The organism is Amycolatopsis sp. NBC_00438 (assembly GCF_036026695.1).
Classification (GTDB): Bacteria; Actinomycetota; Actinomycetes; order Mycobacteriales; family Pseudonocardiaceae; genus Amycolatopsis.
Map to the genome: position 1 here is coordinate 2,837,919 of NZ_CP107923.1, position 57,671 is coordinate 2,895,589.

Sequence of the window (57,671 nt, forward strand, 5' to 3'; positions counted from 1 at the left end):
GGCGACCACGGCGGGTTCCTCGCCGAACCCGTCGCCTTCGCCGCGCGCCTGCGCGAAGTCCTGAAAGAGAGCTGACGTGCAGTACCTGCTCATGATCTGCGGTGACGAGACCGCCGAAGAACACCAGTACGACGGCTGCGACGGCTGGGGTGAAGACCTGGACCGCCGCGGCAAGATCCGCGGCGGAGGCGGCCTGCGCCCGCCGTCGGAAGCCACCACGATCCGCGTGCGCGACGGGGAAGTGCTGCTCACCGACGGCCCGTTCACCGAGGCCAAGGAGCAGATCGGCGGGTACGTCGTCCTCGACTGCGACGACCTCGACGAAGCCCTCCGGATCGCGGCCGAGCACCCCGCGGCGGCCTACGGCAGTATCGAGGTCCGCCCGATCCGGCCACCGGAGGAGTTCGCCTGATGCCGTCCATTGTGGACCGCCCCGCCCAGCGGTACGTCGCCGAGCGCGCCACCCTCGCGATCCCGGAGTTCCCGCGGATCGCCGACCGGCTGCCGCCGCTGATCGGCACCCTGGCCGGGCAGGGGATCGCCCTGGCCGGCGCGCCGTTCTTCCGCTACCGCGTCCTCCACCCCGGGATGCGGTTCACCGTCGAGGCGGGCGTCCCGATCGAGGGCGGCTTCAGCCCTGCGGAACCGGCGTTCACCGACGAGCTGCCGGCCGGGAAGTACGTCCTCGACACCTACGTCGGCGCCCCCGACAGCCTGGCCGCGGCGACGCAGTCGGTACTCACGTGGGGCTCGGAACAAGGCGTCGCCTGGGACCGCACTGAGGGACCGGACGGCGAGGAGTGGGGCTGTCGCCTGGAGGTCCTGCGCACCAACCCGCTGGAAGTGCCCGACCCGGCGCAGTGGGTCACCGACCTGCTCTTCCGCCTCGCCGACTGACCCGAACGCCGTGAAGGACTCCTTACCGGCGCTAAGAGCCGGTAAGGAGTCCTTCACGGACTTGTGCCCCCTCGTGGAGGCCGTCAGCCACGGCGGGTGAGAACCGCGGCGACCAGGCAGCCGAAGCCCGCCGTGCTCGCCAGCGTCCGCAGGACGTTCCAGCGCACCCACGACGTCTCGAACTGCGCCCGCAGCGCCGCGTAGTCGTCACCGCCGTTCGCCAGCGCGTTGTTGAGCGGGATGTTCAGCGCCGCGGTGATCACCAGCATCACCGCCAGGCACCCGAACCCCGCGATCACCCACGGCCGCGGCCCGGGGTTGAGGAAGATCGCCACCCCCGCCAGCAGTGGCGCGCCCAGGAACGTCAGCATGAAGACCGGGTTGACGATCGCGACGTTGATCCCGCGCATCGCCTCGACGAACGTCTTGTCGTCCCCGCGCGCCAGGCCCGGCAGCACCGAGCACGAATAGGCGTAGAACAGCCCGGCGATCAACCCGGCCGCGACCACCGCGGCCACCAGCACCACAGTCGACATCGGTGTCACCTTCCCCTTCATCGCGCCCAGACCCCGGTGGCCGCCGCGTCCCGGGCGAAGTCGGCGAAATCCGTCGCCGGACGGCCCAGCACCCGCTCCACGTCGTGCGTCACCGACTCGTTGCGTCCGTCGAGCACCCGGGTGAACAACTCGGTCAGCGCGCCCACCTCGTCCGCCGGCACGCCGTAACCGACGGCCGCGGCCGCGTAGTCCTCGGCGGAAACCGGAACATAGCGGACATCCCGCCCCGACGCGGCCGAGATATCCGCGGCGGCGTCGGCGAAGGTCAGCAGCCGCGGGCCGGTCAGCTCGTACAGCCGGCCGGTGTGCCCGGGCTCGGTCAGCGTCGTCACGGCCACCTCGGCGATGTCACGGACGTCGAGGAACGGCTCGACCACCATCGCCGCGGGAAGCACGATCTCGCCGCTGCGGACGGCGTCGAGCAGGAAGTGCTCGCTGAAGTTCTGCGCGAACCAGCTGCACCGCAGGATGGTCGAGCCGATGTCGGCCGCGGCGACGATCCGCTCGCACGCCTCGGCTTCCTCCTCACCGCGGCCCGAGAGCAACACCAGGTGCTCGACGTCCTGGGTGATCGCCAGCTCGGTGAACGCGCGGATGTCGTCGGCCGCACCGGGCACGACCAGGTCGGGGTAGTAGGTCAGGTAGACGGCGTCGATGCCTTTGAGCACCGGCGCCCAGGTGGCGCGGTCGGCCCAGTCGAACGGCGGCGCGCCCCGCCGGGACGTGATCCGCACCGGCAGGTCACGCTCGCGCAGCCGGTCCGCCACCCGGCGCCCGGTCTTGCCGGTGCCGCCCACTACAAGGAAGTTCGTTGTCATGGCCGTGAGTCAACCGGCCCACAGTGAGACTCTCCATAGTTCAGAGCCTCGATAGCATGTTTCATCGTCTACACTCGGGCGCATGGATCCGCTCGCCGCTCTGCTCGACGGTCCCCGCGCGCACGGCGCGTTCCTGCTGCGGTCGATCCTGACCCCGCCGTGGTCGCTGCGCATCGAAGACCAGGCCCCGTTGACAGTCGTCTCGGTCGTGCGCGGCGAAGCGTGGATCGTGCCCGACACCGGCGAGGCCGTCCTGCTGAGCGAAGGTGACGTCGCGATCGCGCGCGGCCCGGAGCCGTACCTCGTCGCCGACCACCCCGCGACACCGCCGCAGGCGATCATCCTGCCCGGGCAGGACTGCCGCACCCCCGACGGCGGGCACCTCACCGACTACGCCGACCTCGGCGTCCGGACCTGGGGCCACGGCACCGGCGGCCCGGTCGTGCTGCTGACCGGCACCTACGGCATGGAAGGCGAGCTCAGCAAACGGCTCCTCGCGGCGCTGCCGGTGCTGATCGTGCTGCGCGCCACCGACTGGCCGACGCCGCTGGTCGGACTGCTCGCCGGGGAGATCGGCAAGGACGTCCCGGGCCAGGAAGCCGTCCTCGACCGGCTGCTGGACCTGCTGCTGATCGCGGCGCTGCGGGCCTGGTTCGACCGGCCCGACACCCGTGCGCCCGCCTGGTACCGCGCGCACGACGACCCGATCGTCGGCCAGGCGCTGCGACTGCTGCAGCACCAGCCCGCCGAGCCGTGGACGGTCGCGAAGCTCGCCGCCAACACCGGCGTCTCCCGCGCCGCATTGGCCCGCCGGTTCGCCACGACGGTCGGCGAGACGCCGATGGCCTACCTGACCGGCTGGCGGCTCGCGCTCGCCGCGGATCTGCTGCGCCAGCAACGGGACGCCACGATCGGCTCGGTCGCCCACCAGGTCGGGTACGGCAGCGCGTTCGCCCTCAGCGCGGCGTTCAAGCGCGAATTCGGCGTCAGCCCGCAGCAGTACCGGGTTCGAGCCGGGTGAGCGCCTCGCCGGTGGCGCCGTCGAAGGGGACCGAGCTGTGTTCGTGGACGATCTTCCAGCCGCCGTCGTCGTCCCGGCGGAGTCCGGCGGTGGAGCGCACCCACATGGCGACCTCGGTGCCGTCGGTCATCGTGCCGCGTACGTGGAAGAGGTAGTGCGCGAAGGCGAAGGCGACGTCGCCGTCGGCGGTCACCTCGAGTTCGCGGATGTCCAGCTCGATCGGGGACCGGTAGGCGCCGAACCACTCCCGCAGCCGGGTCCGTTCCGCATCACGACCGGTGTCGCGCAACGGACCGACCGCGTCGAACAGCGTGACGTCCTCGGCGTAGTGGGCGAGGAGCACGTCGAGGTCCTTCGCCGCGGTCGCCGCGACGCGGGACTCGATCACGGCCCTCGGGCCGGCCGTCACTTCAGCTCCTCGCCGAGCTTGTCGAGCCAGTCGCCGGTGCCCTGCTCGCGCCAGGCGGGCTCCTCGGCGCCGTCGAGGAAGGTGCCCTGCTCGGTGAGGACCAGGCGGGTGCCGTCGCCGTCGGGGAGCAGTTCGATCGTCGTCGTCGAGATGGTGGCGAGGGTGTCGCCGCCGGTCAGCGTGGTGGAGTAGACGATCCGCTCGTCGGGGACGATGTCGTGGTAGGTCGAGGCGGCTTCCAGCTTGGTGCCGTTGGGCGCGGTTCCGGTGGTCACTTCCCGGCCGCCGGTGCGGAAGTCGAGCTCGTGCGTTTCCCCGCCGTACCAGCGGGCCTTCGCGCCGGGGTCCGCCCAGGCGTCGAACACTCGGGCGGGTGTCGCGGCGTAGGTGCGTTCCAGGGTGAACGTGCTGTGCGTGACGGTCATGAGGTGCTTCCTTCCGTCTTGTCGAGCTCCGTGCCCGGCTCGAGGAAGTCCCCGAGCCGATCGAGCTTGCCCTCCCATGCGGTGCGCTGGTGCCCGAGCCAGTGCTCACCGGTGCGCAGCACCGCCGGCTCGATCCGGCAGGTGCGCACCCGGCCGGCCTTCTCCGAACGCACGATCCCGGCCGTTTCGAGCACCTGCAGGTGCTGCACGACGGCGGCCAGCGACATCGGCAGCGGCGCGGCCAGTTCACTGACCGACGCCGGCCCGCGCACGAGCCGCTCGACCAGGGCCCGCCGCGTCCGGTCCCCCAGCGCGCGGAACACGAGGTCCAGCGACTCGTCATGGTTAAGCATGTACTTAAGTTAGGCTCGCTCGGCTCCTTGGTCAAGCAACTGCTTAAGTGTCTCGAGGCCCTCGTGGTCTTTCAGGGCCACGCGCACCTGGCTCAACCGGTGGTCGGCGGCGTCGGCCCGAGCGGTGCAGGTGCGCAGTTCGGCGCCCAGGTGCGTAGTGGTCTCGTGCATGGACCGGACGGTCTGCTCGTGAGACAGCTGCGCCTCGGCGAACCGCTGGTCGAAGCCGGCGCGGAGTCGTTCGGCGTCGGCCTGGGCCCGGTCCGCGGCTTCCTGACGGGCCTTCGCGTGCTCTTCACGTGCGGCGTCGAGCTTCTGTGAGACGGCTTCCGCTCGGGTTTCGGCGGCCTCCGCGCGGGCCGTCGCGGTTGCCGCTCGCACGGAGGCGTCCTGACCACGGCCTCGTTCGTCCTCGAGCGCGGTCCGGGTGGCGGCGAGTTCGGCGGTGAGCGTGGCGATGGTCGTGGCCCGCTCGCCGGCGAGGGCCGTGGCGGACTCGGCCCGTTCGGCGACGCGGGCGAGTTCGTCCCGCACGGCGGCCAGCTGCCCTTCGGCGCGCTGCTGCTCCTGCACGGCCCCTTTCCGGACGGCGCGTTCCTGGTCCCGCTCCCGGACGGCGGCCGTCTTGTCCTTCTCGGCGACGGCTGCCTGCTGCGCGGCGTCTTCGGCGACTTCGCGGGCCTGAGCGGCTTCGGCGTCGGCCCGGCCGCGCTGGAGACGGTGCTCGTCGGCCTCGGCCAGGGCGGCGTCCCGCTCGGCGAGCGCGGCCGTGGTGGTGGCGTCGAGCTGGTGGCGCAGCGTCGTCAGCGTTTCGACAAGCCCGCGGGCCGGTTCGAGCACCCGGTCGACCTGTCCGGCCAGCGCCGTGACGGCGGTGTCGTCGAGCTGGGTGTCGCTCTCGCGCAGGGACTCGGCGTCCGCCAGCACGGCTTCGGCGTCCCGGCAGTTGAGGTTCCGCCGGCCCCAGGTTTTCCCGTCCTGGCAGAACCGCGCGCGGCTCCCCCGCCCCACCGCGGGTGGCAGTGCAGCTCCGCAGCGGCGGTACTCGCACACCCGGGCTTGACCAGCGTCTTCCGTCATGACCAAGACCCTATCAAACCTTCTAATCAGAACTCGAGTCTGCTGTTCTAAATCAAAAGATAGATGACGACGTGTGTAAGTTTGGATAAGGTCACATATCCGAACTCAGATGCCCCTGGAGAAGCCGTGAGGCTTGGAGGGGCGCAAAGAGGCGCTCGAAAAACTAGGACCCCCCTCCCAGCGGACCCCACCGCTCGCCGACGCCGGCCGGATGCCGCGAGGACGCGAGCAGGTCGGCCTGCCCGGCTCCCCCGCCGAGGAGGCCGCCCGGGAGCCGGGCCGCATGGTCGTCGGGTCTGCCGCGGCTGGTCGTGAGTGTTTAGGGCGGTTAGAACCGCCCTAAACACTCACGACCCACGCGAGAGGAGGGCACCTGGCTCTCCTCGAGGGTGCCGCTGACGTAGAGCAGGTCGCCCAAGCGCATGCCGTCGTCCTCCGGGGCCGGGAGGCCGACCGCCGCGAGCAGGTCGCGGACGGTGGTTCCGTGCAACGTCCAGCCGCGGGCGGCCAGGTAGGGCGCCGCTTCGTTGCGCTCACCGAAGTACCGCTGCTTCGCCATCGCGGGGTCGAAGCCACGCGCCCGCCAGCGTTCGGAGACGCCGTTCAGGCTCTCCTTCGTCCTGGCCTCGTCGCCCGGTTTCGGGTTGGGCCGGCTTTCGGTGGCCACCCGGCTTCCCGGCGCGCTGAGGTCGGTGATGGTGTCCAGCAGGCTGTCCTGCGCCTCGGGCGGCAGGTAGCCCAGCAGGCCTTCGGCGCTCCACGCGGTCGGCCGCGCCGGGTCGAAACCGGCGTCGCGCAGGGCGGCGGGCCAGTCGTCACGCAGGTCGACCGCGGCCACGCGCCGGTCGGCCGTGGGCTCGGCACCCAGCTCGGCCATGGTGCGGGTCTTGAAATCGGCGACCTGCGGCTGGTCCAGCTCGTACACCACCGTCCCGGCCGGCCAGGGCAGCCGGTACGCGCGGGAATCCAGCCCCGACGCCAGGATCACGACCTGCGCGCTGCCCGCGTCGAGGAAGAAGTCGTCGTAGAACTTGCCCCGTACCTTCGCTACGTCGATCGCCACCTGCTCGACCAGGTCACCCGGGGGCAGTTCGCCGGACGCCAGCCGGGTGAGGAGATCGACGCCGACCGCCCGGACGAGCGGTTCGGCGAACGGGTCGGCGAAGAGCGCAGGATCCTCGCGGGTCGCGATCGCGCGGGCCGCCGCGGCCGCGGTGGCCGTCGTGCCGACGCCGGAGGCCAGGTCCCACGTGTCGCCGTCCTGCCTGGTGGAAGTCATGTTCTGCACCCTAGGACGCGGCCGGGCGGGGCCGCAGGAAAAATCGGGACCCGTCCCCGGGACCGCTGTCGAGAATGCGGGACCGGCTCCGTCCCAGGGACATCAAGCGCCACCGACCGCAGGAGGAACCGCCGTGGACCAGAACGAGATCACCGAGGTCCTGAACCGCCCGTACAGCCGGGAACTGCTGGCCCGCGACCTGACCCGCCTCGCCTACGTCGCCAAGGACGGCACCCCGCGCAGCGTCCCGATCGCGTTCACCTGGAACGGCACGGAGATCGTCCTGTGCACCTCGAAGAACGCCCCGAAGCTGCCCGCTCTGCGCGCCAACCCGGTGGTCGCGCTGACGATCGACACCGAGGTGCACCCGCCCAAGATCCTGCTCATCCGCGGCCGGGTCGAGCTGGACGTCGTCGACGGCATCCCGGAGGAGTACCTGCAGATGAACGGCAGCTACGGGATGACGGCCGAGCAGCGGGTCGCATGGGAGGCCGAGGTGCGTGAGCTCTACGACGGTATGGTCCGGATCGTCGTCACCCCGACCTGGGCGAAGCTGATCGACTTCGAGACGACCCTGCCGAGCGCCGTCGAGGAGCTGGCCCAGCGGCGGGCCGCGCGTCAGAGCGCCTGACAACCCGAAATCCGCCAAGATAGCTCGCGAAGGAGCTCACCATGCCCAAATACCTGCTGCTCAAGCACTACCGCGGCGCGCCCGCCTCGGTCAACGACGTCCCCATGGACCAGTGGACGCCGGAGGAGCTGACGGCCCACGTCCAGTACATGCAGGACTTCGCCGACCGGCTCGAGACCACCGGCGAGTTCGTCGAACACCGGCCCCTCTCCCCCGAGGGCACCTTCGTCCGGTCCGACGGCGAAGGGCGGCCGCCGGTCACCGACGGACCGTTCGCGGAGACCAAGGACCTGATCGCCGGCTGGACGATCATCGACGTCGACAGCTACGAACGCGCGCTCGAGCTCGCCGGCGAGCTGTCCGCCGCTCCCGGCGCCGGCGGCAAGCCGATCCAGGAGTGGCTCGAGGTGCGCCCGTTCCTGACCGCGCCCCCGACCATCACGGAGTGACGCTCGTGGACGAGGCCCTGCTGCGGTCCCTCACCCCCACCGTGATCGGCGTCCTCGTCCGGCGGGGCGCCGACTTCGCGGCGGCCGAGGACGCCGTGCAGGACGCGCTGATCGAGGCCGTCGGCCGGTGGCCGGACGATCCGCCGCGCGACCCCCAGGGCTGGCTGGTCACCGTGGCGTGGCGGAAGTTCCTCGACGCGACCCGCGCCGAGACGTCCCGGCGCCAACGCGAGGAACGCGTCGAAGAGGAGCCCGCGCCCGAGCCGGGTGCGGCCGTGGACGACACGCTCCAGCTGTACTTCCTGTGCGCGCACCCGTCCCTGACCCCGGCGTCGGCCGTCGCATTGACGCTGCGCGCGGTCGGCGGCCTGACCACGCGGCAGATCGCGCAGGCCTACCTGGTGCCGGAAGCGACCATGGCCCAGCGGATCAGCCGGGCCAAGAAGACCGTCTCGGGCGTCCGGTTCACGCGGACCGGGGACTTCACCACGGTGCTGCGGGTGCTCTACCTCGTCTTCAACGAGGGGTACTCCGGCGATGTCGACCTGGCCGCAGAGGCGATCCGGCTCACCCGGCAGCTGGCCGTCCGGACCCACGACGAGGAGGTCGCGGGCCTGCTCGCGCTGATGCTGCTGCACCACGCCCGGCGAGCGGCGCGGACCGGGCCCGACGGCAGCCTCGTGCCGCTCGCCGAGCAGGACCGGAGCCTCTGGAACACCCGCCTGATCACCGAAGGCGTCGACATCCTCCAGACGGCGCTGACCGGCGACCGCCTGGGCGAGTTCCAGGCCCAGGCGGCCATCGCCGCACTCCACGCGGACGCGCAGACGGCCGAAGAGACCGACTGGGTGCAGATCGTCGAGTGGTACGACGAGCTGGTGCGCCTCACCGGCAGCCCGGTGGCCCGCCTCAACCGGGCCGTCGCGGTCGGCGAAGCCGACGGGGCGCGAGCCGGCCTCGCCGCGCTGGCCGAACTCGACCCCGCGCTGCCGCGCTACTCCGCTGTCGCGGCGTACCTGCACGAACGTGACGGTGACCCCGCGACGGCGGCCCGGCTCTACGCCGAGGCCGCCCGGGCGGCGGCCAGCGTGCCGGAGCGCGACCACCTCACGCGCCAGGCGGCCCGGCTCAACGTGCGGCTACGCGGCTGACGCCAGCTGGGTCCGGAACCCGCGCAGCATCGCCAGGCTCACCGTCGGCAGCGGGCACTCGCCGCGCAGCCGGTCCAGCTCACCCGGCTTGGCGAGCCGTGTCGGGTCGAGCGGGCTGACGATGTGCGTGTACCCCGCCGCCGGGCCGCAGTGGGCCAGTTCGGCCAGGTCCGACGCCGCTTCGGCGAAGCCGGCGTGGCCGATCACGCCGTCCGGGTGCGTCGCGCGGGTCATGATGTGGCCGGGCCGCTGGAAGTCCGGCGGGCCCGCCTTCGGGTCGGCCAGCCGCGAGAGCGTCGTCGCGCGGTCGGTCGCCGAGATGCCCGTGGTGACGCCGTCGGCCGCGTCGACCGTGACGCAGTAGTCCGACGGCTCCTCGAACGCGCCCCACATCCTCGGCAGGCCCAGCTCATCGCACCGCCGCCGGGGCAACGCGGCGATCACCAGACCCGAGCCGTGCCGGACCAGGAACGCGACCGCCGGCGGCGAAACCTCGGCCAGGGGCAGGACGAACACGGCCTCGCGTCCGTTGTGGACGACAGCGGGCCGGCCCCGGCCCAGCTCGTCGGTGACTTCGGCCAGCGCGCGCCGGCTCGGGGACAGTTCCAGTACGGAGTTCACCAGGACACCTCCTGAGTCAGCGGGCGACGGCGTAGGCCTGCTGCCCGCGCGGGCTCGCCGCGGCCAGGACGAGGTCGCCGTCGAACCCCGTCGCGCAGACCTTGCCCAGGGACTTGTCCGGGGCGAGGGTGACGTCGTGGCCGCGCGCCCGCAGCTGCGCGACCACCTCTGGCGGGCAGCTGTTCTCCACGACCAGGCGGTTCGGGCGGGCCGAGCGCGGCGCGAACGACGAGGGCACCTGGTCGGTGTGGAACGCCCGCTGCTCGACGGCCGCCTGCGGGCGCAGGCCGCCGTCGACGTGGCTGATGAAGAAGTTCAGCGTCCACTGGTCCTGCTGGTCGCCGCCCGGGGTACCGAACGCCAGGTGCGGCCGCCCGTCCTTGGTCACCAGGGTCGGGCTCAGCGTGGTCCGCGGGCGCTTGCCCGGCGCGACCGTGTTCGGGTGCCCCTCGTCCAGCAACGCCATCTGCCCGCGCGTGCCGAGCGGGAACCCGAGACCGGGGATGACGGGCGAACTTTTCAGCCAGCCGCCGCTCGGGGTCGCGACGACCATGTTGCCGTCGCGGTCCGACGCGCTGATGCAGCACGTGTCGCCCTTGGCGGCGGTCAGCTTCACCACGGCCGGGATCCCGTCGGCCAGCTGGGCGCGCCAGTCCGCGTCCGGCTCGCCGGGCAGCGGGGGTTCCGGGAACCAGCCGTCCAGGCCCGGACGCAGCTCGCCGCACGCTTTCTTGCCGATCAGTTCGCGGCGCGCGGCGGCGTACGCCGGGTCCAGGAGTTCCTTCAGCGGGACGTCGGTGTGGGCCGGGTCGCCGTAGAAGGCCTCACGGTCGGCGAAGGCGAGTTTCGCGCTCTCGACGACCGTGTGGAGGTGGTCGGCGCCGCCGTGGTCCATCGCGGCCAGGTCGAAGCCTTCGAGCAGGCCCAGCTGCTGGAGGAACACCGGGCCCTGCGACCACGGACCCGCCTTGTGCACGGTGTGGCCGCGGTAGTCGGCGGTGACCGTCTGCTCGATCGTGGGTCGCCACGCCGCCAGGTCGTCGCCGGTGAGCAGGCCGCTGTTGCGGCGGCCGGTGGAGTCGAGCGGCTCGGCCGTGGCGAGGAAGTCGGCGATCGTCTCGGCGACGAACCCTTCGTAGAACACGGTGATGGCGGCGTCGATCCGGTTGTCGCGCCCGCCTTTGGCGGCGTCGGCCTCGGCGACGATCCGCCGGTAGGTCGCGGCGAGGGGCTTGTTGCAGATCCGTGCGCCGGGCTTCGGCGACCGGCCACCGGGCAGGTAGACCTCGCCGGAGCCGGTCCACTCTTCGCGGAACAGTGGCGCGAGGACGTCGATCATGTCCGCTGCCTTGGGCAGCAGCGGATACCCGTGCTCGGCGTAGTCGATGGCCGGGGCGAGGACCGTGCCGAGGTCGAGGCGGCCGCGGTCGCGCAGCAGGCGCAGCCAGGCGCCGAACGCGCCGGGGACGACCGCCGGGAGCAGTCCCGAACCGGGGATGGCGTCGACGCCGCGGTCGCGGAACGCCTGGGGTGTCGCGGCTTCCGGCATCGGGCCCTGCCCGCAGATCACCTCGGCTTCGCCGGTCGCGCCGTCGTGGACCAGGATCGGGACGTCGCCGCCCGGGCCGTTGAGGTGGGGTTCCACGACCTGGATGACGAACGCCGCGGCGACGGCGGCGTCGAAGGCGTTGCCGCCCAGGTCGAACATCGCCGTCCCGGCGGCGGAGCCCAGCCAGTGCGTGGAGGAGACGGCACCCCGGGTGCCGAGCAGTTCGGGTCGGTCGAGCACGTCAGCTTCCCTTCTCGCGGTCCGGATCGGCGAGCTCGCCGGCCCCCGCCGGCAGCACGGCGCCCGACACCGAGGCCGACACCGGCCGGCCGCCGGTGACCTGGACCGAGCAATACAAAGTGGACGGACGGCCCTGTTCGCGGCCCTGGCGCAGCGTGAAGTCGTGGGTGCCGTCGCCGGTGAGCCGGCCCGCTTCGACGAGCCAGACGCCGAGGCCGAGTGCGGCCGAGGCACAGGCCGGATCCTCGGGCATCCCGTAACCCGGCGCGAACAGGCGGCCGTGCGCGGTGTTCGTCGCCGGGTCCCAGCCGAACACCAGGACGTCGGCGAGATCGGCGTCGGCCATCCGGTCGAAGTCGGGCGTCGCCGCCGCGACGGCGTCGGCGCGCACGGGCAGGAAGTGGAACGCCGGGCCGAACCCGCAGGCCGCGGGGACGGCGCCGCCGGCTGCGGAGGCGGGCAGGCCGACGGCGCCGAGCAGTACCCTGGCGTCGAGCTTTTCGCTGGCCAGGGGGTCTTTCGCGGTGATCTTGCCCGCTTCGGCGGAGACGTCCAGGGGCAGCAGCTTCGGGCCGCACTCCTGCACGACCCGCCCGGCGGGCACCAGGCCCAGCCGCGCGAGCGTCACCGCGGTGCCGACGCTCGAATGCCCGCCGAACGGCGACTCCGCCTCCGGGGTGAAGACGCGGACGCGGTAGTCGGCGCCGGTCCCGGTGGGCGGCAGCACGAACGCCGTCTCGGTGTGGTTGATCTCGCGGGCCAGCGCCTGCATGCCCGCGGTGTCGAGGTCACCGGCCCGTGGGACGACGCCGAGCGCGCTGCCGGCGTAGACGTGGTCGGCGAACATGTTGACGATCTCGTACGCGGGCATGCTGCTCCCCTTCAGACCAGGTTCAGCTCGTCGAGGACCCGCTCGTCCCCTCGGTAGGGCTCGGCTTGCCGCGGCCAGTGCACGACCAGGTCGGTGAAGCCGAGGTCGGCGAACGTGCCCGAGGCGTCCCGGAAGGACTGTGCGGAATCCAGCACGCCCCCGACGGTCGCGCCGGTCACCAGCAGCTTCCCCGCCGACGCCGGGTCGCGGCCCGCCGCGGCGCAGGTGTCCTCGAACGCCCGGAGCTGGTCCTTCAGCTCCGGGACGACCAGGTCCCAGCGCCGCGCGTCGAACCGGCCCGGTGCGCCCGCGGTGATCCAGGTTTCGGCGTACCGCGCGGCCAGGCCCATCGCCTTCGGGCCGGTCGCGGCGACCGCGAACGGCAGCCTCGGACGCTGTACGCAGCCCGGGACCATCCGCGCGCCGTCACAGCGGTAGTACTTGCCCTCGTACGACGTCACCGGCTGCCGCAGCAGCAGTTCGGTCAGTTCGAGGAACTCCGCGAACCGCCCGGCGCGGCTGCCTTCCTGCTCCGCGCCGAAGACGCTCTCGTCGTACCCACCGGCTCCGGAGCCGACGCCGCAGATCAGCCGCCCGTCGGAGATGTCGTCGAGCGTCATCAGCTCCTTGGCGAAGGACACCGGGTGGCGGAACGTCGGGGTCGCGACGAGCGAGCCGAGCCGCATCTTCGACGTCACCCCGGCCGCGGCGGTGAGCGTCGGCAGGCAGCCGAACCAGGTCTCGTCGCGCAGCCAGCGCCACATCAGGTGGTCGTAGGTCCAAGCGTGGTCGAACCCGAGCTCTTCGGCGCGGCGCCAGCGGTCCCGCGCGGCGGACCAGCGCTGTTCGGGCAGCAACACGATGCCGTGGCGCACGGCTCAGTCCGCCGGGGAGCCGGCGGCGCACGCCGCGACGTCGGCGAGGAGGCCGACGAACCCGGCCTCACAGGAGCGGACCTCGGGACTGGTCAGCTCGGCGGGCGGGTCCTCGGCGTCGGACACCGCGTCGACGCCGTTCTGCGTGACGTCCAGCGCCACGGCGTTGAGCCGCCGCAGCAGCTGGGCCACCACGTCCGGCAGGGACGTCGGCGCCCGCAGCGTCATGAAGTAATTGTCGTAGACGACACTCAGCACGTCCGGGTGCGGTGCCTCGGCCGCGCCCGCCGCGTCCTGCAGCAGCGACCGGCCACTCGGCACCAGCTTGGCCGCGATCCCGCCGTGGACGCGCTGGTAGAAGCCGACTTCGTCGCGCAGCGCCTTCACTCCGGGCGAGTCGTCGTCGGGCAGGCCGTTGCCGCGGTAGAGGTCGCGGACCGGCGCGAAGTCCGGCGCCCACGTGCCGCTGAACCCGCGGTGCTGCAGGAACATGCTCGGCCGGATCACCTCGTGGTAGACGTTGACCGGCGTCGAGCTGGTGTAGAGCAGCATCGCGCTGAAGCCGCGGGTGAACAGCGCCGCCGAGGCCAGCGCGGCCTCGCGGTCCCGCTCGCCGCGCTCGGCCAGCGCCAGTTCGCGGGCGACGAGCTGCCACAGCACGAACGTCACCTGGTGGCCGGTGATCCAGCGGAACCAGTACAGCCGGTCGGACGACTCGACGGGTTCGACCGGGCCCGGCACCCCGCTGCGGGAGATGTGCTCCAGGTGGGTGCACAGCCCGGCGAAGCGGGAGCACGGGCCGTCGCCGGCGGGTCCGGTGCCCGCGTCGGGGATGGTCAGCGGTTCGAGGCCGTAGGGGAAGTCGCCGAAGTCCCACCCCTCGCGCACGGGGACTCCGGTGAGCACGGGAACGGTCATGACGCGGCCTCCGGGATCCAGGTGAACTCGTATTCCAGGCCGTTCACGTCGAATGCGTAGAAACTCTGCACGCCGTCGTCGTCGGTGACGATCTCCGTCGCGGGTTCGTCGCGCGTGAAATGAAATCGCCCGGATTCGTACAACCGGGTCCAGTGCCGCTGCCAGGCGAGCATTTCTTCCGGCGAACCGACCTCCATGCAGATGTGCTGGAATTGCGCGTCGCCGGGGTCGGGCGGTTCAGTGCCTCGGCCCGCGCGCTCGAAGAGGTGGAACCGGGTGCCGCCGGCCCTCAGTTCGACGAGCTTGACGATGCCGGGCAGCCGGCTGGTGGTCAGCTCGGAGAACTCGTCGAGGGCCCAGTTTTCCTTGCAGCCGAAGAACTCCTGGTACCAGGAGACGCAGTTGGCGAGATCGGCGGTCTGGATCCCCAGGTGGTGGAACGTGGCCGCGCGGAGCGGGGCAAGGCGGGGCGACTCGAGGGTCGCCACGGCGTTCTCGGACATGTCGCCATCCTTTCTTCCGGCGCCGGGAGAGCATTCCCAGACGGCGCCTCGGAGAGTGGCCTTGATCGATCATCGGGGGCGGCGGCGAAAACAACCGCCCGATCTCTTCCGAGACTACAGTGGTTGCCGACAGGAAATCAACCTGACGGGAAAAATAGTTCCATTATCCCTATAGCCGAGCGCCTTCCTCAAGTAGCATCGGGAGACATGAGCGAAGACCAGTGGACGAAAATCGACACCTACACCTCGAACCTGATGGTGGAGCACGACGCCGCCCTGGACCTCGCGGCCAAGGCCAGCTCCGAGGCCGGGCTGCCGGAGATCGCGGTGGCACCCAACCAGGGCAAGTTCCTCCACCTGCTCGCCCGCACCCACGGCGCGCGCCGCATCCTCGAGATCGGCGCGTTCGGCGGCTACAGCGCCATCTGGCTGGCCCGGGCGCTGCCGGAGGGCGGCACGCTGACCACGCTGGAGGCCGAACCGTCCTTCGCCGAGGTCGCGCAGCGCAACATCGACAACGCCGGCCTGTCCGACGTGGTCGACCTGCGCGTCGGCAAGGCGCTCGACACCCTGCCGGAGCTGGCGGGCGGCGAGCCGTTCGACCTCGTGTTCATCGACGCCGACAAGGCGAACATCCCGGAGTACTTCGGCTGGGCGCTGAAGCTGACCCGCCCGGGCAGCGTCATCGTCGTGGACAACGTGGTGCTCGACGGGCTCGTCATCGAGGCCGACAGCCCCAACCCGGCGGTGCAGGGCGTGCGGCGGTTCAACCAGCTGGTGGCCGACGAGCCGCGCGTCACCGCGACGACCGTGCAGACCGTCGGCAGCCGCGGCCACGACGGGTTCTGCCTGATGTTCGTGGAGAGCTGAGACAACCACGACAGGAGGGCCTTCCCGCACCGCGGGGAGGCCCTCCGTCACGTCGTGGCTCATGTCAGAGCCGATCGGGGTTGATCAGGTCCGGCGCGGTCCAGCCGTCGAGGTCGTACTCGGCCAGGCACTGCTCGGCGAAGCCCTTGTAGCCGTCGACCTGCCCGGACGCCTGCTGCGCGGTGAGCATCTCGATCCGGACGTTCTCGTGGTTGCCCGAGAAGTTCCGCTCGTAGAGCTCGTTGCGGCCGGCGAACTCCGTGCCGACGGAGTCCCAGATCAGCTTCATCAGCTTGACCCGCTCCACCGCGTCGTAGCCCGACGAACCCCGGACGTACTTGTCGAGGTAGGGCCGCAGCTCCGGGTTCTGGAAGTCGCTGGCGTGCGAGTTCAGGTAGATCAGCGCGCTGCCCAGGTCCTGGTGGATGATCTCCCGCACCCGCGGGTAGCCGATCGTCATGAACCAGCGGTAGGCCATGCCGTAGTCGAGCTTCGGCAGCAGCGCGCCGTCCTTCCACGGGTCCGGGTTGAGCGCCATCGCGTCACTGAGCCCCCAGAACATGTTCCGCCAGGCCAGCACCTCGCCGATGCGGGTCTGGATGCCACGGAAGTCCTTGGTGCCGGTGACGTCCACGCCCTTGAGCAGCAGCCCGGCCAGGAAGTCCAGCTTCACGGCCAGCCGCGTCACGCCGTGGAACGTCGAGCGGTTCAGGAACCCGGACGCCGACAGGAACGTCGCCGCCTTGGCCTGGTCGCCGTAGACGAACACGTTCTCCCAGGGGATCTTCACCTTGTCCAGGACGAAGATCGTGTCGTTCTCGTCGAGCCGGCTCGACAGCGGGTAGTCGAACGGGCTGCCCGTCGTGTCCGCCTGCAGCGCGTACGACGGCCGGCAGATCAGCTTCAGCCCCGGCGAGTCCATCGGCAGGGTCGCCACCAGGGCGAACTCGCGCTTCTTCACAGGAAGCCCGTAGTGGGCGATGAAGTTGCCGTGCGTCAGCGCCGAGCCGGTCGCGACGACCTTGGCGCCGCTGACGACCAGGCCGTCGTCACGCTCCTCTTCGACGTGCACGAACACGTCCCCGACGTCGTCGGCCGCCTTGTGCCGGTCGACCGGCGGGTTGATGATCGCGTGGTTCCAGAAGAGGACCTTCTCCTGCGCCTCGGCGTACCAGCGGCGCGCGTTGCCCTCGAACTCGCCGTAATAGCCCGGGTCGACGCCGAGGGTGGCGAGGAAGCTCGCCTTGTAGTCGGGGCTGCGGCCGAGCCAGCCGTAACTCATCCGGGCCCACTCGGCGATCGCGTCCCGGTCACCGATCAGGTCCTGAGTGGACTTCGGGGCGCGGAAGAACTTGTGCGTGAACCCGCCACTGCCGGTGTCGGTCGGCGTGGTCAGCACGTCCTTCTTCTCCGGGTCGTGCAGCGCGTCGTACAGCCGCGCGGTCATCCGGGCGGTGTTGCGGAACGCCGGATGCTTCGTCACATCGTCGACGCGCTCGCCGTACGCCCAGATCTCCCGGCCGTCGCGGATGCTCTCCAGGTACTCGTCCCCGGTCAACGGCCGGGTCGTCGTCTCGCTCACTTGCCTGCCTCCCATCGGTGCGGCGCAGCAAAGGGCTGCGGCGCGATCGGGTCGTCCAGCGACCACGACCAGTGCGGTGCTTCGGGGTCTTCGGCCAGCCGCGGGAACTCGCCGCCGAAGAACAGCAGCGGCCGCCCGCCGGCCAGGTCGAGGCCGGTCACCTCGCCGACGTGCAGCACGTGGTCGCCGCCGTCGTACGCGCGCCACGGGGTGCACTCGACGTGCCCGACCGTGCCGCCCAGCCGCGGCACCGGCGAGTCGAGGTCGACCCACGGCACGTCGTCGTCCGCGAGGGGTTTGCCCGCGAAGTGCATCGCGACGTCCTGCTGGTCCTCGGCGAGGATGTTCACCACGAACGGCCCGCTGTCGAGGTGCTGGACCGAGCGGCTGCGCCGGTCGAGCGAGACCAGCACGAGCGGCGGATCCAGCGACACCGACGTGAACGCGTTGACGGTCGCGCCGCGCACCTGCTCGCCGCGCCGGTAGGTCACCACGGTGACGCCGGTGGTGAAGTGGCCGAGGAAGGCCCTCAGCCGGGCGCGGTCGAACGCCGGAGCGGTGGTGGTCATGAGTTGCCTCCTCCTGTGGTCGCGTGGTCGACGACGTCGCGCAGGATGGCCGGGCCGTCCTCGGTGAGGAACGACTCGGCGTGGAACTGGATGGTCGCCAGTCCCGGCCCGCGCAGGCCGATGACCTGGTCGTCGAGGCCACGCACGACTTCCGCGTCGGCACGGCCGGGCACTGCGACGCGGTCGTCGGCCGTACGCGCGGCGAAGCTGTTGTAGAACCCGACCGCGCGGCGCGTGCCGTCGATCGTCACGTGCGCCTGACGGCCTTGGTTGGGCCGCGCCAGCCGCTGGACGGGGAGCCCGAGTTCGGCGCAGAGCACCTGGTGGCCCAGGCAGACGCCGACCAGCGGACGGCCTTCACGCAGCAGGTCCGCGGCCAGCGCGCGCAGCCGGCCGACCTTCGCGCCGGCGACGTCGTTGGGGTCGCCCGGCCCGGGGCCGAGCAGCACGAGGTCGTTCTCCGGCAGCTCCCGCGCGTCCCACGGCACGGTCGTCACGTCGCAGTTCACCGACTTGAGCTGGTAGGCCAGCATCGAGGTGAACGCGTCTTCGGCGTCGACGACGGTGATCCGCACCCGGGACCCGGTGCCGGGCCGGGCGCCGTCGAGCCAGAACCGCGACTTCCCGTCGTTGCGCGCTTTCAGCGCCGAGCGCACCTCGTCGGACGACGTCGACGGCGGCGGCGCCGCGGACCGGCGGGCTTCGCCGGAGAGCGACTTCAGCACGGCCGACACCTTCGCCGTCGTCTCCGCGGCTTCCGACAGCGGCGCCGACTCGCGCACGATCGTCGACCCGGCGGCCAGCCGGACGTCACCGCCCGGCGAGATGTCCGCGGTGCGGATGAGGATCGCCGAGTCCAGGGAGCGGCGGCCGTCGTCGTCACTGCCGACGAGCCCGATGACGCCGCTGTAGTAGCCGCGCCCCTTCGGCTCGTAGCGGCGGATCACCCGGCAGGCGTTGACCAGCGGGCTGCCGGTGACGGTCGGCGCGAGCAGCGTGTGCCGCAGCACCTCCGTCAGCGGCTTCCCGGTCTCGCCCTCCAGGGAGTATTCGGTGTGCGCCAGCCGCGACATGCGCCGCAGCCGCGGCCCGGACACCCGGATGCCGCGGTCGCACAGCTCGGCCATCATCTTCAGTTCCTCGTCGACGACCATGCAGAGCTCGTCGGCCTCCTTCTCGTCGTGCAGGAACTCGAGCAGGCCTTCGGTGTCGGCGCCGCCTTCCGGATAGCGGTAGGTGCCGCTGATCGGGTTCATGGTCACCGTGCGGTCGAACAGCCGGACGTGCTGCTCGGGCGTGCTGCCCAGCAGGTAGCGCTCGCCGGTGAAGACCAGGAACGTCCAGTACGCCCCGGCTTCCGCACCCAGCAGGCGCTTGAAGACCGCCCGCGCGACGTCGTCGTCGAAGCCGGGGAACCGGCCGCGCAGGCTGCGCGAGAGCACGAAGTTCGCGCCCTCGCCGGCGCCGATCTCGTCGTCGAGGATCCGCTCGACGGTGCGGGCGTACTCGTCGTCACCGAGGTCGAACGCGCGGTCTTCCAGCGGCGGGACGGCGTCGGGCAGGGCCGCGAGGGTCTCGGCGACGGTGAGCGTCGCCTGGGACTCGATGTCCATCACCTGCAACGGGACCTGGTCGTCCGGGCAGTCGTACCCGCGCTCGGCGAGCTGCCGGTACGGGAGCAGGACCAGCTTCGTGTGCCGGCCCCGGCCTTCCCAGGACCCGTCGTCCAGGGTCAGGTCGGCCAGCCGCTCGGCCGTGCGGACCGGGCCGGAGACGATCTCGACCTGGTCGCCGCGGCCGCTGCCGGGCCGGTGCAGGATCGCGTACGGCGAGCCGGCGCGGATGGGCAGGGGACTCACGTGACCACCGCGCCTTCCAGCTCGCCGACCAGCGCCGACGTCGTGGTCGCGACCGCGCAGTTGGCGGCCGCGTAGTCGACGGCGAGCCGGTGCTGGTCCGGGCCGAAGTCGGCGACCGCGTCGGCGACGAAGAACGTCTCGATGTCGTGCGTGAACGCCTCGACGGCGGTGATCAGGCAGCCGACGTGGGCGTAGATCCCGCAGACGATCAGCTGGTCGCGCCCGGCCGCCCGCAGCCGTTCGAGCAGGTCGGTGCGGTGGAACGCGCTGTAGCGCCACTTGGTCAGGACGACGTCGGCCGGGGTCGGCGTGAGCTCGTCGATCACCTGCCGGTCGGCGGGCGTGGCTTTCATGCCCGGGCCCCAGATGTCCTGCAGCAGCCCGCGGTCCTCGGGCGTCATCGAGCCGGGCTGGGCGGTGTAGAACACCGGGATGCCCAGCCGGTCGGCCGTTTCCCGCGCCTGGACGACGTTGCGGACGAGCGTGCGCCGCAGTTCGCCGTCTTCGGGGTAGAAGCCGAGGAAGTAGCGCTGCATGTCGTGGATCAGCAGGGCCGCGCGGCCCGGGTGGGGCCGCCAGGTCGCCGTGCTGGCCGGGACGCTGGTGGGCAGGTCGTACGGTTCGATCGTGATGCTCATCAGGCCTCCTCAGACGGCGCCGAGTGCGGCGCCGCCGTCGACGAGCAGCGTGGCCAGGGTGACGTGCCGGGCCTCGTCCGACAGCAGGAACGCCACGCTGCGGGCGACGTCCTCGGCGGCGCCGATCCGCCCCAGCGGGATGCCGAGCCGGAACTGGCCGGAGTCGCCTTCGAGCGTCGCGGCGGCCCCGGTGTCGTCCGTCCACATGGAACGCAGCATCGGGGTGTCGGTCGAGCCCGGCGCGACGACGTTGCAGCGGATGCCGAGCGGCGCGAGGTCCAGGCCGAGGCTGTGGGTCAGGCTGGTCGCGGCGGACTTCGACGCGGCGTAGGCGGCCATGTGGCTGCGGGGCACCCCCGCGGCGTTCGACGCCACCGTGACGATCGAGCCGCTCTTCCGCGACGCCATCCGGCGGGAAACCGCCCGGCAGACGTGGAACACGCCGGTCGCGTTGACCGCGAAAGTCTCGTTCCAGTCCTCGTCGGTCAGCTCGGCCACCCGGCCCATCCGCAGCACGCCGGCGACGTTCGCCAGGCCTTCGATCGGCCCGAAGCCGGACTCGACGCGCTCGACGGCGGCGTCGACCTCCGTGCTCGAGGTGACGTCGACGACGTGCGTCTCGACGCTGCGGCCGTCGTCCAGCAACGGCTTCGCGACCTCGGCGAGGGCGTCCTCGTCGCGGTCGAACAGCGCGAGGGTGTGCCCGCGTCCGGCGAGCAGGGTCGCGGTGGCGGCGCCGATGCCGCTGCCCGCGCCGGTCACGAGAGTCACGGGGGTCATGACGCCAGCTCCGTCCTGAGTTCGTGGGCGGCCTCGGGCTGCCAGTGCGCCGTCAACGCGACGGCCTGGGTGAGGTTCAGCCGCGGGTCGCACAGCGTCGTGTAGCCGGGCCCGCGGGCGGCGGTGATGCCGGCGCCGTGGCACTCGGAGATCTCGCTCGGCGAGGCCTCCATGTGGAGCCCGGCGCACGCGCCGCCCTCCCCGGTGACGATCCGGACGAACTGGCGCAGCTCGTTCATGATGTCCTCGAGCCAGCGGACCTTGAGCCCGTCGTCGGCGACGACGGTGTTGCCGTGCATCGGGTCGCACAGCCACAGCACCGGGTGCCCGGCGTCGCGCACCGCCCGGACCAGCGGCGCGAGCTCGCCGATGCGGGCCGCGCCGAACCGCGGGATCAGCGTCAGCCGCCCGGGTGTGCGGTACGGGTCGATCTGCTGGCAGAGCTTCAGCACGTCCTCGATCGGCGCCTTCGCGCTGACCTTCGCCGCCACCGGGTTGACCACAGTGGACAGCAGGTGCACGTGGGCGCCGTCCGAGCGCCGGGTGCGCTCGCCGATCCACGGCCAGTGCGTCGAAGCGAGGTAGCTGCGGCCGCCGGGCATCCGGCGCACCAGCGGGACCTCGTAGTCCAGCAGCAGTGCCTCGTGACTGGTCCAGATCCGGCCGGCCGGCTCGGCTCCGGTCCCCCGGCCCAGCTGCCCGATCGACGCGCGGACGCCGAGCGCGGCCTCGTGCGCGTCCAGGATCCGGGTGGGGTCGGGCCGCCGGGCTTCGGACGTCGGCTCGGGGCTGTTGACGATCGGCCCGCGGTAGACGGGCAGCTCGTGGCCGTCGACGTTCTCGACGTTCTGCGAGCGGGGTTTGGCGTACTGGCCGGCGATCCGGCCGACTTCGAGGACCGGGCGGCCGGAGCCGACCCGCATCACCTCGGCGAGCGTGTCGAGCATGCCGATCTTGCGGGCCACGGCCCCGACGCCGGTGTCGGCCGGGTCTTCGGCGCAGTCGCCCGCTTGCAGCACGCAGAACTCGCCTTCGGCGGCGCGGGCCAGCAGGGACCGCAGTTGCAGCACTTCGGCGGGGCCGACGACGTCCTCACGCTCGGACAGCGTGTCGCGGACGCCGGCGAGTTCGGCCTGGTCGGGCCAGTCGGGTTGCTGGGCGGCGGGGTAGTCGGACAGGGTCTCGTCGCACTGATCGGCGGCGCGGTGCAGGACCGGCCGGGCTCGTGCGGGCAGCGTCTTCCTCATCACGCATTCCTTGCTTGAGCCGGATATCGGGAGAACGGGGGCGACCGGGATCAGCCGGTGAATTCGCCCGTTTCACGGAAATAGCCGATCATTTTCGTGAACACGGCCGGAGTGATCTCCGGCCAGCACAGGCCCAGCCGGGCGAGCTCGCGCCCGGTGCGCTCGTTGCCGTAGACGTTGTCACCGATGTCGAGCGCCCCTTCCTGGTAGAGCGGGGCCATCGCGGACAACGGGTTGTCGCCGTCGGCCAGCGCGGCACGCCATTCGGCGACCGGGATCTCACGCAGCGGGTAACCCAGCTCGCGAATGGCCTCGTAAACGACGTCGAAGGTCTTGATGCCGGGGTTGAACAGGTGCCAGGTGCCGTTTTCCGCCGGGCGGGCCCGTGACAGCCGGACCAGCGCGCGCCCGACGAAGTCGACCGGCAGGAGGTCGGTGTCGTGTTCCTCGGGCGGCGGGACGACGCCGAGTTCGAGGAAGCTCTTGACCTGCCGCCAGAGGAAGTCCTCGGACTGCAGCGCGCCGGTCTCGCTGTCGCCGGCGATCCGGCCGATGCGGTAGATCGTCACCGGCACCCCGCGGTCGCGGGCCAGCCGCGCGACCTCTTCGGCGACCCACTTGCTCTGGGTGTAGCCGATCGTGAGGTCTTGCGCGTCGTCCGGGACGTCGTCCTCGGTGATCGCTTCGGGCCGCGGCTTCGGCGAGAACACCGCCACCGTGGAGGTGTAGTGCACCGGCTTGACCGGCCCGGCCGCGGCGAACTCGACGATCCGGGCGAGGCCGTCCACATTGGCCTGTTTCACCGAGGCGTACGGCGCGACGAAGTTGATGTGCGCCGCCGTGTGGTGGATCGTCCCGACGCGGTGGGCGAGGTCGTCGTAGTCCGTTTCGGACAGTCCCAGCCGGTCGGCGGTGAGATCGCCGGCCACGGCCGTGACGCGGTCGCGGTCCAGGAACTTCCCGATGCCGTAGCGGTCGGCCGTCGCGGCGATCCGCTCCCACGCGCTGCCGGCGTCCGCGGCCCGGACCAGGCAGTGCACCCGGCCGGTGGTCTCGGCCAGCAGCTCACGCAGCAGGTGGATCCCCAGGAAGCCCGTCGCCCCGGTGAGCAGGACGTCCTCGGCGGTGGCGCGCGGCGCGCCTTCGGCGACGCGGACGTGGTCCGGCAACCGGACGTCGGCCCGGAGGTCGACGCGGTCGCCGGTGTCCTCGCCGGAGCGCAGCGCGTCGATGCGTGCGGCCATGCCGCCGACGGTCGGGTTGTCGAACAGCACCCGCAGCGGCACGTCGACGTCGAACCGCTTGCGCAGCCGGTACATCAGCTCGGTGGCGAGGATCGAGTGCCCGCCCGCGGCGAAGAAGTCCTCGTCGAGGCCGACACCGCCGGTGCCCAGCAGGTCGGTCCACGCCTCGGCGACGGTCTGCTCGGTCGGTGTCTCGGGCGGCCGCGACGCGGTCGTGGTGCCCGGGTCGAACAGGTCCGGCAGTGCCTTGCGGTCGATCTTGCCGCTGGGCGCGATCGGCAGGGCGGCGAGCCGCACGAAGTGGGACGGCACCAGGTAGTCCGGCAGCGTCCCGGACAGCGCCGCCCGCACCCGCACCGGGTCGGGCTCCCGCTCGGTGACGAGGTAGCCGACCAGGCGGCGGTCGCCGGCGCCGAACGGCACCGCGGCCACCGCGGACGCGCTGACCTCGGGCAGCTCGTTCAACGCCGCCTCGACCTCGGCCGGTTCGACGCGGTAGCCGCGGATCTTGATCTGGGTGTCCGCTCGGCCGAGGTAGTCGAACTCCCCGTGCCGGTCGTAACGGACCAGGTCACCGGTGCGGTAGAGGCGCCCGAACGGCGTCTCCACGAACCGTTCGCGGGTCTGCTCGGGCAGACCGTGGTACCCCGGGGAGACCAGGTCGCCGCCGAGGTACAGCTCCCCCGGCACGCCGGGCGGGACGAGCCGGCCGCCGTCGTCGAGGGCCAGCATCGACAGGCCCCCGATCGGGCCGCCGATCGACGGCGCCTCCGGCCAGCCGGCCGGGTCGCCGGACAGCTCGTGCGCGGACGCCAGGTGCGTCTCGGACGGCCCGTACATGTTCAGGAACCGGATCTCCGGCCGGCGGGCGAAGAACTCGCGGATCTGCGGGGTGATCACCAGCTGCTCGCCGACGGAGGCGACCTCGACCAGGTCGGGGAAGGGCTTGTCCTCGGCGACCGCGGCCAGCTGCTGCACGGCGACGTACGGCAGGTAGGTCCGGGTGATCCGGTGCTCGCGCAGGAAGCCGCTGAGCCGGTGCAGGTCCTTCTGCAGGTCTTCGTCGATCAGCACGAGCGTGCCGCCGGCGCAGAGCGTCCCCAGGATCTCCATAACCGAGACGTCGAACGACAACGTCATGTACTGCAACGTCCGCCCGGTCGCGCCGACCGGTGAGGTGCGGCGCATGTATTCGACGAGGTTGGTGACCGTGGCCTCGGTGAGCACGACACCCTTGGGTCGTCCGGTGGACCCGGACGTGTAGATCACGTAGATCTCGTCGTCGCCGGTCTTCAGCCGCCCCAGGTCGGTCTCGTCGGTCGCTTCCGGCTCCGCCGACTCCAGTACCAGCGCGACGCCGGAGTCCTCGAGCATGTATTCGATCCGCTCGGCCGGGTAGGACGGGTCGACCGGCACGTACGCGGCCCCCGCCTTCAGAACCCCCAGCAGCGCGACGATCATCTCGGGCGACCGCGGGACGTGGATGCCGACGCGGTCACCGCGTCCGATGCCCTTCGCCCGCAGGTCACGGGCCAGCCGGTTGGCGCGGCCGTTGAGTTCCCGGTAGGTCAGGACGCGATCGCCGTGCTCCAGCGCCGGCGCGTCCGGCGTGACCGCGGCCTGCGACTCGAACAGCTCCGCGATCGGGCGGCGGGTGGTGTCCTCCGCCGGCGGCGCGCACCACGCGAGAACTTCCTGCTCTTGTTCGGCGGACAGCAGCCCCAGTTCGCCGACGGTGCCGCCGGGGTGCGCGACGAGGGCTTCGAGCAGCCGGACGTACCGGTCGCCGAACTCCTCGACGGTCTCGCGGTCGAACAACGCCGTGTCGTACTCGAACACCCCGCGCAGCGCGCTGCCGTCCTGTTCGACGATCAGCGAGAGGTCGTACTTCGAGCTGCGGCTGACGTAGAGGTCGAGATCGGCGTCCAGGCCGAGCCGGTCGAGGGCCGCCCAGTCGGAGTCCGGCAGCACGAACATGGTCTGGAAGACCGGCGCGTGGCTCGGGCTGCGGGGCGGGTTGACCCGCTCGATGACCTTCTCGAACGGCGCGTCCTTGTGCCGCAGGGCTTCGGTGATCTCGGTGCCGGCCTGTGCGTACAGCTCCCGCAGCGGCTGGTCGGCGCGCACGCCGTGGCGGAAGACGACCATGTTGACGAAGTAGCCGAGCATGTCGGCCGTCTCGGGCAGGTCCCGCAGCGAGACCGGGCTGCCGATGAGGACGTCGTCCTGGCGGGTGTGCCGGTGCAGGAACGCCGCGTACGCCGCTTCCAGCAGCATGAACAGCGTGACGCCTTCGTCGGCGGCGAGCGCGCGGACCTGTTCGGTCAGCGCCGGCGGGAGGTCGAACCGGACGATGTCGCCGCGGTGCGACTGCTCCAGCGGCCGCGGCCGGTCCGTCGGCAGGTCGAGCAGCGGCAGCGGCCCGGCGAGCCGCTCTTCCCAGTACCCCAGCAGGTCGTTCAGCTTGTCGTCGCGGACGGTCTCCCGCTGGCGGCGGGCGAAGTCGCGGTACTGCGGCCGGGCCGGGCCCTCGTCGAACGGGTCCCCGGCGAGCGCAGCGTGGTAGCGGGTGAACCACTCGGTGAGGAACACCCCGGCCGAGGCCGCGTCGAAGACGATGTGGTGGATGCTGCACACGACGTGCACCGGCCCGTCCGGCTCGGCCGCGCAGACCACCTTGACCAGCGGGCCGCGGCGCAGGTCGAACTCGGTGTCGACGACTTCGGCGACGACGTCGTCCAGCGGCCGGTCGGCGCCGAGTTCGACGGTCGAGAAGTCGCAGGTGGGCTCCGGGCCGACGTGCTGGAAGACGTCGCGGTCTTCGGAGGTGAACGTCGTGCGCAGGATCTCGTGACGGGCCAGCACGGCCCGCAGGCTTTCGTGCAGCACGCCGGTGTCCAGCGGGGTTTTGACGGTGAACACGAACGGTGCGTTGTAGGCCGCCGGGCGCGGCGAGTACTGGTCGATGAACCAGATGCCCCGCTGGCCGTAGGACGCGGGCGCCGGGCCGGTGCCGGCCCCGGCGGTGAGGCCGGGCGGGCCGCCGCGCAGGTCGTCGATGTGCCGGGCCAGGTCCGCGGGGTCCTCGTGGCGCCGGATGTCCTCGGCCCCCAGCGTGATCCCCAGCAGCGCGCTGAGCAGCCCGGCGAACTGCTCGTGGCCGGCCACACCTTCGGCGGTGACGCCGGAACGGGCCCGGCGGATCACCGACTCGAGTGGGTTCTCCATGGTGTCAGTACCTCTCCGATCATCGCGGCCCCCCGTGCGTCGGTTCGGTCTGCCGCTCACCTGGCGGCGGCGCCGGTTCGCAGGGACTCGACGTGCTCGGCGAGCTTGCGGACGTCGCCGTGCCGGAAGACGTCCTCGGGCCGGACCTCGACCGCGAAGACCGACTGCAGGCCGGCAGCGAACTTCACGAAGTGCAGGGAATTGCCGCCGTGCCCGACGAACGGGTCGGTGACCGAATAGTCGTCATTGCCGATGATGTCGCGCCACATCTGCAGGATGACCGTTTCGAGGGGGTTCGTCATGCGTTGCTCCGTTTCTGCTCGGGGATCTTCCGGCGGCCGGGCGCGCGGGTCGTGCAGTGCGGCCCGGTCGATCTTTCCGTTGAGGTTCGCCGGCATCGCTTCGAGCCGGCGGAAGTCGGACGGGATCATGTGGTCCGGCAACGAATCGGCGAGTTGCGCGATCAGTTCGCCGGTGCCGATTTCCTGCCCGCTCCACGTCGTGTAGAACGCGACGAGGCTCTTTTCGTTCGCTTCGTTCCCGAACGCCTTGACGACCGCGTGCTCGACGTCGTCGAAGGACTTCAGGGCGAGTTCGACCGCGCTGGTCTCGACCCGGAAGCCGCGGATCTTGACGAGACTGTCGGACCGGCCGACCAGGACGACGTCGCCGTCGGGGGTGAGCCGGGCGAGGTCGCCGGTGCGGTAGCGGGTGCCACCGTCGACGAACTTCGCGGCCTGCGTGTCGGGCAGGTTCAGGTAGCCGTTGGCGACGCCGGTGCCGCCGATGCACAGCTCGCCGACGTCGCCGGGCGGGCACGGCTTGAGGTCCTGGTCGAGCACGTCCATGGTGACGCCGGTCAGCGGCTTGCCGACCGGCACCCGGTCCAGCTCGCGGACCGCCGGCGTGATCGGGTACAGCGAGGAGATCGCGGAGTTCTCGGTGCAGCCGTAGCCGTTGAAGATCGCGGCGGTGGTGTGCTCGGCCGCGGTCGCCAGGTGCGCCGGGGACGGGAAGTCGCCGCTGACCATGATGACGCGCAGCTCGCGCAGGGCGTCCAGTTCGTTGTCGACCAAGAGGTTGAACAATCCACAAGGCAGGCTCAGCACGCTGACGCCGTGTTTCGTGATGACGTCGCGCAGGTCGGACAGCGACGGCAGGCCGGGCGGCAGCAGGACGAGCTCGGCGCCGTTGAGCAGGCTCAACCAGAACTCGTTGCCGGACGCGGCGAAGGAGAACGCCGCCAGCTGCACCAGGCAGTCGTCCGGCGTGATCGTCAGCTTCGGGTCCGCGACGGCGAGCCGGGCGAGGCCGCGGTGGGCGAGCCGGACGCCCTTGGGCCGGCCGGTGGAGCCGGAGGTGAACAGGACGAACGCGTCGTCCTCGGCGGCCGGTGCCGCGGGCAGGTTCCCGTCCGCCTGTGAAGCGCTTTCCCTGATCAGGTCGGCGACGTGCGCCTGCCGGACCGGGAGGTCCGTCTCGGCCAGAGACGGCTGTCCCTGGTGGACGACCGTGCGCAGGCCGGTCTCCTCGACGATGTGGCGGATCATCTTGGCCGGGTAGGCCGGGTTGAGCGGGACGACGCAGCCGCCCGCCTTGAGCACCGCGAGCAGCGCCACGACGAGGTCGGCCGAGCGGTCCAGGTAGAGGCCGGCCGGGGCGCCGTCGCGCACCTGCATCAGGCGCAGCGTGCGGGCCAGCCGGTTGGCGCGGGCGTTGAGGTCCGCATAGGACACTTCGGGGCCGTCACCGCTCAAAGCCGTCCGATGTGGATGGTCCGCGGCGGCGCGTTCGAACAACCGCGGCAGCACGAGTCCGGGTACGGCCGGGTTCCCGTCGACGGGCATGGATCCCCCTGTTCGGTGCCGATGGCGATCGCCTTTACCGCGAGAAGCGGCACTAATGATCAATTCAGGCGAGATGATTTCTTTTCAGCAACCAGTATGCAAAGGGCTCCGAAGCCTGTCAACCACGGGCAATATCAATGACCCAGCGTGGCTTTTATTGCCTGAAAACGATTACCCGAGAAAATAAAAATAGCCGCGAATTCGCGCGTGTACGGTACAGCTCATCGTGGTCCCGGCAACCTGAGCGCGGGAATCCGATGTGGATTTCCGACGGTCAGCGGTGCGCGCTGCTCCGATCGGCGGAGAGGGCCGCGCGGGGCGGCGGCGTGCACACCGGGTGACGTCGGCGCGAGCACGTTTGAGCCGGCCGCGGCCGGGGAAATCGCAACGGGATGTGAGCGTCTGGGAGCCAGGCGTGACCGCGCGGCTCAGACGTCGCGAAGCGGGAAAGGCTGGGGTGTGGAGTGCAGGGCGTCGGCGACCTTCTGGCAGAGCTCGGCGAAGAGCTGCGCTTCGCCCGAGGTCAGGGCCACGCCGGCGACCTTGGCCGTCTCGCGGCGCCCCTGGGCGGCCCGCATCAGGAACTCTTCGCCTTCGGCGGTCAGCGAGGTCGTCTGCTCGCGCCGGTCGGTGCCGCGGGAGGCCTGCTCGATCAGGAACTGGTCCTTGAGCACGCGCAGCACCTTCGACGTGCTCTGCCGCGAGATGCCCAGGGACTCACCGATCGCCGACGGCGTCAGGGGGCCGTGGATCCGCAGCGTTTCGAGCACGTCGTACTGCGACCAGGTGATCTTCTCCGGAGTCGCGCGCGTGCGCCGGGCCACCAGGACGCATTGCATGTAGGACAACGCGTTCTCGAGCTCGCCGGGACGACCCGGCGGGGCGGTCGGGGAACCGTGGAACTTGGTCATTGCCCACCTCAGCTTTCGAGGGAAAGCGCGCCGCAATCGGAAAATCCGAGGATATCATCCTCCGTTCGCCCATAGGCCACACGGCGGTCGCGATACACCGGCAGCCGGTTCGTCACTCGGCCGGCAAAGACTCGGGATGGTAAAGTGGTTGCCGAGAGGCAATCAATCGTCCGATCGACCACCAGGTCGCGCGGCTTCGGCCCCGGGACGAGGAGGCGCAGGTCATGGCGAACCAGCAGACACGGCGCACCGGCGGCCACATCGAGCTCGAAGGTGCGTGCGAGAACAACCTGAAGAACGTCTCGCTCAGCATCCCCAAGGGCGAGATCACCGTGTTCACGGGCGTGTCGGGCTCGGGGAAATCGTCGATCGTGTTCGACACGATCGCGGTCGAGTCCCAGCGTCAGCTCAGCGAGACCTTCAGCTGGTACATCCGCAACCGGCTGCCCAAGCACGAACGCCCGCGCGCGGAACGGATGTCGAACCTGTCGACGGCGATCGTGGTCGACCAGAAGCCGATCGGCGGCAACGCCCGCTCCACGGTCGGCACGATGAGCGAGATCCACGCGATGCTGCGCGTGCTGTTCTCCCGGTACGGGAAGCCGAGCGCCGGGTCGTCGAACCTCTACTCGTTCAACGACCCGCAAGGCATGTGCGAGGAGTGCCAGGGCCTGGGCAAGACCACCAAGCTGGACCTGGACCTGCTGATCGACCAGGACAAGACGCTCAACGAGGGCGCGCTGGACTCCCCCCTGTTCGCCATCGGCACCTACATGTGGCAGCTCTACGCGCAGTCCGGGCTGTTCGACCCGGACAAACCGCTCAAGAAGTTCACGAAGAAGGAATGGGAGCTGCTGCTGCACGGCGGCGGCTTCCGGGTGGACCGCTCGGGCAAGCGGCAGAACTACTCGAACGAGTACGAGGGTGTCGTCACCAAGCTCAACCGCCGGTACCTCAAGAACGGCCTCGACACGCTCAAGGAGCGCGACCGCCGCGAGGTGGAGAAGATCGTCGTCGCCGGCCCGTGCGCCGTCTGCAAGGGCGGCCGGCTGAACCGGGCGGCGCTGGCGTCGAAGATCAACGGCAAGAACATCGCCGACCACTGCGCGCTGGAGGTCAGCGAGCTGATCGCCGAGCTGAAGGCGATCGACATCCCCGCGGCGAAATCGGTGCTCACGGGCGCGCTCGCGGCCCTCGAACGCGTCGAATCGATCGGGCTGGGCTACCTCAGCCTCGACCGCGAGACCTCGACGCTCTCCGGTGGTGAGGGTCAGCGGCTCAAGACCGTGAAGCACCTTGGCAGCAGCCTCACCGACCTCACCTACGTCTTCGACGAGCCGAGCGTCGGGCTGCACCCGCGGGACGTGCACCGGCTCAACGAGCTGCTGTGCGCGCTGCGGGACAAGGGCAACACGGTGCTGGTCGTCGAGCACGACCGTGACGTCATCGACATCGCCGACCACGTCGTCGACATGGGACCCGGCGCCGGCACGCACGGCGGCGAGGTCGTGTTCGAGGGCACGGTCAAGCAGCTGCGCCGCTCGTCGACGCTCACCGGCAAGTGCCTGACGCACATCCCGGGGCTCAAGGAGGGCTTCCGCGAGCCGACCGGGCAGCTGCCGATCAAGAAGGCCGACCTGCACAACCTGCACGACGTGTCGGTCGACGTCCCGACCGGCGTGCTCACCGTGGTGACCGGGGTGGCCGGCTCGGGCAAGAGCACGCTGATCTCGGGTTCCTTCCGGCGGCAGCACCCGGACGCCGTCATGATCGACCAGTCGGCCATCGGGGTTTCGACGCGGTCGACGCCCGCGACCTACCTGGACGTCATGGACGTGATCCGGAAGCTGTTCGCCGAGGCCAACAACGCGCAGCCGGGGTTGTTCAGCTTCAACTCCGAAGGCGGCTGCCCGGAGTGCAAGGGCCGCGGGGTCATCGAGACCGACCTGGCCTACATGGACCCCGTGACGACGATCTGCGAGGCCTGCGAAGGCCGCCGCTACCGGCCCGAGGTGCTGGACAAGACGCTGCGGGGCAAGAACATCGTCGAGGTCCTGGCGCTGACCGTCGAGGAGGCCCTCGGCTACTTCACCGAAGAGCCGATCACGAAGAAGCTGGAGCTGCTGACCGAGGTCGGCCTGTCGTACCTGACCCTGGGGCAGCCGCTGTCGACGCTGTCCGGCGGTGAACGGCAGCGCGTCAAGCTCGCGCACCGGCTGCGGGAAACCGGCAACGTCTACCTCTTCGACGAACCGACCACCGGCCTGCACATGGCCGACATCGGGCACCTGCTGGACCTGCTCGACCGCTTGGTGGACGGCGGTAACACCGTCGTGGTGATCGAGCACGACCTCGACGTCGTCAAACACGCGGACTGGGTGATCGACCTGGGCCCGGAGGCCGGCCGCCACGGTGGCCGGGTGCTGTTCGAGGGCACTCCGGAAAAACTGCTGCGGGACCGCAAGTCCTACACCGCCGAATACCTGCGGGCAGACCTCGATCACGCGAAGTGATTTCCTGACGTATTCGAGCGCCGTCCATTGAGGATGATCATTTGATTCGCGCGGTCGGTAATTAGGCTGGCAAATAGAGTCTTTCCCCGAAAGTGCGCGCCGAACGGTTGACACCCGGCTGTGCGACGCGGTTAGCATGATTGCCAAATTGCAACTATCGAACAGGAGATGCGCCATGTCCCGCGGCACGACCAAGGACCGCCTCCCCGACGGGCAGCTGCGATTCGGCTTCATGTGGCTCAGCTCGCCGACGCCCACCGCGACGTCCAAGGCGGTCGCCGACCGCAACCCGGACGCCCTCGACCCCGCCACGCAGATGGACCTGGCCCGCCGGGTCGAGAACATCGGCATGGACTACGTCTTCTTCGCCGACGGCTACATCACCCACGGCGAGAACAGCGCGCGGATCGGGCACGCCCAGCCGCACATCTCGGCGCCGATCTACGCGCCGGTCGTGATGGCCGCGACGCAGCACATCGGCGTCGTCACCACCATGCACACCCGCTACCTCTCCCCCGGCGTCATCGCCCGCCTCGGCGCCAACCTGGACGCGCTCAGCGGTGGCCGCTGGGGCTGGAACATCGTGCCGGGCTGGAAGACGCCGGAGGCCGAGCTGGTCGGCGCGCCCACCGACACCGACCACGCGCTGCGCTACAAGATCACCACCGAGGCCGTCGAAGCCGTCAAGACGCTGTGGGCCGCGCGCGGCGAGCACGTCGAATTCCACGGCGAGTACCACGACCTGCGCGGCAGCCTGATCGGCCCGCACATCGAGCAGCAGCCGTGGCCGTGCCTGTTCAACGCCGGCGTCTCGGCGGCCGGGCAGGAGCTGATCGCGGGCACCTGCGACTTCGCGTTCACCCCGCTGCCCGACGACTACTCGAAGGTCCGCAAGACGGTCGACTCGCTCGCCGGACGCACCGAGGCGGCCGGGCGCGACCCTTTGGACGTCAACATGGCCGGCGCGGTCGGCGTGCTGCTCGGCAAGACCGACGCCGAAGCCCAGGAGAAGTTCGAGTGGGTCCGCGACTCGCTCGACATGGGCGCCGCCCGCGACATCGCGACCGAGCTGATGGGCGGCAGCGAGACCTACCAGGAGAACTACGAGGGCGAGTTCGACGACATCGCCCGCACGATCGGCCTCGCCTGCGGCAGCAAGGTGCTGGTCGGCTCGCCGGAGACGGTCGCCGAGCAGCTGCTGGACCTGCACCGCGAGACCGGCGTCCGCGGCTTCATGTTCCTGCCGGTGATGTACGACGCCGAGCAGATCCAGCTGATGGGCGAGGTCTTCCCGTACCTGCAGAAGGCGAACGTCTGGACCCCGCCCGCCGACCGTGGCTGGAGCTGGTGACCGTGACCGGGGCACCCGACTGGTTCGAGATCATCAGCACCGACCCGTGGGCCAGCCGCCGTTTCCACCGCGAGGTGTTCGACTGGGCTTTCCCGGTGGTGATCGGCGCGCCCGGCTACGAGCGCATCCGCCCTCCGGACTCCGCCGGGGTGATGGGTGCGCTGCGCGCCGACCGGCACCGCGACGCGCTCGCGCTGAGCGTGCCGTGCGAGGACGTGACGGAGTCGGCCGAGCGCGCCGAGGAGCTGGGCGCCGACGTCCTGCGACCGGTGGCCGAGACACCCGGCGGCGGCGCGGACGCGATGGTCGCCGACGTGCTCGGCAACCCGCTCACGCTGCGGGAACGTCCACAGGGGACACTCGAGCCGGCACCGTCGATCCCGAACGTCATGCGGTTCTTCGAGTTCGGCAGCACCGACCCGGACGCGACGCGCGAGTTCTATGCGGGGTTGTTCGGCTGGCGGTTCGAACCCGGCGGCGATGTCGTGGCCGACGACGTCCCGTGTGGCCGGTTGTGCGAGGCACCGGTGGACTACACGAGCCCGGTGCTGACCGTCGAGGACGTCGATGGCGTGCTCGACGCGGTCCGCGACCACGGCGGTGACGCCGAGTCCGCGGGCGCGGGCCGGGGTGGGTTCCGCGACCCGCGGGGTCACCTCTGGGGTGTGGCCGCGGCCTGAGCCCGTTTCCGCTCCAGCAGCGCCGTTTCCGCGGTGTTGCCGGTCAGCTCGATCGCCGCCGTGTACGCCGCGACCGCGTCCTCGCCGCGGCCCAGGCGGTCGAGCAGGTCCGCGCGGATCGCGTGGAACAGCGGGAATCCGCCGAGGTCGAGGTCGTCGACCACGGCCAGCGCGGCAGCGGGCCCGTCGACCTCGGCGACGGCGACCGCGCGGTTGAGCGCCACCACCGGAGTCGGCGTCAGCGCGAGAAGGTGGTCGTAGAGCTGCTTGACCTGCGCCCAGTCGGTGGGGGCGTCGCTGTGCACGGCGTTGATCGCCGCCTGGATCTGGTACGGGCCCGGCTGGTTCCGCCGCAGGCAGCGGCGGACGATCTCCTGTCCCTCGGCGATCAGGGCGGCGTCCCACCGGGACCGGTCCTGATCGGCCAGCAGGACGAGGTCGCCGTCGGCGGTGGTGCGGGCCGCGCGCCGGGAGTCGACGAGCAGCATCAGCGCGAGCAGGCCCCAGACCTCGGGTTCGTCCGGCATCAGTCCCGTGAGGACCCGGGTGAGGCGGATCGCCTCGCGGCACAGGTCTTCGCGGACCAGGTCGTCGCCGATGCTGGCCGTGTACCCCTCGGTGAAGATCAGGTAGAGCACGGCGAGCACCGCCGACAGCCGATCCGGCAGGTCGGCGTCCTGGGGGACGCGGTACGGGATACCGGCGTCGCGGATCTTGTTCTTCGCGCGGACGATGCGCTGGGCCATCGCAGGCTCGCCGACCAGGAACGCGCTCGCGATCTCGGCGGTGGTCAGGCCGCCGAGCAACCGCAGGGTCAGCGCGACCTGGCTCGCGCGGGCCAGCGCGGGGTGGCAGCACGTGAAGATCAGCCGGAGCCGGTCGTCGGGCACGGCACCCTCCTTCACCGGCTCGGCTCCGGTGTTCGAACCAGTGGCGTGCAGCAGCGCGGCCTGGGCGTGCTTGTCCTCGCGCGAGGACTCGCGGCGCAGCCGGTCGATGGCCCGGTTGCGGGCGGTGGTGATGATCCAGCCGGCCGGACTCGGCGGCACGCCGCTGTCCGGCCAGCGCCGGACGGCCTCGGCGAACGCGTCCTGGACGGCTTCCTCGGCGAGGTCGATGCTCCCGAAGACCCGCACCAGCACGGAAACCGCCCGGCCGTATTCCTCGGCGAAGACGCGTTCGACGCTCATGTGCCGTCGTTGAAGGGCCGCACCTCGACGGGCAGCGGCGCGACGGCCTCGGCGAGCCGGCGCCCCCACCCGAGCGCGGCGTCGAGGTCGGGCGCGGTGATGATGGTGAACCCGCCGAGGTGTTCGCGCCCTTCGGCGAAAGGCCCGTCGGTGAGAAGCGGCTCCCCGGCCCGCACGACGGTGGCGGACGACGGCGGGTGCAGTCCCCCGGCGAACACCCAGGCCCCGGCGGCCTTGAGGTCGGCGTTGAGCGCGTCGAGCTTCGCGGTGACCTCGGCGAGCACGTCCGGCGGCGGGGTCGGGCCGTCGGGCTGGTAGATGCTGAGCAGGTACTGCGTCACGGTGTCCTCCTCGGATCGGTGCCTCCACCGCTGATACGAACGGCGACTGCGTGGATCGACACCGAACCCGGTCAAGGTAACGCGGAATCCCGCCGGGCGCGTCCCGGTCCGTGGAGATCGACATCCCGTAACCTCGGCGGGTGCCTGGCGACCTGGAACCGGTGATCGACGCGACGCTGGCCGCCGCGAGCCCGGAGGATCGGCTCGCGCTGCTGGACGAGGCCGCCGCGCGGCACGTCGACGGGCAGCGGCCGCCGAACACGCTCAAGGCCTACGCGCAGGACTGGCAGGTGTGGCAGGACTACACCGCCGAGACGGGGATCCCGCCGCTGTCGGCGTCGATCGGCGCGCTCACCGGGTTCGTCGTGTGGCTCGAACGCGGGCGGACGCTGCGCCCGGACGAACGCGCCGTGCCCGAAGTGCCGGAGCGGGCCGCTCCGGCGGCGCCGTCGACGATCGAACGGCGGCTCACCGGCGCGCTCGCCGGGCTGCGGCACCACAAGGTCGTCATCGACACCGAAGCGAGCCGCGCGGCCTGGCGGGCGTTGAAGGGCTACCGGCAGCGGCTCGCGCGCGAAGGTGTCAAACGCGGCCGCGGCAAGGCCACCATGGTGACGCTGCCCGACCTGCGGGCGATGTCGCGGGCCTGCCCCGACACCCTCGCCGGAGCGCGCGACCGGGCCATGCTGCTGATCGGGTTCCCGATCGCCGCGCGCTGCTCGGATCTGGCGAACCTGCTGGTCACCGACGTCGAGCCGGTCGACGACCGCGGTCTGTCGATCACCGTGCGGCACGGCAAGAGCACCGGCGACATGGTCGTGCCGCGCCGGGAGAGCCCGGACACCGATCCGGTCCGCGCGTGGCACGCGTGGCGCTCGGGCGCCGGGATCGGCGACGGGCCCGCGTTCCGCCGCGTCGACCGGCACGGCAACGTCGGGGTGCCGGCGCTGAGCACGACCGGCGTCAACCAGATCCTCACCCGGGCGGGCGTCCGCGCCGGGCTGCCGTACCCGGTGACCGGGCACTCCCTGCGGTCCGGCTTCGCCACCGAGGCGCGCCGGGCCGGGGCCGACGACCTCGCGATCGCCGACCAGGGCCGCTGGGTGCGCGGCAGCCGCGCGCTGTACGAGTACATCCGGCGCGTCGACCAGTGGGACGACAACGCGGCGGGCGTGCTCGACCTCTGATTCACCGGGTCAGCCGGCCCTTCGTCGCGCCGACGACTTCGCCGTCGAGGCGCGCGAGCCAGCTGCCGCAGACGCAGCGGACGTACTCGAGCCGGTGGGAAACGGGCTGGGCCGCGGGCAGTTCGGCGAGCGGCCAGCCGCAGCGGGGGCAGCGGTTGGTGTCCATGCTCCGATCGTGCTGTAATGACTTAGTGCACTTCAACCCTTACGGCGGTCCGGCGGCGTCGGTCGCCGCCGACCTGGTCAACGCGGGGTCGGCGGGCGAGCTGGTCGACGCGATGGTCCGCAACGGCATGGTCATCCCGGCACTGACCGCCGACGAGGCCGCGCGCATCGGCGCCTGGGCCGCCCGGCTGCGGCCGGTGTTCGCCGCGACACCGGCCGAGCGCGTCGACCTGGTCAACGCGCTGCTCGCCGAGTCGGCGTGCCGGCCCTACATCACCGGCCACGACGGCAAACCGCCCCACCTGCACTACTCCGAGGAGGACGCCGGGCCGGTCGGCCGCGTCCGCGCGTACACCTCCGGCGGCCTCGCCCACCTGGTGTGCGAGGCCCCGGACCGGCTCGGCATCTGCGGCCGCGAAGGCTGCGAAACGGCGTACGTGGACACCTCACGCAACGGCCGCCGACGGTTCTGCTCGACGCGCTGCGCGACTCGCGTCCACGTCGCCGACCACCGCGCCCGGCAGCTCACGGCCTAACCGAAGACCTCCGCCAGCCAAGCCGCCCAGTCACGATCGTCGGCGTCGCCGAAGTAGTGCCGGCCGACGCCGATCGGCCAGCCGAAGGCATTGCGGCCGTAGAAGCGGTAGAGCGTGTCCGCGGTCCGGACGCCGAGGAAGTTCGGCGTCGCGTAGTCGACGACGCCCTCTTCGCCCAGCACGACGATCCGGTCGCCGACCGCGTCGGGGGCGCCCAGGGCCTTCTTCAGTGTGGTGAAGCCGTCCCGGCTCGCGGACGCCACCGGCGCCTCGGTCATCGCGTAGACCGCGGGACGGCCGTTGAAATGCGTCAGGTACTCGCCGAGCGAGTGGTAGTAGAACGCGGTGTGCTGGCGGCAGGCGTCGTAGTTGGTGTCCCAGTCCTCGAGGAACACACCGCGGTGCACGAACTTCAGGTGGGTGCCGTCGCCCCGGGGTTCGAAGGTGTAGTCGAGCTCGTTGAACCAGCCGTCCTTCTCGCAGCGGGTCGCGAAGCGCTCCCCCGGCTCCCACGTGGTGACCTCGCCGCCGTAGAACGTCAGCCCGGTCTCCGAACCGCCGACGCGCGGCTCGTACCGGATGGGCCACGACCAGCTCCCGGCGTCGACGGTGATCGCGCGCCAGCAGTCCTCCGGCGTGGCGGGCAGCGTGCCCTCGAACCCGGCTTCGAATTCCTTGGTCATGGTGTCCAGCTCCCTTGTCTCGTCACGAAGACGTCATCCGGGAGCGACCGGATTCGACAACCGGTCCGGAGATTTTTTCGCGCGCCAGGCGAGGACCAGCGGGCTGGGGTCGCCGCCCTCGGCGAACCGCTCGAACGTCAGGCCCGCGTCGAGGACCGCGTGCAGCAGCTCCGGCAGCGGCAGGTGGGCGGCGCCGACCTTGTCGCGCAGGCCTTGGTCGGTCCACGACGCCGTCGTCCAGCCGGCCTCCCGGTAGCCGGGCCGGATCACCACGGCCCGCTCGTCGGAGCGGTCGGCGAACCCGCCGCAGAAGCACGGGTGCACGCCGACGTGCACGAACACCCCGCCGGGCGCCAGGACCCGGGCGGCTTCGCGCAGCACGGCCGGGTAGGCGGGCATGTCGGTGTGCACCATGACCGCCACGACGGCGGGCAGCGATCCGGTGGTGAACGGAAGGGCGCCGGCGTCCCCGCGAGCCACCGGCAGCCGATCCGTCGCGTACCGCAGCATGCCCTCGGAGACGTCGACGCCGAGCGGGGTCCGCCCGAGCGACCGGATCAGCTCGGCGTGGACGCCGGTCCCGCAGCCCACCTCCAGGCACGGCCCGGATCCCGGCCCGAGCAGGTCCCGCACGATCGGCCGGATGGCCAGCGGATCTTCGCGCTGCCCGGCGAGGAAGGACGTCTCGTACCACTCGGCGATCGCGTCGTAAGCCGTCATGCCTCCCGTGTACCGCGCGGCTCCGGGGCGGAGCCACGGATTCCGCGACGGGCGGAACTCACCACAGGGAACTCACCACAGGGACCGGACCGCGTCCGCGAACGCCTCGGGAGCCTCCTGCGGCGCGTTGTGCCCCACGCCGGGCAGGACGCGGTGCTCGTACGGGCCGGTGAAGTACTCGCGGTCCTCGGCCGCGCCCGGGCCGCCGATGCCGTCGGCGTCGCCTTCGAGCACGACCGTCGGGACGCCGATGCGCGGTGCGGCGGCGATCAGCTCTTCGAGGCGGTCGTACCGCGGGTCGCCGTCGGCCAGGCCGAAGCGGTGCCGGTAGGAGTGGATCACGACGTCGACGAAGTCCGGGTTGTGCAGGCTCGCCGCGCTGGCGCGGAACGCCTCGGCGGCGCCGGCCCAGGTGGGTGACCACGTGCGCCACAGCAGCTCGCACAGCTCGTCCCGGTTGCGCTCCAGGCCGCGGCGGCCGCGTTCGCCGTGGAAGTAGTACTGGTACCAGTACGTCCGCTCCCACTCCGGCCGCGTGGGCTCGCCGGAGTGGGCGATGAGCTGGACGTTGTAGCCGTCGACCGACACCAGCCCTCGCACGCGATCCGGCCACAGCGCCGCCGCGATGCACGCCGCGCGTCCGCCCCAGTCGTAGCCGGCGACGACGGCGCGGTCGATGTCCAGCGCGTCGAGGAAGTCCAGCAGGTCCTGGGCGAGCGCCGCCTGCTGGCCCGAGCGAAGCGTGTCCGCGGCGAGGAACCGCGTCCCGCCGAAGCCGCGCAGGTACGGGACGAGCACCCAGGCGCCGGCGTCCGCGAGCGAACCCGCGACGTCGTCGTAAGCCCGGACGTCGTAGGGGAAGCCGTGCAGCAGGACCACCGGTGTCCCGTCCGGCTCGCCGGACTGGTCGTAGGCGACGTCGAGCAACGGTGTGGTGACGTGGGAACCCATGCCGGTGATCCTCCCAGCCGGGTCCGCGCCGCCGAAGTCGATCAGTTGTCGACGAGTTGTCGACGGCTGCTGCCACAGTCGGCCCGGCCAGCGAACCCGGGGGGACCGCATGACCATCGTCCGGCTGAAGTGGGCCGACACCGCCGCCACCGACCTGCACCTGATACCCGGCGTCTCGTCGCCGGAGCTCGTCCGGCTGCTGCGCGTCGACGACCTGACCGGGGAGACGCTCACGCCGGACCTGCCCTTGCCGGCGGGGAACACGGTGACGTTCACCCCGCAGCTGACGGTCGCCGACGACCACGGTATCGAGCTGACGGCCGCCGGCGAAGTCACGGTGAAGACACTCGCCCTGCGCGGGCACTCGTTCCTCCTCAACGTCGCACTGGACCAGGACCCGGCGATCACCAACCGGATCCGGGTCCACGTGCACGAGAAGCTCTCCTCGCTCTGGCTCACCCCGTCGCGCCTGACCGTGCGCCAGGGCGCCGACCAGGCGCGGTTCTCGGTGCTCGGCCTGTTCGACCAGGTCATCGACGGGACCGTGGTCCTCGAAGACGGGGTCATCGGCGACATCACCAACTGGTCGCCGTTCCGGCCGCCGGGCGCGAACGAGCTCACCTACGTCCACCTCCCGCACACGACCACCCCCGCGCTCACCTGGTCGGCGACCGGCGGGCCGATCACCGTCGACGCCCGGACCGGCGTCCTCACCGCACCGGTCGAAGCGGGCCCGGACACCAAGGTGACGGCCACGACCGCCGGGCAGCACGCCGACGGCACCGCCGTCTGCGCCCCGTCCTGGTCCACCCACGTGCGGCTGGCGCACCTCGGCGGCCCCGGCGTGCAGCGGGCCGGCACCGTGCCGAACATCCTCTTCCTGCCCGACGGCTTCCAGGACACCGCCGCCGACCAGGCGCTGTACAACCGGCTCGTCGGCATCGTCAAGGACCGGCTGGAGAGCCGGACCGAGACCCGGCCGTTCGCCGCCCTCACTGGCCGCGTCAACTACTGGCGGGGCTGGGTGCCCTCGCCCGACGCGGGGGTCACGGTGCTCGACGAACTCGATCCGAGCCCGGCTCCGGGAGAACTGCCGACGAAGGCGGTGCCGCTGCCCCTGCCGAGCACGGCCCGCCCGGCCGCCGGCTGGTCGCTCGCCGACGTCGTCAACGCCATCGGCCTGCCGAACGCGGCCGACTACCCCACCGGCACCACCGTGGAGACCAAGATCGGCTTCCTGCAGACCGTCTACGGCAACTCCATCACCGCGGACCTGCTCCGGCCGCGGTTCGACCAATGGGTCGGGCTCAACGACCGGCTGCTGCTCAACGAGCGCGACACCGCGTTCCACATGGCGTTCAGCGAGCGGCCGTCGGCCGACGCGATCCTGCTCGGGCACTACATCTCGCCGAATCCCCGGCGGATCTCGGACAACGACCTCACCAAATTCCTGGACGCGCTCCGGGGTCCGAACGACGACATCCTCCCGGCCGGGCTCTGGTCGACCGGCAAGGACCGGAACCGGGTCGTCATGCTCTGCCGGTCCTCCAAGGACGGCGGTCTCGCGAGCCGGCGCAAGGTGAGCGAGACCTCGAACGGGATCACCATCGGGGTGAGCTCGGCCGCCCGTCCGTTCCATCAGGTGCGGCCGAACTCCCGTGGTGACGGCTTCGACCTGAAGCCGGACGACATCCCCACCGACGTCTTCTACTCGGTGTGGCTGACCGTCGCCCACGAACTCGGGCACTCCTTCGGCCTCGGCGACGAGTACGGCAGGCGGACCGACGCGCCGACGCCGCTCAAGATCCGCCAGGTGCGGAGCAACCCCAACGTCCAGGACCGCGGTTCGCTCACCGTGGACGGGACCCCGGAGGGCCTGATCGACGCCGGGAAGATCAAGTGGTCGGACTGGCCGCGGATCGACCGGGCCGGGGTGCTGAAGAACGGGCTGACGGACCCGGTCGGCGGCCGGTTCACCGTCGACCTCGTCGACGCCAAGGCGAGCGGGCTGCAGACCGACGACATCGTCATGTTCCGCCGCCGCCCGCTGGCCACGGCCGGCAAGCCGTCGGACATCTGCAAGATCGTCGGGGTCGACGTGCCCGCCAACCGGGTGTTCGTCGCGCCGCTGCTGGGCGGCACCGTCGTCCCAACGGCGTTCCCGGCCGGGAGCATCCTGCTGGCCTACGTCCGCAAGCCCGACCCCGACTTCGCGCACGACAAGTTCGGCGGTGTCCTGACCCTGGCGGACCCGGTCGTGCTCCAGCGGATCGCCGAGACGCAGAACCCGCTGAACGCGCAGCCGAGGGCCGGCGAAGCCGATCCACCGAACGACGTCGAAGGCCGGCCCTGTGGCAACGTCCGCCTGCCGGTGCCGACCTTCGCGACCAACTTCCCCCACCGCGCGGCGCCGAGGAAACCCGACTTCTCGTACTGGACGATCGGGCTCTACGAGAACGGCAGCGAACACAACTGCGGGATCTACCGCCCGACCGGCACCTGCGTGATGAACCGCCAGTTCTTCGAGGACCCGAAGACGAAGACCGTGAAGCTGGCCGACTTCTGCATCATCTGCCGCTACGCCTTCGTCGACAGCGCCGATCCGACCCTGCACCACGCGGTGGAGGCGGACTTCCGCGAGCGGTACGGGATCCGAGGAGCGAGATGACCGACCCCACCGGCGATCGCGGCACCCTGGGCCTGATCGCCCACCACCTCGTCGAGGCCGTCCGGCCCCTCGAGGACGCGTTCTCGGACGCGGCCGCCTTCACGACGCTGATGCGTCAGCTCGGCTGGCAGGTGCCCGGCCTGCCGCCGTCCTACCCCGCCGTCGCGGCGGCGGTCACCCAGGCCGTCAACGCGCTCGAACTGCTCGCCGACGGCGCCACCGCCGGCGAGATCTTCGCCGTCATCGGCAAAGCCGGGGACGTCTACCGGGCGATCTCGGCGCTGACCCAGGCGCCCACCGGGATCGACCCCGCGGTGTTCCTCCCCGAGCTGGCCCGCCGGCTCTTCGAGTACCTGCTGGGCCGGCAGCTCCTAGCCGAAGCGCCCGACTGGTACGCCGCGCTCGAGGCACTCGGGATCATCGCGCACGAGTTCCAGCCGGCCACCGCCGGCCGCGCCGACCACACGCGGGTCCGCTTCGACTGGGACCTGATCCCCGCGCTCCTGTCCGACCCGTCGCGGGTGCCGGCCGCGGTCTACGGCTGGGGCACGCCGGACCTGGCCTTCGGCAAGCTCGCCGAACTGCTCGCCGGGCTCGTCTCGGGCCTTGGCCTGCCGGTGACGCTCGACCGCCTGTCGGACGACGAAATCGCGCCCCTGCACGCCGGTGCGACCCAGCCACCGGACGAAACCGCCGGCCAGGGCCTGACCCTGATGCTCGGCGAGATCGCCCTGCCCGGCGGGGTGGTGGCGCCGCTCGGGCTCCAGCTCACCGGGCTGCCCGCCGACGGTGCCGCGTTGCCCGGCATGATCCTGCTGCCGCAGGTGCCGGACGGCGTCGACGCGGCTGTCCCGCTCGGCGGCGACTGGACGCTCGTCGTGCGCGCCGGCACGGATCTGGGCCGGCAGCTCGCCGTGTTCGCACGGCCCGGGGACGTCGGCGTGCGCTACCCGGGCGCACCCGGCCGGCCGCTGCCGGGTGCCGGGTTCGGGGTGTCGCTCGTGTTCGCCCCGGACACCGCCGTCCGGTTGTTCGGCCAGCCCGGCCAGACCCGCCTGGAACTGACCGGGGCGACGCTCGACGCGGCCGTCGACGTGCGTGGCGGCGAACCGGAGATCGGGTTCCGCGCCGCCGTCGACGGGCTGGCGCTCGTGCTCAGCGCCGCCGGGGCGGACGGATTCCTCGCCACCCTGCTGGGCGACACCGAGCTGCGGGTGGCGATCCCCGCCGAACTCGCCTGGTCGAGCCGTTCGGGGCTGCGGTTCAGCACCCAGGCCGGGCTCGAAGTGACCGTCGACCCGGACCTGGACCTCGGGTTCACGCACGTCGACCGCGTCACCCTGGCCGTGAAAGCCGACGTGGGCGACGGGACGGCCACCTCGCTGGCGGTCCGGGCCCAAGCGGCGTTCTCCGGCACCTTCGGCCCGTTCTCCTATGTCGTCGACGGCTTCGGTGTCGAGCTCCCGGTCGCCTTCACCGAGGGCAACGCCGGTCCGTTCGACGTCGGGCTGCGCGTCACACCGCCGACCGGGGCCGGGCTGGCGGTGGACGCCGGTGTGATCTCCGGTGGCGGCACCCTCTCGTTCCACCCGGAACGCGGGGAGTACTCCGGCTCGCTCGACCTGGAACTGGCGGACTTCGTGGCCGTCAAGGCGATCGGCGTGATCAGCACCCGTCAGCCCGACGGATCCCCGGGGTTCTCCCTGCTGATCGTGCTGACCGCCGAGTTCGGCACCGGACTGCAGCTGGGGGCGGGCTTCACGCTGCTGGCCGTCGGCGGTCTCGTCGGCCTCAACCGCGGGATGAACCTCGCCGCGCTGGTCGAAGGCGTCCGCACCGGCGCGATCGAATCCGTCGCGTTCCCCAAGGACGTCGTCGCCAACGCGCCGCGGATACTCTCCGACCTGGCCAAGTACTTCCCGCCCGAACAAGGCACCTTCCTCATCGGGCCGATGGCCAAGATCGGCTGGGGCACGCCCACCCTGGTGACCGTCTCGCTCGGCGTGATCATCGAAATCCCGGGCAACATCGCGGTCCTCGGCGTCGTGAAGGCGGCGCTGCCCACCGCCGACAAGCCACTGCTGGTCGTGCAGGCCCAGTTCGTCGGCGCTCTCGAACTCGACAAGTCCCGGCTGTGGTTCTTCGCGAAACTCTTCGACTCCCGCATCCTGACCATGACCATCGACGGCGGCATGGGCGTGCTCGTGGCGTGGGGTGACAACCCCGACCTCGTCCTCACCGTCGGCGGCTTCCACCCCGCCTACCGGCCACCGCCACTCCCCTTCCCGATCCCCGACCGGCTCACGGTCGACATCCTCAACCGCAACAACCAGCTCATCCGCGTCGCCGGATACTTCGCCGTCACCAGCAACACGGTCCAGTTCGGCGCGAAAGCCGAGCTGAGGCTGGGGTTCAGCGCGTTCCGCGTGGAAGGACACCTCGGGTTCGACGCCCTGTTCCAGCTTTCGCCGTTCCGGTTCGCCATCCACATCGACGCCCACGTAACCCTCAAGGCCTTCGGCGTCGGCGCGTTCGGCATCGACCTCGACTTCCAGCTCGAAGGCCCGGCACCCTGGCGAGCCCACGGCAAGGGCTCGATCGGGTTCCTGTTCTTCTCGATCTCGGCCAACTTCGACATCACGTGGGGCGAAGACCGCGACACGACCTTGCCGCCCGTCGCCGTGCTTCCGTTGCTGGCCAACGAAATCGGCAAGACCGAGGGCTGGGAGACCCGGCTGCCCTCCGGCGGGAACCGGGCCCTGGTCAACCTCCGGGAGCTGCCCGACACCGGCGAACTCGTCCTGCACCCCCTCGGCACCCTGTTCGTCCGGCAGCGCGCCCTGCCCCTGAACGTGCGGCTGGACCGCGTCGGCGGGCAGAAAGCCGGTGACGGCAAGCGGTTCACCGTCAACCCGGTCGGCGACAGCGGCTTCACCCGGGTTTCGGACACCGGTGACCGCTTCGCCATGGGGCAGTTCCAGACCCTCTCCGACGCTGCCGCCCTGTCCCGGCCGTCCTACGAGACCCAGGACGCCGGGCTCGAACTGACGGGCGCGGCCACCTTGGCCACGGCCCGCGTCGTCCGCCGCAGCGCCCGCTACGAACTGCACGTCATCGACAGCACAGCGACCCAGGCGACGGCTAGCGCGACCGCCGTGGCCGTGCCGCAGAAGCGGTTCCACAGCGTCAGCGGACCGGTCTTCGACGAACTCACCCGCGGCAGCAGCACCAGTCGCGCGGCGCTGTCGGCCCGCCAAGCCGCGCAGAAGCAGCCGTTCGCGGCGCAGGACACTGTCCGCGTCACCGAGCAGCGGTTCGTCGTCGCGTACCTGAAGAGCAACCGGCAGGCGTTCCCGCCCGCCGGGCCGGGCCGGGCGTCCCGCGCCGCGGCGGCGACCTTCCGCAGCCGGACCACGGCGGAGGACGCGCTCGCCGACTTCGTCACCGCGGACCGGGGGCTGGACGGCCTGCTGCACGTGATCCCGGTGGCGGAAGCGGCGGTGGCACCGGGCGTGCCCGGCACGTGGTCCGACGCCGGGCCGCTGCCGGTGCCCGCGGCCGAGTCCGACGCGGTCCGGCTCGCCGACGGCCGCGTGCTGGTGGCCGGCGGCACCGGCCCGGACGGGGCGCCGCTTGCCGGCACCGCGTTGTTCGACCCGACCGCCGACGCGTGGTCGGCCGGACCGCCGTTGACGACCGGACGCCGGCTGCACACCACGACCCGGCTCGCCGACGGCCGGGTGCTCGTGGCCGGCGGCGGCGCGCACGCCTCGGCCGAGGTCTTCGACCCCGCCGCGGGCGTTTGGACCCTCACCTCCGCGATGAGCACGGCCCGCCACGGCCACACGGCGACCGCGCTGCCCGACGGCCGGATCCTCGTCACCGGGGGCAGCGGGGTCCGGCCCGGGCAGGAGGACGGCGCGCTCGCGTCGGCCGAGCTGTTCCACCCGGCCACCGGGACCTGGACCGCGGCCACCCCGATGGGCGACGCGCGCAGCGGGCACCAGGCGGTCGTCCTCGACGACGGCCGGGTCCTCGTCATCGGCGGGGCCGCCCCCACCGGGAACGGCCGGGAGGAAGCACTGGCCTACTGCGAGCTGTACAACCCGGACAAGAACGAGTGGACCGCCACCGGAACCCTTGCTCAGGCGCGAAAAGGCCATCAGGCAACGGTGCTGCCCACCGGGTGGGTGCTCGTCACCGGCGGCGACCCGGTCGTCGCCGCCGACGGCACCGTCGACCCGCACAGCCTGGCCACCGCCGAACTGTTCGACCCCGCCTTGCAGAAGTGGTCCGCCGCGGCGGACCTGCCCGGTGGCGGCCGTACCCGCCACCGGAGCCTGCTCCTGCGCTCGGAACTCGTCCTCGTGCTGGGCGGGACCGGGGCGCCGGAAGCGACGGCGGGCTACCGATCCGTCCTCGCCTACGACCCCGCCGACGGCTCGTGGTCCACAGTGGACGGCCTGGGTACCGGCCGGTCCGGCTTCGCCGTCGCGGAATTGGCCGACGACCGGGTCCTGGTCGCCGGTGGGACCGCGATCAAGGGCGCGGCCGCCGAAAACCCGGAAGCCGGTACGCCGGCCCAGCGCAGTGAGGTGCTCATACCGTGACTCCGCACCAGGATTTCCGCCTGCTGATCGGCCCGGAGCCGTTCGACCCCGTCGACGTCGCCCCCGGCGCGCTCGCGCCGGGCAAGAAGGCGACGATCGTCCAGTTCACCGCCGCGCTGACCGAGCCGGACGTGACCCGCCTGAAGAGCGCGTACGGCCTGGTCCTCGACCGGCTCATCCCGAACCTGGCCTACCTCGAACGGCTCGATGACACGACCGTCACCAAGGTGCGGGCCGACTTCCTCGTCCGGACCTGCACCGCGCTGGACCCGGCGCTGAAGCTCGCCCCGTGGATCCCCGCCACCGGCACGCCGCTCGAGCTGATCGTGACCCTGTTCGACGACACTGACCTCGCCGCCGCCCGGACGTCGTTGACCGCGGCCGGCGCCCGGGACGTCCAGGTCCTCGACAACCGCGAGATCGGTGCTCACCCCGTCGCGCAGTGCACGCTCGACGACCGGGCGGCGCTGCCGCTGGTCGCAGCGCTCGACGACGTCGTCTGGGTGGCGCCGGAGCAGGCCACTGTGGACTTCAACGTGGAAGCGGCGCAGACGATTCAGTCCGGCGGGGTCGGCGTGCACGGCGGCACGATCTGGGACCGGGGCCTGCACGGCGAGGGCCAGGTGATCGACATCATCGAGCAGGCCGGCACGATCGACCTGAGCCACTGCTTCTTCGCCGACGACCCGGTGAACATCCCCGGCCCGGCCCACCGGAAGGTCCTCAAGCTCACCTCGAAGGCCGGCACCAAGGTGAGCGAGCACTGCATGTTCGTCGCGGGGATCGCGGCGGGCGACAAACTCACCGATCAGGGAGCGCACCCGCACCGGGGTGGGGCGTGGGCGGCCAAGATCGTCTTCCGCACCCGGGACACCCTCCTGGTGAACATGCTCGACGACGGGATGAAAGCGGGAGCCACGATTCACAACACCAGCTGGGGAGTCGAAAACCAACCACTCTACGACGATACCGCGCGGGACGCGGACGACTTCAGCTTCCGCAACGAAGACCACGTGGTCGTCGGCGCCGGCGCCGACTTCCCCGCGAATGACAACACGCCGCCCGGCATCGCCAAGAACGTGCTCTGCGTCGCGGCGACCGACGCCTTCCCCCTCGAGCGGCACCTGACCGAGGGGGTTCCCGGACCGACACCCCCCGACCGGCGCCGCAAGCCCGACATCATGGCCGTGGGGGCCGGGATCAGCTCGGCGCTGCCGAACTCCTCGCCGACCCCGGGCCCCTACTGCGAGACCGGTCCGCCGAAGGTGACCCAGGCGGCCGCGACGAGCTGGGCGGCCCCGAACGTCGCGGCCGCGGCCGCCCTCGTGCGCCAGTACTTCACCGAAGGGTTTTACCCCCGCGGTGAGAGGCTGGGCAACCGGCCGTTCTTCCCGACCGGTGCGCTGATCCGGGCCGTGCTGCTCAACTCGACCGTCGACGTGACCGCCTCCGATCTCCCCAGCGTCAGTGTCAAGGGCTACCCGACGAACGCCGAGGGCTGGGGACTCATCCGGCTCGATCGGACCCTCTTCTTCCCCGGCAGTCCTCGCAAGTTGTTCGTGAATGACATGCGGCACATCGCCGGCCTGACGCTCGCACAGGTGCAGTCCCGGCACGTATTCGTCAACAGCCTCGTCGAACAACTCAAGATCACGCTGGTGTGGACGGACCGGCCGCCCGCACAGCAGTCCTACCAGCACCCGTCGTGGAACGTGCTCCGGCTGGAAGTGGAGGACCCCCAGGGAACCAGGTACTTCGGCAACGACATCGACGTGCCGACGGGCCTGTCGAAGCCGAACGGGGCCGGTCCGCTGGACCTGGTCAACAACGTCCAGATGGTCATCGTCGACCAGCCGCCCGAGGGGAGCTGGAAGATCAGCGTCCGCGGCTCCGCTGTCTTCGGCACCCAAGGCTACGCACTCGTGGTGTCAGGAGCTCTGACATGACCGACTTCCGCGTGTGGATCGGCCCGGAGCCGTTCGATCCCGCCGAGGTACCGGCGGCCACCGAAGCATTGGCACCGGCCAAGAAGGCGATGATCGTGCAGTTCCGGGCGTCCCTGAACGAGCCCGACGTCGCCCGGGTGAAGGCCGCGTACGGGGTGCGCCTGAACCGGTTCGTCCCGAACTTCTCGTTCCTCGAACGGCTCGACGACGAGACCGCCGCGAGGGTGCGCGCCGACTTCCTGGTGCGCACGTGCATCCCGCTCGATCCGGCGTTGAAGCTCGCCTCCTGGATCCCCTCCGGCACCACCCCGCTCGACCTGATCGCGACCCTGTTCGACGACGCGGACCCCGCCGCCGTCACGGCCGCGCTCGGCGCGCTCGGCGCACGCGACGTCGTGCTCACCGACAACCGGTCCTTCGGGGGCAGCCAGTACGCCGACTTCACCCTCGACGACCGGGCGAAGCTGCCGCTGGTCGCCGCCATCGACGACGTGGTCCTGGTCGAGCCGGTGCCGGAGCGGGCGGTCACCGACCTCCCCGCGGCCCAGGTCTTCCAGTCGGGCGTCGCCGGCCTGAACGCCACCCCGATCTGGGACCAGGAGCTGCACGGCGAGGGCCAGATCCTCGGGCTCATCGACGAGGGGCACCTCGACCTGAACCACTGCTTCTTCAACGACGCCAAGGAAGCCAAGGCCGGCGAAGACCACCGCAAGGTGCTCGCCATGTTCGACCAGAACGACGTCGGGACTTCGCCGCACTTCATGTTCGTCGCAGGGATAGCGGCCGGCGACTCCCTCGACAAGAACGGCAAGGGCGGCGTCCACGAGCACCGAGGTGGCGCCTGGGCGGCCAAGATCGCCTGCCACAGCTTGAACGACATGTTAGGTGCGGTGGCAGTCAAGTTCCTGGTCATCCTCGGCAGGCTCAAGGACGCGGGTGCGTTCATCCACACCAACAGCTGGGCCGGCGGCATCCCGGCGTACAACGTCGACGCCGTCAACGCGGACACGTTCAGCTTCGAGAACGAGGACCACGTGGTGATCGCCGCCGCGGCGAACACGAACAACCACGTCACCGGCAACGGCGCGCCCGGGATCGCGAAGAACGTGCTGTGCGTGGCCGCTTCCCAGGGCCCGCCCGACCAGATGAGCTTCGGCAGCGGGAAGCCCGGGCCGACCACCGACGGGCGCCGCAAACCCGATCTCATGGCGGTGGGCAACGGCATCCAGTCCGCGTCCTTGAAGCAGAACTCGACCGCCCTGTACTGCGACGCCGGCCCCTATTTCAAGAGCCCGGAGCTGGCGGCCACGAGCTGGGCGACCCCCAACGTGGCGGCCGCGGCCACTCTCGTGCGCCAGTACTTCACCGAGGGGTGGTACCCCGGTGGTGAGAAGCGGGGTGACCACCACCTGGTCCCGACCGGCGCCCTGATCAGGGCCGTGCTGCTCAACTCGACCACCAACATGACCGGCATCCCGGGCTACCCGTCCGACGTCGAGGGCTGGGGGCAGATCCAGCTCGACCGCACCCTCGTCTTCAAGGACGGCCGCGCTCGCCGGCTGCTGGTGAACGACGTGCGGCACGCCGCCGGGCTGTCGCTGGGGACGAAGGTCACGCGACGCTTCTTCGTCGGCAACGACCACGAACAGCTCAAGATCACGCTCGTGTGGACGGATCCGCCCGCGGCCGAGTCCTCGACCCAGCCCTCGCGGAACGTCCTCAAGCTGACGGCCCAGGACGCGCTGGGCGTCAGCTACCTCGGAAACGACTTCGACACCGTGGCCGGTGTGTCCCGCGTAGGCGGGGCCGGCACCCAGGACCGGCTCAACAACGTCCAGATGATCGTCGTCGACAAGCCGTTCACCGGCCCTTGGACCATCACCGTCAGCGGCACCGTCGTCTTCGGCGCACAGGGTTACGCCCTGGTCGTCACGGGCGCATGACATGAACGACTCCAGCACCGAGCCCGTCGGAGGCACCGGATGGCACTGACCGTCGAAACCCTGATGCTCGAAATCGGACGCGCGTTCGCGCCGCTCGAACAACGCCTTCGTGGTGGCGAAATCCCGCTCCTGTTCGCCGAGATCGGGCTGCCCGCGCCCGACGTCGTGCTCGGCGCGCAGGCCGTGCAGAACGCCGTCGGCGGCGCCGCGACCGCGCTGAGCACCCTGCCGCGCGTGGTGACGGACCTGGCCGCGGCGATCGACGCCCGCGACACCGCCAAGATCACCGCGGCGGTGGCCGCCGCGGTGCCGATCGTCAAGTCGGTCGCCACGGCCGTCGACGTGGTGTCGACCGCGATCACCGCGGCGGCGAGGACGGCGGGTCCGGGCCGGGCCGAGGTCGAGGCGTTCGCCGCCGAACTCGCGCAACGGCTCTTCGGCTTCGCGCTCATCACCTACCTCGAAGACCGGCTGCCGGTCGCCGGGTACCTGCTGGGCCTGCTCGGGATCCTCGAGTCGACGCCGCTGGCCGCGACGCCCGCGGCGCCGGCGCACGTCCGCCGCGTCCTGCGGGTGGACCGGGTGACCGCGCTGCTGCGCGACCCGGTCGGCGTGCTCGCCGACCTCTACGCCTGGGGCAGCCCGGAGTTCGACTGGAACCTGCTGCTGCGGCGGCTCTCGATCTTCCTCGGCGCGGTCACGGACTTCGCCTTCGTGCAGACCGGCCCGCCGCCGTTCCTGCGCATCGCCGGGGTCGACGTCGGCGTCACGGATGATCCCGTCCCCGGTGTCGACGCCCAGTTGCGCCTCGCCGCCGACGAGCACCTGGACCTGACCATCCCGATCGGTGACACGGTCGCGCTGGTCGTGACGTCCGACGCGGCGCTGGAAGAGAAGGCCGCCGTCGAACTGCTGCCACCGGCGCAGCTGCGGGTCGTCCCGCCGGCGGCCGAAGTGCGCGGCGGGGTGCGGCTGGGCCTGCAGGCGCCGTACGCCGACGGGGCGCCGCCGATCGTCGTCCTGGGCACGGCGGGTGGTTCGCGGATCGAGGCGCGGCGCCTGCGCGCGACGGTCGGCGCGGATCTCGTGTGGAACCCCACCGAGCGGCGGGCCGACGGCGCGCTGGTGTTCGAAGCCGCCGTCGAGGGCGGCAAGGTCGTGCTGGACCTGGCGGAGGCGGACGGCTTCATCAGTACCCTCCTGCCCGCCGGAAAGCTCGAGTTCGACGTCGACTTCGTGCTGACGTGGTCGTCCGCGACCGGGTTGCGCTTCAAGGGGTCCGGCGGCGCCGAGGTGGACGTCCCGGTCGACCTCACTGCCGGACCGGTGACCCTCACGGGCCTGCACCTGGCGCTGCTGCTGGGGGCCGGCGGCGTCACGTTCGAGGCGTCCGGCTCGATCACCGCCCAGCTCGGCCCGGTCTTCGCGGCCGTCGCGCGGACGGGTGCCGTGCTGCGCCTGGAGCAGCCCCCGAGCGGCGGCAGCCTGGGGCTCGCCGACTTCACCGTCGGGTTCAAACCGCCCACCGGCGTCGGCCTGTCGGTCGACGCGGGCGGGATCTCCGGCGGCGGCACCCTTTCGTTCGACCCGGACCGCGGCGAGTACTCCGGCTCGCTGGAACTCGAGTTCGCGGACTTCCTCGCGCTGAAGGCGATCGGGCTGATCACCACGCGCCAGCCGGACGGTTCGCCGGGTTTCTCCCTGCTGATGGTCCTCACCGCCGAGTTCGGCAGCGGCATCCAGCTGGGGTACGGCTTCCGGCTGCTGGCGGTCGGCGGCCTCATCGGGCTCAACCGCGGGATGAACCTGGCCGCGCTGGTCGAAGGCGTCCGCACCGGCGCGATCGAATCCGTCGCGTTCCCGAAGGATGTCGTCGCCAACGCGCCGCGGATCCTCTCCGACCTGGCCCGGTTCTTCCCGCCCGAACAGGGCACCTTCCTCATCGGGCCGATGGCCAAGATCGGCTGGGGCACACCGACGCTGGTGAGCATCTCGCTGGGGGTGATCATCGAGATTCCCGGCAACATCGCCGTGCTCGGCGTCCTCAAGGCCGCGCTGCCCACCGAGGACGATCCCCTGCTCGTGGTCCAGGCGCAGTTCGTCGGGGCTCTGGAGCTGGACAAGTCCCGGCTGTGGTTCTTCGCGAAGCTCTTCGACTCGCGCATCCTGACGATGACCATCGACGGCGGGATGGGGGTGCTGGTCGCGTGGGGTGACAACCCCGACCTGGTGCTGACCGTCGGCGGCTTCCACCCGGCCTACCGGCCGCCGCCGCTGCCGTTCCCGATCCCCGACCGGCTGTCGGTCGACATCCTCAACCGCGCCAACCAGCTGATCCGCGTCTCCGGGTACTTCGCCGTCACCAGCAATACCGTCCAGTTCGGTGCGAAAGCCGAGCTGCGCCTGGGGTTCAGCGCGTTCCGCGTCGAGGGGCACCTCGGGTTCGACGCCCTGTTCCAGCTTTCGCCGTTCCGGTTCGCGATCCACGTCGGCGCGCACGTGACGCTGAAGGCGTTCGGCGTGGGCGCGTTCGGGATCGATCTCGACTTCCAGCTCGAAGGCCCGGCGCCGTGGCGGGCGCACGGCAAGGGTTCGATCGGGTTCCTGTTCTTCTCGATCTCGGCGAACTTCGACATCACGTGGGGTGAGAACCGCGACACGACGCTGCCGCCCGTCGCGGTACTCCCGTTGCTGGCCGGCGAAATCGGCAAGCTCGAAGGCTGGGACACCCGGTTGCCGTCCGGGAACAGCCGCACGCTGGTCAACCTCCGGCAGCTGCCGGAGACCGGGGAGATCGTGCTGCACCCGCTCGGCACGCTGTTCGTCCGGCAGCGCGCGCTGCCCCTGGGCGTCCGGCTGGACCGCGTCGGCGGGCAAAAAGCCTCGGACGGCAAACGGTTCACCGTCAACCCGGTCGGCAACACCGGCCTCAAGCGGGTGTCGTTCACCGGCGACCGCTTCGCGATGGGGCAGTTCCAGACCCTGTCCGACGCCGCCGCGCTGTCCCGGCCGTCCTACGAAACGCAGGACGCCGGCCTGGAGCTGACCGCCGACGCCGCCCTCGCGACGGCTCGCGTCGTCCGCCGCAGCGCCCGCTACGAGCTGCACCTGATCGACAGCGCCGCGACCCCGCGGCTGACCAGGCTGGCCGTGCCGCAGAAGCGGTTCCACAGCGTCAGCGGACCGGTCTTCGACGAACTCACCCGCGGCAGCAGCACCAGCCGGGCCGCCCTGTCGGCCCGGCAAGCCGCGCAGAAGCAGCCGTTCGCGGCGCAGGACACCGTCCGCGTCAGCGAGCAGCGGTTCGTCGTCGCGTACCTGAAGAGCAACCGGCAGGCGTTCCCGCCCGGCTCGATCGCGCGGCCGGGCCGGACCACCGTGACGACGTTCCGCAGCCGGGCGACCGCCGAGGACGCGCTCGCGGACTTCGTGGCCGCGGACCGCGGGCTGGACGGCCTGCTGCACGTGATCCCCGCCGCCGAAGCGGTGGGCACCGCCGGCGTCCCGGGCACCTGGTCCGCCGCGGGTGTCCTGCCGGCTCCGGTGTCCACTGTGGACGCGGTGCCGCTGGCCACCGGTCGCGTGCTGCTCGCCGGCGGGACCGGTCCGGGCGGCGCCGCCGTCGCCACGACGACCCTGTTCGACCCGACCGCCGACTCGTGGGCCACCGGACCGGCCCTGGGCACCGCCCGCCGCGGGCACACCACGACCCGGCTCGACGACGGCCGGGTGCTCACGGCCGGCGGCCGCGGCCCGAACGCCGTGCTCGCGACGGCCGAGGTGGCCGACCCCGCCGCGAGCGCGTGGAAGCCGGCGGCGCACCTGGGTGTCGCCCGGCACGGCCATTCCGCGACGAAGCTGAGCGGCGGCCGGGTGCTGGTCGCCGGCGGCAGCGGTGTGCGGGCCGGGCAGGACGACGGCGCCCTCACTGCCTGCGAGGCGTTCGACCCCGGCACCGGCACCTGGGCGGCAGTGCCGCCGATGACCGACGCGCGCACCGATCACCGGGCCGTCCTCCTGCAGAACGGTGACGTCCTGGTCGTCGGCGGCGCGGTCCCGTGCGGGAGCGGCCGGCGCGGGCAGCTCGCCTACTGCGAGGTGTTCGACCGGGCGAAGCAGGACTGGGTCGTCACCGGCAGCCTCGCCCAGGCCCGCACCGGGCACCAGGCAACGCTGCTGCCGGACGGCACGGTCCTGGTCACCGGCGGCGACGCGGTCGTCGCGCCCGACGGCACGTTCGACCCGCACGGCCTCGCCACGGCCGAGCGGTACCACCCGAAGGACGGCACGTGGCGCGCGGCGGCCCCGATGCCGGGTGGCGGGCGCACCGGACACCGGGCCCTGCTGCTGAGCTCCGGGGTCGTCCTGGTGACCGGCGGCACCGGCGCCCCGGAACGAACGGCGGGCTACCGCTCGGCACTGCTCTACGACCCGGACCAGGACACCTGGACGACGGTCTCGGGCCTGCTCACCGGCCGCTCCGGCCACGCCGTCACCGAGTTGCCCGACGACCGGGTGCTCGTCGCCGCCGGTGTCGGCGGCCCCGACCCCGCCGGAACCGGCGAGGTGCTCATCCCATGACGTCTGCGAAGGAAACCACGATGACCACTCCCACCGCGCCCGTCGGCACCTGGACCGGCGCCCCCGACCTGCCCACCCCCGCCGCCTGGTACGGCCAGCACGACGGCGCGGTCGCGCTCGGCGACGGGATCGTCCTGGTGGCCGGCGGGGCGGACGCCGGCGGCGCCGCGCTCAGCACCGCCGCGACGCTCGACACGACGTCCGACCCCCTCGGCGCGTGGACCGCGACCGGCACGCTGCGCTCACCCCGGCAGCTGCACACGCTCACCCGCCTGAAGGACGGGACCGTCCTCGCCGCCGGCGGCCTCGGCGGCTCGTCCCCCACCGGGCCCGGGCTCGGCACCGCCGAGATCTACCACCCGGACGGCAACCAGTGGACCTTCACCACGGGCCCGATGCTCACCCCCCGCTGGGGCCACAGCGCCGTGCTGCTGGACGACGGCTCGGTGCTCGTCGCCGGCGGCAGCGCGGCCCGCCCCGGCGGGAGCGTCACGGCCCTGCGTTCGGCGGAGCGCTACACCCCGGGCGACGGCAAGTGGCACGAAGCCCCGGCCATGACCGACGCCCGCACCGGGCACACCGCCGTCGCGCTCGACAACGGGATGGTCCTGGTCGTCGGCGGTGTCCTGCCGGTGGGTGTCCCCGACGACCCCGCGCTCGCGTTCTGCGAGCTGTACGACTCCGTCAAGAAGCTCTGGGCCCCGACCGGTTCCCTGCTGCGCGCCCGCCGGCACCACCAGGCGACCGCGCTGTCCGGCACGACCGTGCTCGTCACCGGCGGGACCGCGCCGGGCTCGCCGGGCACCGCGCCGTACGACCCGTTCAGCCAGCGCGCGGCCGAGGTGTTCGAGCTGGGCAGCGGGAAGTGGACGGAGGTGAAGCCGATGCCGGCCGGGCGGGCGTTCCACCGCGCCGTCCCGGTCGGCCCGGGCCGGGTGCTGGTCGTCGGCGGGGCCGCGAGCGACCGCGACGAAGCCGGCTACCGCAGTGCGTTCCTCTACGACGCCGGCGAAGACGAGTGGACGCCGGCCACCGGGCTCGAGACCGGGCGGTGGTCGTTCGCCGCCGCGCCACTCGACGACGGCGGGGCGGCGATCGCCGGCGGGGTGCTCCGGTCCGGGCTGGCCGCCGCGGACCCGGCCGTCACCGAGCTGACCCCGGCCGCGGAGCTGTTCGCCGGCGGTGCCGCGTGAGCGCGAACGCCTACACGTTCCTGCCCTGGCTGCGGTCGGGGATCAGCACCCAGGTGACGACCCCGCCGCAGGCCGGCGTGCGGGCCACCGTCAAGGTGCAGCTCATGGTGTCGGGTGACCCGATCACCGGGCACGACACCCTCACCCAGCCGGTGAACCGCGACGTCCAGCTGTACGGGCCCGGCGACGTCGTCGGCGTCGACCCGCGGGCGATCTCGCGCACCGAACCGCGGCCCGGCGTACCCAACGTCGAGCCGAACTACCTGGCGCACATCGAGTTCTCCGAGGAGGACTTCCTCTGGCGCTACAGCCCGGCCGCCGCGGACGGGCACACCGCCCGGCTCACGCCCTGGCTGGCGCTGGTCGTGCTCGCCACCGGCAGCGAGTTCACCGAGGTCCCGGCGACCGGCGGGCCGCTGCCCGCGATCACCGTCGCGGACCCGGCCGGCACGCTGCCGCCGGCGGACCAGCTCGGCGCGTGGGCGCACGTGCACGTCAACGGCTCGCTGGCCGACCCGGTCGCCACCGACGGCACGGTCGCCGCGCTGGCCGCGCTCGCCGAAGTGGTGCGCACCAACGCCGACAACGCCTGTTCCCGGTTGATCTGCCCGCGCCACCTGGAGCCGGGCACCGCGTACGAGGCATTTCTGGTACCGACGTTCGAGTCCGGCCGGCTCGCGGGGCTCGGCCTGGACCCGGCGGTGGCGCCGAACGCGCTGTATTCGAGCTGGGGCCCGCACTACGCGAACCGCCCGGCCGAAGGCGTCCTGCCGTACTACCACCGCTGGGCCTTCGCCACGGGCACCGCGGGCGACTTCGAGTTCCTGGTCCGGCTGCTCCGCCCGCAGGCCCCGGATCCGCGGATCGGCCGGCGGGACCTCGACGTCCACGGGGATCCCGGCCTCGACCTGCCGCCCATCACCGACCAGGGCGGGGTGCTGCCGCTGCGGGGCGCGCTGAAGGTGCCGGAACGCGCCGGCGACCCGATCGA

The 57,671-nt window shown here is 71.7% G+C and carries 48 protein-coding genes (2 of these 48 cut by a window edge); 20 read left to right on the top strand and 28 right to left on the bottom strand.

Features of this window, described 5'->3' with window-relative positions; genetic code table 11:
- The 3 genes in view from OG494_RS13160 to OG494_RS13170 are tightly spaced (at most 1 nt apart) and all read left to right on the top strand, a layout consistent with a single transcriptional unit that may run on beyond the window.
- Positions 1–75 carry the final stretch of an alpha/beta fold hydrolase gene (locus OG494_RS13160; protein ID WP_328455378.1) on the top strand. 729 nt of this gene lie to the left of the window's left edge, so 75 of the gene's 804 nt are visible here — the last part of the coding sequence; its start codon lies beyond the left edge, outside the window; it ends in the stop codon at positions 73–75.
- Position 76: 1 nt separating this feature from the next.
- Positions 77–412 (top strand): YciI family protein, encoded by a 336-nt coding sequence (locus tag OG494_RS13165; protein WP_328455380.1) that lies wholly within the window; start codon positions 77–79, stop codon positions 410–412.
- Entirely contained in the window at positions 412–897 is a 486-nt protein-coding gene (locus OG494_RS13170; protein ID WP_328455382.1) for a GyrI-like domain-containing protein, read from the top strand. Before OG494_RS13165 ends, OG494_RS13170 begins: the two co-directional genes overlap by 1 nt.
- An 83-nt stretch (positions 898–980) precedes the next feature.
- Here the strand turns inward: OG494_RS13170 and OG494_RS13175 are convergent, their stop codons facing one another.
- Positions 981–1,433, bottom strand: coding sequence for an anthrone oxygenase family protein (locus OG494_RS13175; RefSeq protein WP_328455384.1), 453 nt, complete (start codon positions 1,431–1,433; stop codon positions 981–983).
- 17 nt (positions 1,434–1,450) lie between these two features.
- Positions 1,451–2,272 (bottom strand): NmrA family NAD(P)-binding protein, encoded by an 822-nt coding sequence (locus OG494_RS13180; RefSeq protein ID WP_328455386.1) that lies wholly within the window; start codon positions 2,270–2,272, stop codon positions 1,451–1,453.
- 82 nt (positions 2,273–2,354) lie between these two features.
- On the opposite strand from OG494_RS13180, the gene OG494_RS13185 reads away from it, so the two are divergent.
- Positions 2,355–3,293 (top strand): AraC family transcriptional regulator, encoded by a 939-nt coding sequence (locus tag OG494_RS13185; protein ID WP_328455388.1) that lies wholly within the window; start codon positions 2,355–2,357, stop codon positions 3,291–3,293.
- On the opposite strand, the gene OG494_RS13190 is transcribed toward OG494_RS13185, so the two are convergent.
- The 5 genes from OG494_RS13190 to OG494_RS13210 form a co-directional block, all read right to left on the bottom strand.
- Positions 3,259–3,702, bottom strand: coding sequence for a YybH family protein (locus OG494_RS13190; RefSeq protein WP_328455390.1), 444 nt, complete (start codon positions 3,700–3,702; stop codon positions 3,259–3,261). The genes OG494_RS13185 and OG494_RS13190 overlap by 35 nt on opposite strands.
- Positions 3,699–4,127 (bottom strand): SRPBCC family protein, encoded by a 429-nt coding sequence (locus OG494_RS13195; protein WP_328455392.1) that lies wholly within the window; start codon positions 4,125–4,127, stop codon positions 3,699–3,701. The genes OG494_RS13190 and OG494_RS13195 overlap by 4 nt, the downstream gene beginning before the upstream one ends.
- On the bottom strand, positions 4,124–4,480 hold the full coding sequence (locus OG494_RS13200; RefSeq protein ID WP_328455395.1) for an ArsR/SmtB family transcription factor: 357 nt from the start codon (positions 4,478–4,480) through the stop codon (positions 4,124–4,126). Before OG494_RS13200 ends, OG494_RS13195 begins: the two co-directional genes overlap by 4 nt.
- Positions 4,481–4,489: 9 nt before the next feature.
- The gene (locus tag OG494_RS13205; RefSeq protein WP_328455397.1) at positions 4,490–5,560 is read right to left on the bottom strand and encodes a hypothetical protein; all 1,071 of its coding nucleotides are present in this window, start codon (positions 5,558–5,560) and stop codon (positions 4,490–4,492) included.
- Positions 5,561–5,888: 328 nt separating this feature from the next.
- Positions 5,889–6,839, bottom strand: coding sequence for a class I SAM-dependent methyltransferase (locus tag OG494_RS13210; protein ID WP_328455398.1), 951 nt, complete (start codon positions 6,837–6,839; stop codon positions 5,889–5,891).
- 133 nt (positions 6,840–6,972) lie between these two features.
- Here OG494_RS13210 and OG494_RS13215 point away from each other — a divergent pair, with 133 nt between their 5' ends.
- The 3 genes from OG494_RS13215 to OG494_RS13225 are packed head-to-tail and all read left to right on the top strand — an operon-like array spanning position 6,973 to position 9,070.
- Entirely contained in the window at positions 6,973–7,470 is a 498-nt protein-coding gene (locus OG494_RS13215) for a pyridoxamine 5'-phosphate oxidase family protein (protein ID WP_328455399.1), read from the top strand.
- A gap of 41 nt (positions 7,471–7,511) precedes the next feature.
- Positions 7,512–7,919 carry a YciI family protein gene (locus OG494_RS13220; protein ID WP_328455401.1) on the top strand — a complete coding sequence of 136 codons (408 nt, stop codon included), beginning with the start codon at positions 7,512–7,514 and terminating at the stop codon, positions 7,917–7,919.
- A 5-nt stretch (positions 7,920–7,924) separates the two neighbouring features.
- Positions 7,925–9,070 (top strand): RNA polymerase sigma factor, encoded by a 1,146-nt coding sequence (locus OG494_RS13225; protein ID WP_328458934.1) that lies wholly within the window; start codon positions 7,925–7,927, stop codon positions 9,068–9,070.
- Here the strand turns inward: OG494_RS13225 and OG494_RS13230 are convergent.
- Genes OG494_RS13230 through OG494_RS13255 form a run of 6 tightly spaced genes read right to left on the bottom strand, consistent with a single transcriptional unit; the run spans position 9,059 to position 14,647 of the window.
- The gene (locus OG494_RS13230) at positions 9,059–9,691 is read right to left on the bottom strand and encodes a 3,4-dihydroxy-2-butanone-4-phosphate synthase (RefSeq protein ID WP_328455403.1); all 633 of its coding nucleotides are present in this window, start codon (positions 9,689–9,691) and stop codon (positions 9,059–9,061) included. The genes OG494_RS13225 and OG494_RS13230 overlap by 12 nt on opposite strands.
- Before the next feature lie 16 nt (positions 9,692–9,707).
- The gene (locus tag OG494_RS13235; protein ID WP_328455405.1) at positions 9,708–11,480 is read right to left on the bottom strand and encodes a gamma-glutamyltransferase family protein; all 1,773 of its coding nucleotides are present in this window, start codon (positions 11,478–11,480) and stop codon (positions 9,708–9,710) included.
- A 1-nt stretch (position 11,481) separates the two neighbouring features.
- A complete protein-coding gene (locus tag OG494_RS13240; RefSeq protein ID WP_328455407.1) occupies positions 11,482–12,351 on the bottom strand; it encodes a PhzF family phenazine biosynthesis protein in 870 nt (289 codons plus the stop codon).
- An 11-nt stretch (positions 12,352–12,362) separates the two neighbouring features.
- Positions 12,363–13,226 (bottom strand): LLM class flavin-dependent oxidoreductase, encoded by an 864-nt coding sequence (locus tag OG494_RS13245; protein WP_328455409.1) that lies wholly within the window; start codon positions 13,224–13,226, stop codon positions 12,363–12,365.
- Between the two features lie 3 nt (positions 13,227–13,229).
- Positions 13,230–14,144: a hypothetical protein gene (locus OG494_RS13250; protein WP_328455411.1), complete on the bottom strand. Its 915-nt coding sequence runs from the start codon at positions 14,142–14,144 to the stop codon at positions 13,230–13,232.
- Positions 14,141–14,647 (bottom strand): VOC family protein, encoded by a 507-nt coding sequence (locus OG494_RS13255; RefSeq protein ID WP_328455413.1) that lies wholly within the window; start codon positions 14,645–14,647, stop codon positions 14,141–14,143. Before OG494_RS13255 ends, OG494_RS13250 begins: the two co-directional genes overlap by 4 nt.
- A 207-nt stretch (positions 14,648–14,854) precedes the next feature.
- Between OG494_RS13255 and OG494_RS13260 the strand changes: the two genes are divergently transcribed.
- A complete protein-coding gene (locus tag OG494_RS13260; RefSeq protein ID WP_328455415.1) occupies positions 14,855–15,517 on the top strand; it encodes an O-methyltransferase in 663 nt (220 codons plus the stop codon).
- Between the two features lie 64 nt (positions 15,518–15,581).
- Here the strand turns inward: OG494_RS13260 and OG494_RS13265 are convergent, their stop codons facing one another.
- The 9 genes from OG494_RS13265 to OG494_RS13305 all read right to left on the bottom strand — a co-directional run bounded on the left by OG494_RS13265 (position 15,582) and on the right by OG494_RS13305 (position 29,422).
- On the bottom strand, positions 15,582–17,099 hold the full coding sequence (locus OG494_RS13265; RefSeq protein ID WP_328455417.1) for a 4-hydroxyphenylacetate 3-hydroxylase family protein: 1,518 nt from the start codon (positions 17,097–17,099) through the stop codon (positions 15,582–15,584).
- Positions 17,096–17,668, bottom strand: a complete 573-nt coding sequence (locus OG494_RS13270; RefSeq protein ID WP_328455419.1) for a flavin reductase family protein — start codon at positions 17,666–17,668, stop codon at positions 17,096–17,098. Before OG494_RS13270 ends, OG494_RS13265 begins: the two co-directional genes overlap by 4 nt.
- Positions 17,665–19,527, bottom strand: a complete 1,863-nt coding sequence (locus tag OG494_RS13275) for an anthranilate synthase family protein (RefSeq protein WP_328455420.1) — start codon at positions 19,525–19,527, stop codon at positions 17,665–17,667. The genes OG494_RS13270 and OG494_RS13275 overlap by 4 nt, the downstream gene beginning before the upstream one ends.
- Positions 19,524–20,165, bottom strand: a complete 642-nt coding sequence (locus tag OG494_RS13280) for an isochorismatase family protein (RefSeq protein WP_328455421.1) — start codon at positions 20,163–20,165, stop codon at positions 19,524–19,526. Before OG494_RS13280 ends, OG494_RS13275 begins: the two co-directional genes overlap by 4 nt.
- Before the next feature lie 9 nt (positions 20,166–20,174).
- Positions 20,175–20,945, bottom strand: coding sequence for a 2,3-dihydro-2,3-dihydroxybenzoate dehydrogenase (locus OG494_RS13285; RefSeq protein WP_328455423.1), 771 nt, complete (start codon positions 20,943–20,945; stop codon positions 20,175–20,177).
- Positions 20,942–22,192 carry a 3-deoxy-7-phosphoheptulonate synthase gene (locus tag OG494_RS13290; RefSeq protein ID WP_328455425.1) on the bottom strand — a complete coding sequence of 417 codons (1,251 nt, stop codon included), beginning with the start codon at positions 22,190–22,192 and terminating at the stop codon, positions 20,942–20,944. The genes OG494_RS13285 and OG494_RS13290 overlap by 4 nt, the downstream gene beginning before the upstream one ends.
- A gap of 50 nt (positions 22,193–22,242) precedes the next feature.
- A complete protein-coding gene (locus OG494_RS13295) occupies positions 22,243–26,664 on the bottom strand; it encodes a non-ribosomal peptide synthetase family protein (protein ID WP_328455427.1) in 4,422 nt (1,473 codons plus the stop codon).
- A 56-nt stretch (positions 26,665–26,720) separates the two neighbouring features.
- Positions 26,721–28,511 (bottom strand): non-ribosomal peptide synthetase, encoded by a 1,791-nt coding sequence (locus OG494_RS13300; protein WP_328455429.1) that lies wholly within the window; start codon positions 28,509–28,511, stop codon positions 26,721–26,723.
- A 428-nt stretch (positions 28,512–28,939) separates the two neighbouring features.
- Positions 28,940–29,422, bottom strand: a complete 483-nt coding sequence (locus OG494_RS13305) for a MarR family winged helix-turn-helix transcriptional regulator (protein ID WP_328455430.1) — start codon at positions 29,420–29,422, stop codon at positions 28,940–28,942.
- Positions 29,423–29,646: 224 nt separating this feature from the next.
- Here OG494_RS13305 and OG494_RS13310 point away from each other — a divergent pair, with 224 nt between their 5' ends.
- From OG494_RS13310 to OG494_RS13320, 3 genes are all read left to right on the top strand, one after another.
- Positions 29,647–31,935, top strand: a complete 2,289-nt coding sequence (locus OG494_RS13310; RefSeq protein ID WP_328455432.1) for an excinuclease ABC subunit UvrA — start codon at positions 29,647–29,649, stop codon at positions 31,933–31,935.
- Between the two features lie 175 nt (positions 31,936–32,110).
- Entirely contained in the window at positions 32,111–33,286 is a 1,176-nt protein-coding gene (locus OG494_RS13315) for an LLM class flavin-dependent oxidoreductase (RefSeq protein ID WP_328455434.1), read from the top strand.
- Positions 33,287–33,288: 2 nt separating this feature from the next.
- Positions 33,289–33,966 (top strand): VOC family protein, encoded by a 678-nt coding sequence (locus OG494_RS13320; protein WP_328455436.1) that lies wholly within the window; start codon positions 33,289–33,291, stop codon positions 33,964–33,966.
- Here the strand turns inward: OG494_RS13320 and OG494_RS13325 are convergent.
- Both OG494_RS13325 and OG494_RS13330 read right to left on the bottom strand, forming a co-directional pair.
- Complete coding sequence (locus tag OG494_RS13325; RefSeq protein WP_328455438.1) at positions 33,939–35,156, bottom strand: RNA polymerase sigma factor; 1,218 nt, start codon at positions 35,154–35,156, stop codon at positions 33,939–33,941. The two genes, OG494_RS13320 and OG494_RS13325, sit on opposite strands and share 28 nt — an antisense overlap.
- Complete coding sequence (locus OG494_RS13330; protein WP_328455440.1) at positions 35,153–35,497, bottom strand: YciI family protein; 345 nt, start codon at positions 35,495–35,497, stop codon at positions 35,153–35,155. Before OG494_RS13330 ends, OG494_RS13325 begins: the two co-directional genes overlap by 4 nt.
- A 140-nt stretch (positions 35,498–35,637) precedes the next feature.
- Between OG494_RS13330 and OG494_RS13335 the strand changes: the two genes are divergently transcribed.
- Positions 35,638–36,684, top strand: a complete 1,047-nt coding sequence (locus OG494_RS13335; RefSeq protein WP_328455442.1) for a site-specific integrase — start codon at positions 35,638–35,640, stop codon at positions 36,682–36,684.
- A 1-nt stretch (position 36,685) separates the two neighbouring features.
- Here the strand turns inward: OG494_RS13335 and OG494_RS13340 are convergent, their stop codons facing one another.
- Positions 36,686–36,850, bottom strand: a complete 165-nt coding sequence (locus tag OG494_RS13340; RefSeq protein ID WP_328455443.1) for a hypothetical protein — start codon at positions 36,848–36,850, stop codon at positions 36,686–36,688.
- A gap of 25 nt (positions 36,851–36,875) precedes the next feature.
- On the opposite strand from OG494_RS13340, the gene OG494_RS13345 reads away from it, so the two are divergent.
- The gene (locus tag OG494_RS13345; RefSeq protein WP_328455444.1) at positions 36,876–37,385 is read left to right on the top strand and encodes a CGNR zinc finger domain-containing protein; all 510 of its coding nucleotides are present in this window, start codon (positions 36,876–36,878) and stop codon (positions 37,383–37,385) included.
- Here OG494_RS13345 and OG494_RS13350 read toward each other — a convergent pair.
- From OG494_RS13350 to OG494_RS13360, 3 genes are all read right to left on the bottom strand, one after another.
- Positions 37,382–38,068: an SRPBCC family protein gene (locus OG494_RS13350; protein WP_328455446.1), complete on the bottom strand. Its 687-nt coding sequence runs from the start codon at positions 38,066–38,068 to the stop codon at positions 37,382–37,384. The two genes, OG494_RS13345 and OG494_RS13350, sit on opposite strands and share 4 nt — an antisense overlap.
- A gap of 33 nt (positions 38,069–38,101) precedes the next feature.
- Entirely contained in the window at positions 38,102–38,788 is a 687-nt protein-coding gene (locus OG494_RS13355) for a class I SAM-dependent methyltransferase (protein WP_328455449.1), read from the bottom strand.
- 72 nt (positions 38,789–38,860) lie between these two features.
- A complete protein-coding gene (locus OG494_RS13360) occupies positions 38,861–39,739 on the bottom strand; it encodes an alpha/beta fold hydrolase (RefSeq protein ID WP_328455451.1) in 879 nt (292 codons plus the stop codon).
- A gap of 109 nt (positions 39,740–39,848) precedes the next feature.
- On the opposite strand from OG494_RS13360, the gene OG494_RS13365 reads away from it, so the two are divergent.
- The 7 genes in view from OG494_RS13365 to OG494_RS13395 are tightly spaced (at most 39 nt apart) and all read left to right on the top strand, a layout consistent with a single transcriptional unit that may run on beyond the window.
- Positions 39,849–42,407, top strand: a complete 2,559-nt coding sequence (locus tag OG494_RS13365) for a hypothetical protein (protein ID WP_328455453.1) — start codon at positions 39,849–39,851, stop codon at positions 42,405–42,407.
- Positions 42,404–47,017: a DUF6603 domain-containing protein gene (locus OG494_RS13370; protein WP_328455455.1), complete on the top strand. Its 4,614-nt coding sequence runs from the start codon at positions 42,404–42,406 to the stop codon at positions 47,015–47,017. The genes OG494_RS13365 and OG494_RS13370 overlap by 4 nt, the downstream gene beginning before the upstream one ends.
- A complete protein-coding gene (locus OG494_RS13375) occupies positions 47,014–48,963 on the top strand; it encodes a S8 family serine peptidase (protein ID WP_328455457.1) in 1,950 nt (649 codons plus the stop codon). Before OG494_RS13370 ends, OG494_RS13375 begins: the two co-directional genes overlap by 4 nt.
- Complete coding sequence (locus OG494_RS13380; protein WP_328455459.1) at positions 48,960–50,906, top strand: S8 family serine peptidase; 1,947 nt, start codon at positions 48,960–48,962, stop codon at positions 50,904–50,906. Before OG494_RS13375 ends, OG494_RS13380 begins: the two co-directional genes overlap by 4 nt.
- A gap of 39 nt (positions 50,907–50,945) precedes the next feature.
- On the top strand, positions 50,946–55,487 hold the full coding sequence (locus OG494_RS13385) for a DUF6603 domain-containing protein (RefSeq protein ID WP_328455461.1): 4,542 nt from the start codon (positions 50,946–50,948) through the stop codon (positions 55,485–55,487).
- Positions 55,488–55,507: 20 nt separating this feature from the next.
- The gene (locus OG494_RS13390) at positions 55,508–56,680 is read left to right on the top strand and encodes a Kelch repeat-containing protein (protein ID WP_328455463.1); all 1,173 of its coding nucleotides are present in this window, start codon (positions 55,508–55,510) and stop codon (positions 56,678–56,680) included.
- Positions 56,677–57,671, top strand: the beginning of a protein-coding gene (locus tag OG494_RS13395; RefSeq protein WP_328455464.1) for a hypothetical protein. The gene runs 2,191 nt beyond the window's last position; 995 of the gene's 3,186 nt are visible here — the first part of the coding sequence; it begins with the start codon at positions 56,677–56,679; its stop codon lies beyond the right edge, outside the window. The genes OG494_RS13390 and OG494_RS13395 overlap by 4 nt, the downstream gene beginning before the upstream one ends.

Coding starts and splice junctions, on each gene's coding strand:
- OG494_RS13360 (WP_328455451.1), bottom strand. CDS start 39,739: ATGGGTTCCCACGTCACCACACCGTTGCTCGACGTCGCCTACGACCAG.
- OG494_RS13170 (WP_328455382.1), top strand. CDS start 412: ATGCCGTCCATTGTGGACCGCCCCGCCCAGCGGTACGTCGCCGAGCGC.
- OG494_RS13205 (WP_328455397.1), bottom strand. CDS start 5,560: ATGACGGAAGACGCTGGTCAAGCCCGGGTGTGCGAGTACCGCCGCTGC.
- OG494_RS13370 (WP_328455455.1), top strand. CDS start 42,404: ATGACCGACCCCACCGGCGATCGCGGCACCCTGGGCCTGATCGCCCAC.
- OG494_RS13250 (WP_328455411.1), bottom strand. CDS start 14,144: ATGACCGTTCCCGTGCTCACCGGAGTCCCCGTGCGCGAGGGGTGGGAC.
- OG494_RS13310 (WP_328455432.1), top strand. CDS start 29,647: ATGGCGAACCAGCAGACACGGCGCACCGGCGGCCACATCGAGCTCGAA.
- OG494_RS13325 (WP_328455438.1), bottom strand. CDS start 35,156: ATGAGCGTCGAACGCGTCTTCGCCGAGGAATACGGCCGGGCGGTTTCC.
- OG494_RS13270 (WP_328455419.1), bottom strand. CDS start 17,668: ATGACCACCACCGCTCCGGCGTTCGACCGCGCCCGGCTGAGGGCCTTC.
- OG494_RS13390 (WP_328455463.1), top strand. CDS start 55,508: ATGACCACTCCCACCGCGCCCGTCGGCACCTGGACCGGCGCCCCCGAC.
- OG494_RS13180 (WP_328455386.1), bottom strand. CDS start 2,272: ATGACAACGAACTTCCTTGTAGTGGGCGGCACCGGCAAGACCGGGCGC.
- OG494_RS13280 (WP_328455421.1), bottom strand. CDS start 20,165: ATGAGCATCACGATCGAACCGTACGACCTGCCCACCAGCGTCCCGGCC.
- OG494_RS13210 (WP_328455398.1), bottom strand. CDS start 6,839: ATGACTTCCACCAGGCAGGACGGCGACACGTGGGACCTGGCCTCCGGC.
- OG494_RS13315 (WP_328455434.1), top strand. CDS start 32,111: ATGTCCCGCGGCACGACCAAGGACCGCCTCCCCGACGGGCAGCTGCGA.
- OG494_RS13385 (WP_328455461.1), top strand. CDS start 50,946: ATGGCACTGACCGTCGAAACCCTGATGCTCGAAATCGGACGCGCGTTC.
- OG494_RS13255 (WP_328455413.1), bottom strand. CDS start 14,647: ATGTCCGAGAACGCCGTGGCGACCCTCGAGTCGCCCCGCCTTGCCCCG.
- OG494_RS13295 (WP_328455427.1), bottom strand. CDS start 26,664: ATGGAGAACCCACTCGAGTCGGTGATCCGCCGGGCCCGTTCCGGCGTC.
- OG494_RS13195 (WP_328455392.1), bottom strand. CDS start 4,127: ATGACCGTCACGCACAGCACGTTCACCCTGGAACGCACCTACGCCGCG.
- OG494_RS13185 (WP_328455388.1), top strand. CDS start 2,355: ATGGATCCGCTCGCCGCTCTGCTCGACGGTCCCCGCGCGCACGGCGCG.
- OG494_RS13350 (WP_328455446.1), bottom strand. CDS start 38,068: ATGACCAAGGAATTCGAAGCCGGGTTCGAGGGCACGCTGCCCGCCACG.
- OG494_RS13300 (WP_328455429.1), bottom strand. CDS start 28,511: ATGCCCGTCGACGGGAACCCGGCCGTACCCGGACTCGTGCTGCCGCGG.
- OG494_RS13285 (WP_328455423.1), bottom strand. CDS start 20,945: ATGACCCCCGTGACTCTCGTGACCGGCGCGGGCAGCGGCATCGGCGCC.
- OG494_RS13305 (WP_328455430.1), bottom strand. CDS start 29,422: ATGACCAAGTTCCACGGTTCCCCGACCGCCCCGCCGGGTCGTCCCGGC.
- OG494_RS13175 (WP_328455384.1), bottom strand. CDS start 1,433: ATGTCGACTGTGGTGCTGGTGGCCGCGGTGGTCGCGGCCGGGTTGATC.
- OG494_RS13200 (WP_328455395.1), bottom strand. CDS start 4,480: ATGCTTAACCATGACGAGTCGCTGGACCTCGTGTTCCGCGCGCTGGGG.
- OG494_RS13240 (WP_328455407.1), bottom strand. CDS start 12,351: ATGCCCGCGTACGAGATCGTCAACATGTTCGCCGACCACGTCTACGCC.
- OG494_RS13340 (WP_328455443.1), bottom strand. CDS start 36,850: ATGGACACCAACCGCTGCCCCCGCTGCGGCTGGCCGCTCGCCGAACTG.
- OG494_RS13220 (WP_328455401.1), top strand. CDS start 7,512: ATGCCCAAATACCTGCTGCTCAAGCACTACCGCGGCGCGCCCGCCTCG.
- OG494_RS13260 (WP_328455415.1), top strand. CDS start 14,855: ATGAGCGAAGACCAGTGGACGAAAATCGACACCTACACCTCGAACCTG.
- OG494_RS13355 (WP_328455449.1), bottom strand. CDS start 38,788: ATGACGGCTTACGACGCGATCGCCGAGTGGTACGAGACGTCCTTCCTC.
- OG494_RS13380 (WP_328455459.1), top strand. CDS start 48,960: ATGACCGACTTCCGCGTGTGGATCGGCCCGGAGCCGTTCGATCCCGCC.
- OG494_RS13290 (WP_328455425.1), bottom strand. CDS start 22,192: ATGAGGAAGACGCTGCCCGCACGAGCCCGGCCGGTCCTGCACCGCGCC.
- OG494_RS13365 (WP_328455453.1), top strand. CDS start 39,849: ATGACCATCGTCCGGCTGAAGTGGGCCGACACCGCCGCCACCGACCTG.